This window comes from Peribacillus sp. NPDC056705 (assembly GCF_043656335.1).
In genome coordinates this window covers 115343-169749 of the sequence record NZ_JBHTYI010000010.1, presented here as the reverse complement: position 1 = coordinate 169749, position 54407 = coordinate 115343, and the positions used below count along the sequence as shown (strand labels likewise).

Here is a 54407-nt window from a genome sequence, read left to right as displayed (position 1 = left end):
ATCTAATTATGTTCTAATTATGAACAACCTAAATAAATGGAGGATTTATTTAGGTCTTCCTTAATTATTAAACTTTTAGAGTTTGTTATAATGTAAGTAGTATTTATTAAAAGGGTTGTACTACATATATACGTTATCTTATTAATAGTTGAAATATAAAAGTGAGGGATACAGGTATGCATGAACTGATAGAAAAAACGAGAGGGCTTCAGAGTAGTGCATGGAAAAAAAGTCTTTCAGACATTTCGATTCACACAATACAAGAACGATTAGATACAGCAGAAAAAGATGGGCAAGATCCTTTTTCAGATTTTAATGATGCAGACATGCTACAGTGGTTTCTACATCGGCGAGAACATTTAAACCAGCAACACGAAAAATCTGCTCGAACCGTTCAAGCCTATGAGCGAGAACTCATCCAATTTATCGAACAACTGCTTACTTATTCAATGGAAATCAATGTAGACTTGGAAAAAGTTGTAGAGGGTTCCCTCTTTAAATCGCTATCTACCCGACACATTCGAAGGTATCAGGAATGGTTATCAGAAAAAAGCCCTTATGTCTTAACAAAAGGAGCGTATTCCGTTGCCACCTTATCCAGAAAGACAACCATCATTAAAACCTTTTTGAAATTCCTTTTCGAATCAGGCTATATCAAGGAGCCCATTCATGAAGGTTTCTTTAAGGTCAATATCCGAAAAGATGATCGGCCGAACCGTGATTTGGGACCGAAGGAAGTCATTCAGCTACTTGATTACTTCAGGGAAGTCCACCACCCCATCGTTTTTTCGATCATTCATATCCTGACGATGACAGGCATGCGTAATGAAGAGTTTACACAACTCCGAGTCAAGGATCTTCAATACGATTCCATTACCAGCACGTATTTTTTAGAGGTACTAGGGAAAGGAAATAAAAGAAGGCAAATCCCACTGAAAGAAAAAGGAATGAATAGCATTCGCATGTTCCGTTCAGCGAGAGGAATCGACGATATAGATGCAGCAGAAGGAGAAGACCCGCTCTTTACGACCAATACCGGCCGTGCCTACTCTCCCTCATATTTGTCTCAATACATCACAAAAGCCATTAAGGAGAGTGAATTGCCTTTTTTGAAGTTTCGTTCTTCTTCCATTGGTCCTCATACTTTCAGGCATGCCTTTGCCATCATTTCTCATTTAAATGGAGTGGATGTCTATCAGATTATGAAGAGTCTGGGCCATGAACAATTATCCACAACAGAAATTTATTTGGAGAAGGTATTTGAAAAAGAACGTCATGCGATTCATTTGTGGAAATCAGATGTGTTTGGAGAGTATATATAATAGAAGAAACTCGTCATATCCAGAGGAATTTTTGCTGAATCTTATTGGCGAGGGATTTTTTCAACTTCAACTCAAATCTACAAAAATAAAGAATCATAATTACAAAAGGCCGCCAAGGTTGGGGGCCTTTTGGTGATTCCATAGCTTTGGTTCAAAACGAATTTAAATAAAGTTACCTTGTTTGAGCTAGTATTTTTTAAGTGCTTCAATCATTAGGTCCCAAAACCCTTCTACATCAAGTTCTAATCCAAACTTAGCATTAACTTTTCTACCAGTAACCCCATGTAGATCGATTAACGTTGTTCCTGTGGTAAACTCCCCTTTAGTTTCCACTGTAATATTAACATCTTTCATCTCAAACAATTCTGGTGCAATGCAATATGCGACAGTTAATGCATCATGGACCGGTGCACCATCAAAATCGAACATCTCTTTGTAGGTCGATGCAAAAAACACTAATAATTCACCAACTACCTTAGCAACATTGTTATCAATTTTGTTCACTTGATCGATAACTTCTTGTGTTGCTAAGGCTTGGTGTGTTATATCTAGTCCCATCACTGCTATTGGAATACCACTATCAAATACTTTTTTTGCAGCTTCTGGATCAGCCCAAATATTAAATTCAGCAGTTGGGGTCCAATTACCAAATGTTCCTCCACCCATTAGAATTATCTCTTCAATATGATCCTTAATTTCTGGTGCTTTCGATAAAGCTATCGCAATATTTGTTAGTGGTCCAGTTGGAAGAATTGTTACAGGCTCAATGGACTCTTTTATCAGTCTTAAAATTGTATCCGCTCCATGCTCCTCACTCCAGCTACGAGATGGATCGGGCAATTCTGGGCCATCCAAACCTGAATCACCATGGATACCAGGTGCAGTTTCACGTAATCTAATCAGTGGCTCGCTTGCCCCTTTTGAAACAACAACATCCGTTAATGAAACCAACTCACAAGTTTTTAATGCATTCTTAGTTGTTTTTTCAATTTCTGCATTCCCGGATACTGTCGTAATCCCTAAAATCTCCAATTCAGGTTGTGCAGCAGCTAAAATAATTGCAATTGCGTCATCGTGTCCTGGATCACAATCCATAATTATTTTTCTTTTATTCATCATATTTCACCCCAATTTATAAAAATTCACATTACAATACCCATAATTGTCGCTGAAATTACAGATGCTAATGTTGCACCTAGCAATAATTTCAATGAAAATTTTGCGACATAGCTCCCTTGTTTTTCACTAATTGATTTGATGGAACCTGAAACAATACCCACTGTTCCAAAATTTGCAAAACTAACTAAATACACTGAAACAATAGCAATTGTTTTATCGGAAAGTTGGTTTGAAATTTCACCAAAGCTCAACATTGCAACAAATTCATTCGTAACTAGTTTTGTCGCCATAATTCCACCTGCTTGTACAGCTTCAGCCCAAGGAACCCCTATTAAAAAAGCGATTGGTGCAAAAATATAGCCAATAACTGTTTGGAAAGAAATATGAAATACACCTAGAAAAATCACATTAATCAATTCCATTAAGGAAATAAACCCTAATAGCATTGCAGCAACAATAATAACAATTTTAAATCCATCCATTACACTTTCTCCAACCATTTGGAAGAAAGGAACTCTTTCATTTTCTTCAACTTGAATTAGATCCTCATTATCGTCTAAATCATATGGGTTAATAATATTAGCAACTATTAGTGCACTGAAAATATTCAATACAACAGCAGTTACAACATATTTTGGCTCTAACATGGTCATATACGCCCCAACCATCGCCATACTTACTGCACTCATAGCCGATGTACAAATTGTGTAAAGTCTTTTTGGAGATAAGAGTGGTATTTGCTTGATAATGGTTAAGAACACTTCTGGTTGTCCAAGCGCAGCTGTAGATACGGCAAAATAGCTTTCTAGTTTTCCCATTCCTGTTACTTTACTTAATACCAAACCGATATATTTGATAACGAATGGTAATACCTTTATATAATTAAGTATTCCTATTAAAACTGACATGAAAACCAGAGGTAATAATGCCACAAAGAAAAACGTTATTGCACCTTCGTTCACCATTCCACCGAATACAAATTGAATGCCTGAATCAGCAATCGCCATTAATTTTTCAAAAAACACTCCTACTTTGGTAATCGCAATTAGACCTATACTAGTATTCATCATGAAGTAGACTAATATGATTTGCACAGCTATCATAATCAGAATACGTTTATATTGTATTTGTTTTCTATTATTACTTACTAAAAAAGCAACTACAAAAACAAATAAAATTCCTGTTATTAAGAAGATAAAATTCATATTCAGGCTCTCCTTCTAAAATGGAAACGGTTACATATCCTTAAAAAAATACTTCTATAAAGTCTAGTTGTTAACTATATTCTAAGACAAATAACTTTATAGAAGTTGAGTTTATGCTAATTCCGAACTCAATTTAGTATTAATTTGGTTTTGTTATTGAAACTAACCGCTATTTCGGCTCCTACTTTAGCATTATGTTTTACTAATTCTATATTGGCATCAAGGCTTTTACCATTGGTTAATTCTTTGATTTTCCCGAGCAAGAATGGCGTACTATCCTTACCAATAATATGGTTTTCTTCTGCTTGTTTAATTGCTTGATCAATTATTCCATTGATATAATCTTCTTCCATAGCAAATCTTTCAGGAATCGGATTAGCGATAACTGCTCCACCATTAAGATTTAATTCCCATTTCGTCTTCAAGGTTTCAGCAATTTCATCGATGGATTCAGTAGAGAAGTTTAATTGATATTCACTATTTCTTGTGTAGAATGCTGGTAGACACTCCGTTTCATATCCAATTACAGGCACACCTTTAGTTTCAAGGTATTCTAGTGTAAGAGATAAATCTAGGATTGATTTAGCACCTGCACAAATTACAGCTACATTAGTTTGAGCTAATTCTTCAAGGTCAGCTGAGATATCCATGGTAGTTTCTGCTCCTTTATGAACACCGCCAATACCACCTGTTACAAAGATTTTGATGTCTGCTAACTCGGCGCAGATCATCGTTGTAGCAACAGTTGTTGCTCCTAGTTGCTTTGTAGCGATAATTTGAGCTAAATCACGTCTTGATACCTTAGCAACATCAGAACTTTTACCGAATAATTCTAATTCATCATTTGTTAAACCAATTTTAATTTTTCCATCAATGATAGCAATTGTTGCTGGAACAGCACCGTTATCACGAACAATTTGTTCAACTTCACGTGCCATTTTTACGTTTTGAGGATATGGCATTCCATGAGAAATAATAGTAGATTCTAATGCAACGATTGGTTTTCCTACCTCTTTTGCTTGTTGTACCTCTGCAGATAATTCAATATAATTTTTCATTTAAATTGCCTCCATATCTAACATTAGTTGTTTTTTAGATAATTCTTGTCTAACTGTATACTTCGACATAATTGTTTTATGAGAATTGACTAAGCCAGCCCTTATTATGTAATCAATCTCCTTTTTTTGTAGCCAGGAATAAATAACTCCTGAACAAAATGAATCTCCAGCACCTGTAACATCAACAACCATAGGTGTTTCTATTGCAGGAAAATAATGCATCTCACCATTTTCACTACCTGTCATTACACCTTTTGATCCATTCGTTACAATCACATTTTTGACTCCTAAACTTAACCACTCTTTAACTGAATTTCCCCAATCCTCTTCATCATTGATTTTAATATCCATAAAAGTTTCGGTTTCATCTTTGTTTACAATCAGCCAAGTCACTGCATTCAATGTTTTAGGAAGTCTATTCATTTTTGGAGATGAAACAGGAATAATGACTAATGGAATATTATGTTTAGATGTGAAAAAACAAAGAAAATCAATTGTTTCACTTGGACAATTTAAATCCACTACGATACATTTGGCTCTTCTAAGAATATTACTGTTTTTAATCAACAATTCAGGAGTAATATTATCAAAAACGTCCATGTCTGCTAACGCAATTGATAAATCCCCGTTCATATCTAAAACTGCTGTATATGACCCTGTGTTCAAATTTTCATTTTGAGTGACATGCTCTAAATTCATAAAAGGTGAGGATAGATCATAAATCTCTTTCCATTCCGAATCGTGGCCACTTGCTGAAATTAATGTAACATCCTCACCTAATCTACCTAAATTTTCAGCAATATTCCTTGCTACTCCTCCAACCGATCTAGAAGATTTTACTGGATTAGATGTTTCATTAGTGATTTTATATTTTGTATAAAATTTCTTATCTACGTTAGCACCACCAATGCAAACAATAGGTGCAATTTCATTTAAAACATAAGCCTTACCAAAGACATACTCTTTTTTGATTAGTCCAGAAATAATATTTGCAATAGACGACTTTGAAATACCGACAATTTCCGATAATTCCTGTTGAGAAATAAATGGATTTTCTCGAATCATATTTAAAATTAACTCTTCTTTTTCATTCATAACATTAGCCATTTTCACACCCCACTTCCAAAACAATTGTTTATTTGATAAACATACGTTTAGTATACGCTTACATTTTTAATTGTCAATTATTTTTTAAATAATAAATTAATTAAACATGACAGCTTGTTGTCGTGTTTTGTATTTCAAATAAATGAATACAATTTATTTTGTGCCTAATGTTGTACCGTTCTTTTTAATTAAAAATATATTTCTGTTAAGGATTGTTGGCAGGCTCATCCCGAGAATAATAGTTACAATACCTACTATTTGTAGTGAAGTAACATTTTCACTTAACAATATGACTGAAACCATTACCGCGATTGGCAATTCTATAGCACCCAATATTGATGACATACTCAATCCAACTTTAGGAACGGCAATAGTGAATAAGAAAACTGGAATAACCATCCCAAATAACCCCAATGTCAAACCATAAATCCAAAGACCTTCGCTAAACAGCGTTCCATTCCAAATAACCTCTGGAGACTGAAAAACAACTGACATCATGAAAGCAAAGAATGAAACCAATACTAATCGATTAGAGGTATTCATATTTGTAGTTGCCCTGCCATTAACAAATAAAAATAGGGAATAACAAAAAGCAGCTGCCAAACCCCATAACCACCCTTGAAAATGTATTTGAGATAAATCAACATCAATCAAACCCGCTGCTGGTATGGTCCCTGCAACCAATATAATTAAAGAGATCAATTCTATTCGACTAGGAAATTCGCGTTTTGTAATACAAGAGATCAACGTGCCTATCCATGTAAATTGAAACAATAGTACAACAGCCAAAGACGCAGGTAAATAGTTCAATGAAAGACCATAAAAAATATTTGTTAATCCTGTAAAAACTCCAGCAAGGATAAGAATTTTAACTCCATTAAAGCTTAATTTTGTTCTGTTTGTAAGAAAGAAAATACAGATGGCGATACAAAAACCGAAAAAAAATTGACTTGTAACTGCTTCAGAGACCGAAAAACCGCTGCGCATTGCTAGTTTTATTATGGTAGAAACTATACCATAGCTACTAGCCGCTATAACTATCAACAAGGGGTACAGATACATCTTCAACATTCTACTTCCTCCTAGAGTTCGTTGTATTATGACTATGATTTTTGAAAAACCTACAAAAATCATAATCTTCAATATAAATCAAAGATAGACATTTTTACAATCAATTTTTAGGTTGATCAATCATTTGTCTGAAATATTTAGATAGCGTATAATTTATTTGTCGATAGAAATGAGAATACTAAAAAGTAAGCAAATTGGTGGAGCAAAAGAATGATTTTATGGTTTCATCCTATTATTTAACTTGTTTAATAACGACTATTTGGTAAAATAGACAATTTCGTCATAATAAATAGCCGAAATTCCGGCGATCATTTGTACTCAAACAAAAGGTAAACTTCTAATGATTACTCTATTTACAATTAAAATAAAACATTCGTTTGCATGACTAAACTATTGTTAGTGAGGATACTTCCATGGATAAAGAGAAACAAATTTTAGATTACATAAAAATAAATCCTTTCATTTCACAGCAAGAATTATCAAGTAAAGTTGGTATATCACGACCTACTGTTGCCAATTATATTGCTAATCTGACGAGACGCGGTGAAATAAAAGGACGCGCCTATATTCTCAAAGAAGAATCATCGGTCGTCTGCATTGGTGGAGCAAACACAGACCGGAAAGCCCGATCAAATCAGGAGGTACGTTTATATTCATCCAATCCAGTAAAAATTACTGAAGCTTGTGGCGGTATTGCACGCAATTTTGCTGAAAATTTAAGTCGACTCGGCTGTAACACTTCACTTATGACCTGTGTAGGAGACGACAAAGAAGGTAACTGGATACTGAATGAAACGAAAAGCCAAGGAGTTGATGTTAGTCAAGTATGGATGTTACCAACAGAACGTACAGGCACTTTTACCACCTTGATAGATATTAATGGTGAAAGTATTGTCTCCATGGCTGATATGAAAATATACGAAAAAATAACAACCTCTATGTTTGAGGAAAGATGGTCTTATATTGTTTCCTCACAAGCTGTTTTTTTGGATACGAATATTCCTAAGGAAAGTCTCAGTTATTTAATTAAGCGCTGCAGAGATGAAAACATTCCCCTTTACATTGACCCTGTATCTACAGCCAAAGCCCGTAAGCTTCCCTTTCATCTTGACGGTGTAGAACTGCTAATGCCTAACCGAGAAGAAGCAGAGATACTTGCAGAAATAAAAATCGATTCAATTAAGGATTGTCAATTAGCCTGTGAAAAAATTACACAGCGTGGCGTTCGAAAAGTTATTATCAAACTAGGTGAACAAGGAGTATATTATTACTCTACTGAGGAATCTGGCCACTTGCCTCCTTTCAAAACTGATGTTGTTGAGGTCACAGGTGTTGGTGAAGCATTTGCTTCATGTGTAATCTATGGTATCCTGAACGAAGAATCTTTAATGAGTGCTTGCCAATTGGGGCTTGCCGGTGCCGCCCTTACCATTCAAACTGAAGAATCTATATCCACATTTTTGAAACCTGAAAAAATTCATGAATTAGTAAAGCTTTTTTCATGAAGAAATATCTACATTTCGTTACTAAAAATCGAAGAGCATCTGCCTTTCTTAAGCAGATGCTCTTTTTAGACGAGTTTCTTCCATCAGTTTAATGACATTACACCAGAATACCGTCTACCCAATGGATAGACGTTTTTTTGGTGTAAATAACGAATAACGGAATGCGTTAAACCAAGTATACGCATGACACTACGAATTTTTTCTTCACCCCATCCCCCCTTTTTGTTGATAACACAGATTAGTTAGAGCAAGTAATATTAGATTTGTTAAATCACCTTAAGTAAGGAACCCTTCTCATGACATAAAGGTATTTTTCTCTTTTTGGAGGCTGTTTATTTAAAAATTGAAAAGTAAAGGAATTTATCTACTATTTGACCAAGCATATTTTTTCTTGTATCATCGTCTTTTATGGAACACAGCAGAATAGTAAATACTCAACTGTTTCCTCACCCTACCGTAGCATAGGAAATAGGAAGTCACTCTACCTATATATTCCTCTAAAAACACCCGGCAGACTAGTCCACCAAATTGGATAAATCATAGTCATGAAAACTGCTTTAATAAATACACTTGATGACATAAAATTTGAACATTCGATTGGATGTGTTTGAAATTTTTAGTTGTTTGGAGGTTAGTTACAGGTCACGCTAATATTCCTCAAGGGCATCAATGTTTGATATTCACAAAAATGTTGGGATTGTTCTTGAAATTGATAAAGAACTCATATCATTGAAGATGTTGAAGTCACTTTCATTATAAGGAGTTCTTTATTGGATTCCTTTAAAAAATTAATGATAGGGTATGATTTATCTCAAGGTGTTAATCCATTAATTGAAGCAATTCGTCAAATCGCCTTTGTCTACAGTTTCAAGGCAGATTGTACCGTATGTTTTATCATTATTTTTTCCTGGTCCTAACTGTACGTTTAAAAATTGGCCACTTAATAAATCGTATTCCAATTGGATTTTCACCCCTGCAGTATTACTACTCCCTCCAGAGCCTTGATAATTTTTGGCGAAGGAATCAGGTAGCTGAAATACAGTCGCGTCTAAAATCCGAATACGTTCGAAAGCAGAAATCCTGTGTGAAGAAAGCGAATGATTTAAACAGAGATTTTGTGTTAGGAGTGAAGTAAAGACTTCTCGGAGGAATGCCACAGCTGCTGGATTAAAGCGCTGATTCATCCCTTCTGGGCTTATTAGTACACCCGTGGAAGCCTCCAAACGACTACATAATTGCGTAAGTGATGGACTAGCGACTTCTTGGCTGAGCCAAACGCACAGGGCGATAAGTCCATTTGATCGATACTTACTAGATCGTTGTACAAAGCCCACCTGTTTGGCAGTTTCTTGTAGGACTATTGGGGATAGAAAACGTTGTAATTCTTTTGCAAGAAGTGTCAGTTCACTGGAGATGATAGGATTCATAAAAAAACACCATCCTTTCTCGTAAACTTCTTATGATAAGCATAGCGTTTTTTCACTTTTGAAGGTATTGTTTAAACTTAGCCTGATGGGCATGGGGTTCTACCATGGATAGCGTCAGGAAAATGCGGATTTACAACGTTAAGAAAATCTAAATATAAAAAACCTAATTTCTCGGTTATAACACAGAGAAATTAGGCTCTGGATTACTTAATAAAAGTACCTGATTGTAAAACGAAAAAGTTACTTTTTATATTTACTGAATGTTATCTCGTTAATAGTAGCAGCAGCTTTTTCTATATCTCGTTTATAGAACAAGAAATCCTTAAATTCCCAGTTTACAAATAATTCAAGTTGATTTTCGTAATGTTCACTAATAGTTCCGTCTTTTTTAATAAATCCGATTTGTCCTGGTGGTGTCACATTAAACCCTTCTGGTCCTTTAGGTGTCATTTCTATATAATGATTTTCACTACCCCTGTTCATTTCGATAATTGGAGTTGTAGAACCCATGCTATGTGGAATACCTATCAACGATTTTCCACCAAACGTCATTGTTTTAATTGGAGAACGCCATTCTTCCACTTTTGTTCCCTTTTCTTTTAGTAAATTATCGAATGCTTCATCCACACTCTCTAAAATAATTTTTTCAGGGTTTTCGTACACCCATTCAAAATTTGTTTGTTCCTCATTTAAAATCTTATAAGCAAGTGTAGCCCCATAACGATGGTCTGTGATTTCCTTTGTTAAACCATACATTTCTCCCAAAGATTCTTGAAATAGTTTATCATGAAGTATCTTCCACCATTCATCAAAGAATGTAGCGATACCCGCATCATAAAATCCATCTTTATTTGTATCTTCTTTTAAATTATTCCACAAATCTAATTGATTTCTCAAATACTGATAATTCTCGTTATCGCCTTTGTATTTATCTAATGTTTTGATTAATAATGGTTTAAAATAATGGGTGCGTAGTTGAGCAAAACTAGCTGTATAGTTGATCTCATTCAGATCTTCTAATGTCACTTTATCTCTAGTTTCCATCCCATTAATAAATTGCTGTACTCGGTTATCTTGCCCCCAATACATACTTAGTTCCCCATTTGTCCACGTACCCTCAGGTTTATTATTCCAATTGACTACATATCCGTTTTCAGGATTGATAACATGTGGGTTTTTTTGAAAAGGTAAGAATCCTTCCCATTCATATTCTCCCGTTCCTGGTGTAGGTAATCTTTGGTCTATTTCATCATTTCTGTTTGGATATTTTCCAACATGGTAATATGCAATATTGCCTTTTTTGTCAGCATAATACCAGTTTAACGACATGGTGAACTCACTAGCTGCCTTCTCAAATTCCTTTAAATTCTGTGCCCAATTAGCTTTCATGTAGGCTGCAACACTTTGGGCTTCGGTACCTCGGAATGAAAATGACTTGCTGTACGCAATATTATTTTTTTCGTCTATGCTGATGACAGGTCCATGTACAGTGCGATAAAATCTCTTGTGTACTTTTTTCTTTTCTCCGTTAGCGTCACGTACCATAAAAGTTTCTGTTCTCTTATCCATGTCCTTCCATTTACCGTTATAAAGATATTGGTAAGGGTTTTGAGGGTTTAATTTTTCCTCAAAAATATCTGTTACATTCCCATATCCGGCGGTAGCACTTAAAGCAAAAGATTTATTGGCACCAAACATGATGAATGGGTAACCAATGAAACCTGAGCCTTCCATATCAAAACTTGGAGCATGTAAACCAACTTCATATAGAAAGCCCGGGGCTACAAAGCCAACTTGGGGGCCACTGAACAATAGGGCATTACCAGTTTCGGATTTCTTGGAGCCAACAATCGCTGCATTGCTCCCAATCTTTAGCGGTAAGCCAAGTTCTTCGGATGATTCGATAAAGTTTTCTCTTTGCTTCTCAATTTCTTTTGATGCATTTACAACGCTATGCGAAATAGTTTGATAAGCGACAGAAGAACCTGAATCGTCCTCTGATTTCTCTCCACTTACGATACTTGTAGGAGCTTCTAGATCATTTTTCCACACTAAATCATCAAACATTTGCATAGCTGGTTCTTTTCCATATTTGCTTTCCAACTTAGTAAATATCTCAGCATTTTTTAATTCTTGGTGATTATCCATAAAGTAAGTCATAGAAACCATATAAACACGGATTACATCTTTTGAGGTCCATTCTCGTGGTGAAAAATTGTAGTCATGAAACTCTTTGGAAAGCTTTTCATCTGGGTCTTTAAGAGCTTCTTTTATAAACATCGTAATACCTTTAGCAAATTGATCAATCAACTCTTTTGTCTGGGAATCTAACCCTTCAATCATCTTCTGAATTTCCTTATTGCTGTAACCATCCCTTCTGCTTTGCTCATCCTTTAATAAATATTCTTCTCCAAAAATCTCTGAAACAGTTCCTTCATTTCCACTACGAAACATTTCCAACTGAAAAAGACGGTCCTTAGCCATTACGTACCCATATGCTTTATATAAATCCTTTTTATTTTTAGCATATAAATGAGGGACACCATATTGATCGCGTATTACCTTGACCTCTCCTACTTGCTCATGCTTTTGTGCATGGGCCATCTTATAAGGAAGAATCAAGGTAATTAATAAAGACAATGAGATTAATACTTTACACCACATGTACAACTTCCACCTCCATAATATAAAACGTTTACAAAGTGGATTATATGTTTTTTGTTATGCTAACTCAATATTTATTTTTTAATATTATGAATATTCGATATAAAGTCATGTGTTTTCGGGTTAAAATCCCATATAAGTTATATATTACTAGTTAGGATAGGTTTTTATTGTTATTTCCATTTCTATATTCATTTGTACGATGAACATAACAGAATATAAACGAAAATCATTATATTGTTTCATTAATGATCTCTAATCTTTCTGAAATCGGCTCTGGTGCAAAATAGATTAATAGGAATATAGAAAGCGTTGTAATTCTTGTGAGAATAGATGTAATTCTTCAGAAGGCGAGAGGTCCATGAAAAAACGCTATCCTCTTCAAGTATTTTACTGAAAGAATAACGTTTTTTCATTTTGAAGGAAATTCGTTTGTTTAGCTTGATGGGCATGTGACACTACCCCAAAATAAGTATTGACACCTTCCACCTGTATAGGCCGTTTAAATTGCATCAAACTTTATAACATCGCACAAAGGCATTTATGACAAGCAAAAAATATGTACTGATAGCTCATTATTGAGATTTTTTTAATTACTGATTGAAAAAACGTCTAAAGGAAAGTCTGAATATGTCCGATCCATGAGTCGCTTAAAGGTACCTGTGAAATAACGAACCAAAAGATTTAATTAAGAATGTAAGTTACCTCACAAGTTACACACTTCCCGTAATTCCCAAGCTTAATCTGCTATTGGTAATTTCGCCGATGGTTTTCTTTTTCTTTATTCTACCTGCTTTCAATAGAATTAGAAAAAGACAGCCGGGGATGGCTGCCTTCTCGGGTGAGGGAGGACAGTAAGGATAAGTAAAGAAATTACTCGTGTGGTTCTAAATAGGAAAGGAAAAGGATCATATAGTCCGGAGAAAAATAAAAGAAGAACTATTGAAAATTAAGTTTCTTTTTTATGTTTTTCGTATATTTATGTTATAATGTGGAATATATAAAAAAGACGAGATGCGCTAACATCTCGCCTAAGTAACCAATCCAAAGTGGGTCGGTTGCTCCTAAATTTTGCGCTTATTAGAAGGCCGCCCGTGCTTTTTGGACAGAGAACGGGTGGTTTTCTTTTGGACTTTTTTAGCAGGAAGCAAGCTAAATAGATAAACAACTGTCGAATTGGCAACTGTTTTAGCTACTTCCACTAGTACGTCTTTTAGAAGATCCATTGCGGTCACCTCCCTTCACTCTTAGATATAAGAGATAGGGATAGGGCAACCTCCCACCCGGCCGGTTACATGCGGTAATTATACCATATTTATGTAGAAACGAGGCGGATATTTGCTAAGACTTACATAATAATGGTTCAATACACTCACATACTAATTCAATTACCCAGTCTCTAATAATCTGAATTGTAGGTATAAATGTAATAGGAAAACTAAATGAAGATTTTTAAATGTTCAGTTAATCCACCAGTGAAATCGACATCATCAACCTTACAGCCTGGCTCTTTCTCAGAAACGAGCGAAGTTTTAACGATAACCGTGTTGGTTGCAGCCACTTTATTAAATTCCGTCTACTTGACCGATTCCTCCGAGTGCGGAAGTTCAGTTCCGGAAGGATGGGGCGCCTTGTATCCCTGGTCGGTCATGGACTTTTCAATCTTATTGTATCGTTCTGCAGTGGTTTGATAGGTGAAAAAACTTTCAAGAAACTCGCGATTCACCATTAAAGCATCCGTGTTTTGGATGGATGATAGGGATTGAATCTGTTCTACATAGTTGCTTTGATTTGTCCCGACTTCATTCAGCTGTGACCGCAGAGTGAAAATATACATGATGACCAAACCAGCCGTGACAAATACTATCATTAAAATCAAGAAATTTTCCTTTTAGCTTAAGACCATTATGAGAGTTTAAAATATTGATTCTTTCACACAACGTTCAAATATTACTGAAAACGCTTTCAATTTTTGGTGTATAATAAATGTTATACTCCCTATTGTTGCATCTTTCATCATAAATAAATGATTTCTTGCATAAAGTAACTTTAATAAAGCCTGACAGGAAGGAGATGATCAGATGATATTAAAATCATTAAAAAAAAATGGGATAATGACAATCACTTATTTTAAAGATGGGTTTTTAGAAACGTGTAAAGGCAAAATGTATAAACTTAACCTTAATGAACAAACCCTGTTCATAAAGGATAATAATCAAAAGATCTTCTCCATTCGTTTATCTCATATCAAGGAAATACATTAACTTAGCTGGAAACGGCCTTAGAGGAAAATCGAGGCTTTCAAGAAAATCCATCTTTATATTGATGCTTACAGAGCTAGATAAGTGTCAATCTCCTCCGATATGGACTTCCCCATCAGACCAGATGGGGAAACATCTATCCTTACTAATTCTTCCATATGTTAATCTAACCCACAAACTCACTGAGGCAGGAATCTATTTTTTCGATTTAACTTCATCTCTTCCCCTATTTAAGCGAATTCCATTTGCTGAAGCGAAGTTTTTAATTCCATCTTTATAAACCAATCCTACCGTACATAAAAAGAACGATAGGATACATAACCGCCCTTCACTTTCCCGAATTGGTTTCCAGCATTTTTCATATAAGCTTCCGTTCGGGTGCAAATATGACTTGTTAAAAACATAGAAACTCAATTTACATTTCATCTATGAACTATTGTTACTCCAAATAATTCAATCTTACTTTTAACAGACTTCTTATAATGTGTATTGTTTAAACTCCAATTTTCACTTCATCAATATAGACTCTCCTGACAAAAATAAGATACTTATAGTGCCCGGTGCAATTATGATTGAAGCATAACGTATGCTACGTGAGAGGGTAGTTTAGCTAAGTCTACAATAAGATTAATCGAAATTGCATAGAACTTCGCGAAAAATGACTAGAATTTGTCAGTATCCAAGAGTATAACTCTAGTGAATGATGACAGTTAAGGAATTTGAAGAAGCCACTAGAGTTTCATCTGATACTAGATATCGAGAATTCAAGAAAGAGCCAACCTAGTAAAGATCAGCTCTTGATGTTTTGTTAACCTTTCACATCCGTTCAATGAGGATTAGGTATCAACATGATTATCAGCTTAAGCAGAAGATGTAGGTGGCTTAATGTCTCTTCTGGCATCAATAAGTATAATGTTATCGGCTTCCTTTAATCAGCTCACGTAATATTTACCTTTAGTCAGTTACTACTCAGAGAAGAAAAGGATCACTTTTATCGATTTTTTCGTTTCATTCGCTTTTTCATAGATGCCGAACTAGTTATCCGGTAGCTTATATTAATCAAACGATTGATTAATATATAGAAGATACTCGTCAAATTAGGTCTAGGTTAAATGGAATTCAAGAAGCTGCTGGTCTTCTGCTGCACACTATATTGACATTTAAAAAGAGCAAACTTATTAAGAGTCTGCTCTTTTAATAGTATGAAAATGTCTCCGTACTCACGAGGTTTTTTTCTTTTGGAAATTTGAAAGCTTACCGATAAAACACCTCTTTTTCACTCCGTCTAAAAATAAGATAGAAATTTACTGTTAATAATCATATTATGTTAAATAAAGAGTGTTCATTTCTATCTATTAGCCTAATGATATAAATCGTAGTACAGTAGTACAATCATTTTTGATCTACTCACACATAATAATAGAAATAATAAGTGAGTAGGTGAACAATAATGTCAGAACAAAACTGGGAAAAATCCTCACCTGCCTATGCCTACGTTACACTCATAGGTTCCAAACCCATCATGGTCAAATCAGGCGAAAGTATAAAATTTAATCAAAACGGTCCATTAAATAATATAAAGTTTACCCCTCCTAGTGACACCTTAATAATTCGTAAATCAGGTGACTATAAGATTGAATATATATTATTAATCGATGGTCCTGCTTCTTCTTCAGCATATGCTTTGATTTTAAATGATTCTGTAGTAAAGGGGCAGCTTACTAACTATGGCATACAAAGACAAGTGGATGGAGCGAGCCTGATGCTCATTGGGCAAGCTATTATTCATATTCAAAAAAATTCAACATTACAACTTAGAAACATCGGTCCATCCACGGATACCTTATTACCGATTATAGGTAAACAAAAAATTAATGCTGCATCATTTACAATAGTGAAACTTGATTAGCTAAATGGTTAATGGAAGGCGAAATAAACTAAGCGACCTTGTGATTCCGAAGTTGATGGATGATCAAGGTCGCTTTTTAGTAAGAAAAATTTTCTTCATCGATTTGACTCTCATTTTCTCTTATTGTTTTTAACAACATTTATGAAAAAGGAGAGTGAAAATGACATGGTGGATGGATTTTTGATACTAGAATTATAGAGAGAAAAAATAGCCCTAATATGCATAGACAATCAAAAATTTCACAGCCGAATACATTATATTGAAAACTAAAATTAATAAGGAGGTACAGATTTTGTATTATCATCCACAAAATAGGCCCCCATACAGAATGTAGCTTTGAAATAAAGTCGTACTGATTATAAAAAAGATGTACCGTTTTAAAGAAAGTTATACCGTTTGCAAAAAAGATGTATCGTTTTATTCCTTTTCGATTGAAGATTCTAAATGAGTTTTAATCGAACTTTATTTTAAAGCTAAAAATAACAGTAGAAAATTATAAGAACCATGATTACACAATTAATTGACATTTACGTAACGTGAAGACTTAAAATTTATATGGTTATAATTAAGTTAGGAAAGGAAAATTAATTATGGTTAATAACGATACAAAAATGGAATTGGGACGATGTGTCGAATGTGGGGCCAAAGAGATAGAGGGATATTCATGTTATGAGCAATTTGGTTTTCCGCTTGTTTGGGAGCATAACGATCCAGCATTATATGCTTTACATTTCTGGCTTGTTTCCTGCTATATGATACAACATCCATCAAATTATACAGAAGATGGGTATAGATATTTAATTACATTATTTACTGAGGCATATGATAAGGAATGGGAAGTAGCTTATATTCTAAAGAGAAACCGTGAATTAGTTAGCAATATAGATAAAATAACAAATCCTGTACCTAATAAGGATAGACAGCGTACATTTAAATTTTGGTCCATGACAATCAATGATATATATATAGGGAAAGAAAAAAATGCAATCGAAAACATAAATAAGTGGAAAGATCAAATAAGAATCGAATTAAAGTAATAGGGCATTAGTTCAATGAAAATTATATCCCTCTACAAATGTAAAAGTATGAAATAATCAAAGGATTACTGTTTCCGTCAATCGTGAACAAGTGTAATTGAAATGATCAAAATTTTTTATAAAACTATAACTTTGTTTAAAGAAGATACTCCATTTTGATCAAACTTTTTTCAAAATGGAGTGTTTTTGTTTGTTATCAAATTAGGAATCGTTATGCCTTTTTACTCAAACCTTATTCGAAAACTACACAGAATTAACTGTAAACAGGGGTAGCGTCACATTGCCATCAAGTTAAAGTTTTGTAGTACCCCCAGAACGAAATTTTGGACTTTCTTGTAACTTATAAGCTCAATTTATCGTTTTGGGGATGACCTATTTTCTTGGGTTGATGGGCATAGGGTACCACCAGCAAAACGCATATTTACAACGTTAAGGATACTCCAGTATTAAAAATCCCAATCTCTCAGTAATATTAATGAGAAATTGGGATTTATTCAACAATTGCGCCCGTTTGCTGAAGCAATAAACTTATATAAACTTGTTCCCTGAATCATTAAACCCACAGTTTCCCAAGACTACGTTCTCTCCTTCCAAAGCTTCATTGGATTTTTTTGCCCTTCATTTAATGGCATTTGTATCATCGAAAGTGAGCGTTCTGCTTTTGTTTTTTGTAAATCCTCATATATAATTTTAGATTTCCCTAATCCCACTTCAACCGCATTCTCAACTGAAGCACAATAAAAAACCTTTTCGATTCCAGCAAAGTACATTGCCGTTAGACACATTGGACAAGGCTCCCCACTTGCATACATTGTATAACCTGATAGGTCATTCGTTTGTAATTGCTCTTGCGTGCGCCGGATAGCCAGTAATTCCGCATGTCCACTAACATCATAAGTTTTGTGCAGCTCATTAACACCTTCAGCTACAACGTTGTTATTTTTCACAAGTACTGCACCAAAAGGTTGTCCACCCTCACGAACATTTTCTACCGCTAGTTCTACTGCTCGCTCCATGAATTTATCCATTTCAAAACCTCCATTAATGATTTAAATTAAATAATGTTAATGTAATTATAAGACATTAACATTGGCCTTGCTGAATAATCGTTCACCTATAAACACTATAGTTCTATAAATTTGAAATTGGGGATACCATTGTCGGAGGAAAAAGTTCAGTTGTCCAAGAATTTCCAATTATTTTTTTTCTTGTTAAAGGAAAACAAAAAGGGGAACAGAGAAATCCATTCCCTTTTTGACTAGATGCTAATCCTAGTTTGACGTTTTTCATTTAGTGAAATTTGGTTTAAGATCACCTTTATAAGATTCATGCTCAACGAATACGGTATGTCTTTACCATCTTTGTCTTTGCCAGTTCTTTTATAATATAGTAATAGCTTGATAAAACGCTCGAAATACCAATTTATTATTGTTTGAATGTCCCAATACATAACTAATAATGGAGCCGTCGTAAAGATCTAAATTGGCGCTTAAATACGTTTCCTTCCGTTTCCTAATTTGAACTCCGTGACATCTGTTACCCATTTTTCATTGGGCTTGATTGCAGTAAATTCGCGATTTAGTCTATTTTCAGCGACATATTGCGCAGGTGAAGGAACATAGCGCTTTCTTTTCCGTCGAATCACGGACTGTAATCCAGCGATGTGCATTAAGCCATAAATACGTTTATGATTAATCTTTTTATGATATATCCTATTTTAATAATTAATTTCATTCTTCGAAACCCATAAATGCCTCCTACTCGCGCATAAACGGTTTGAATTTTCCGAAGAATTTCTTCATTCTCTAATTCTCTAGCTGTTGGCATACGCTGTAGCCATTTATAATAAGCAGCACGATATACACCGGCAATTTCACATAAAAGGATTACTAGCAGGTTTTCAATGGCATGAAAATCTTGAATCGCTTTATATTTATTTTGTAGACGAACGCTTGTTAACGACGCCTCCTTTCAAATTCCTCTAACTTTTTTTAAAAAGCATTTTCTGCACGTAATGGTTCATTTTCTCGCTCTAAACGTTTCATTTCCATCTTAAACTTTTCTTCATCTGTTAATTAATATTCCTCTTTCTTTCGACCGCGTTTATCTTGTAGTGCTTCTTCACCATCTGCTTCAAACTTTTTGACCCATTGATATACCTGTTGATAAGAAACTTCATAGCTTTCGGCTGCGAGCAGATAGTTTTTCTGAAGTTGTATACAATAATTTACAATTTTAATTCGTTCTTCTAACGTTGTTTTTCTTCTACCTGTCATAGAGTTTGTTCTTTTACCGGTATCATTTAATTCTCTATGACTATTATACTTTGTTTTTAGGCGTCCTTATAGTAAAAGATAATATACGAACAGGCACTCTTATATCGATGATAATGGCTTGTTTAGGAGTAATGGTAATTACTTATGACTATGGCAAAATTCCATGGATCGCAATCTCTTTAGCTATTACTTCTGGGATTTATGGATTAATGAAAAAGTATATAAAGACAGATACACGAGGCATGCGTAACTTTGAAATAAAGTTTGAACGGTCCCTTACTACTTCGGAATCTTGACCGTAAATCTCCATTTGATTAAAAAGGATATTAAACATATAAAACCATTACAGTATAAACATATTACTTCAACATTTCTTTTCTATAATTATAGCTGTATACATATTTTAGATTGGAGATGGTGACATGAACAAAAAATTATTAGCAGGTGCCGGGGTAGCGTTTACTATGTTATTCAGTCCACTAAGTCAAGTTTTTGCATCAGAAACAATAACAACAGGAGACTTAAGAAAGGTTGATAATGTTGCCCATCGTGGTGCATCGGCATATGCACCTGAAAATACGATTGCTGCTTATGATAAAGCAGTAAAAATGAAGGCAGATTATATTGAAATTGATGTTCAAAGAAGCAAGGATGGAGAATTAGTACTTATCCATGATACGACAGTTGATCGAACGACGGATGGATCTGGAAAAGTTGGTGATTTTACGTTTGATGAACTAAGAAGCCTTGATGCAGGCAGCTGGAAAGATGAGAAATTTGCTGGTGAACAAATCCCAACATTTGATGAGATTCTTGATCGTTACCACGGGAAAATTGGAATATTAGTAGAATTAAAGGCTCCAGAGCTATATCCTGGGATTGAAGAAAGTGTAGCTGAAGAATTAAAAGAACGAAATCTTGATAAACCACAAAATGAAAAAATCATTCTCCAATCATTTAACCATGAATCAATGGAAAAAATGAATGATCTCGTTCCTAAAGTTCCAATCGGTGTGTTAACATCTTCAAGAGCTGACACAACAGAACAAGCCTTACAGGAATTTTCAACCTATGCTGACTATTTTAATCCAAGCTATGGAATTGTTACTAAAGAATTAGTGAATCAAGTTCACTCTCTTGATATGAAAATTGGATCATGGACAGTACGTAGTCAAGAGGCAGCAGATTTCCTATTAGATATGGGAGTTGACGCTATTATTACGGATTATCCAGATTATGTAGATCCAAGAAACTAATATTTGTATAGTTATTAGAAAAAAGGTCGATTTCTACAGGAGATTGATCTTGGGGTTGAAACCTTCTTAACGTTTCATTGGTTGGCTTAAGATGACGTCGTATTAAAAAACGAATTCATCCGATGCTTGGATTAAAGTCCTTACGGACTGCCAAACGAATTATTGCGGGAATAGAGGCAATGCACATGATCAAAAAAGGACAACTCTCCAAAGGGAGAAGTCTGTCCAAAATCAAAAAGAATTCATCCATCAATTGTTTGGACTAGTTCCTTAAGACCAGGGGTCACTAGAAATCTTTCGCTTTTTTATATTTTCTTCAAGTATTTGCACCAGAACCAGATTCACAGCTAATAACCATTGCTTTCTACAATATTTTCCTTAGTGTATGTTTTCCGCGTTTTGCTGGTAGGACCCATGACGCTACCCCTATAAGTGAATAAAAATCCCGATTTTGATGAATCTATTTCAAAATCGGGATTTTTTTATTTATGGAACCAACCAAGATTTCTATATTTCTAGTTCTATCTTGTCACAAAAACGTCCACAGTCGTCGCATCCATGGAATATCAGTATGTCAAGTTTCATTGATTTCTTGCACCAAGCCCTTTTCTAGAAGCCCCTCAGAAAACGAAACAATATTATCGAACTTTTATTTCTATGCCTTCCATTTGCGCTAATGAGGGAAGGCTTTCCCAATCGCCTTTTCCTTGAATAATATATGCCCCCATCTTATTACCTCGTTCAAGTGCCTTTTCAAGATTATTAGCATCCAATCCGTCTACGCCAATAGAAAGAAATCCAGCTGCATAAGCATCCCCTGCACCAACTGTATCAACTACTTTTTCTACTTTTTCCCCTGATACTTTAACTGTTGTACCATCCTTTAACATACCAAGTGAGCCTTCAGAACCGAGTTTCATTGCTACAACTTGCGGTCCAAGCTGAAGAGCTTTTCTTGCTAAATTTTCAGGGTTTCCCTTTCCAAGTAAAAACTCTGCCTCGTCTATTCCCGGCATAAATATATCACACAAAGAAATTAATTCTACAAGCGCTTTTTTAGCCTTTTCTTCATTCCATAATTTAAAACGCATATTCGGATCAAAAGAGACTGTTAACCCTAAAGATTTTGCCATTCTCATACACGCAATAGTAAAATCTAACGTTTTCTCTCCAAGAGCTGGAGTTATACCGGTCATGTGCAAATGACCAGCATCTACGAACCAATGTTCTTGAACATGTTCCGGCCCCCACTTACTTGAAGGAGAACCTTTCCTATAATAGTAGACACATGGTTCTCCTACTTTATAAATTTCCTTAAAATATATGGAAGTGGGGTTGATCTCATCTCGTTCTACTTTTGAGATATCAACATTTTCCCCAGCTAGTGTAGCCTTGATCACATCGCCAAATGGATCTTTGCCTAAACACCCAATCCAACGTGCTTGCTTTCCAAGACGGGTAAGGCCTATTGCTACATTCGATTCTGCTCCTCCGATGGTTTTTGAATACAAAGATGAATACATTAATGGCTTTTCCTCTAATGGTTGAAAAAGGAGCATCGTTTCTCCAATTGTTACTACATCCATTATAATCTACTACTTTCTTGATTTACTGCTGTTACGTATTTTCTAGCAAGGTTGGTCAAGTCATCAAAACGATTCTCTTCAATCAACTTTTTATCTACTAGGCTACTGCCAAGACCAACACCAAGAACACCAGCTTCAAGGAAAGTTTTAATATTTTGAAGATTGACTCCACCCGTTGCAATAATCGGAATAGAGTCTAGTGGACCTTTAACATCCTTGATATAATCGATGCCAAGCAGTCCAGCAGGGAATAATTTAACAGCTTCTGCTCCGGCTTCCCAAGCCCGGACCATTTCAGTGGGAGTCATCACTCCCGGCCAAATAACAACTCCTTGATCGATACTGTAAGAAACAACCTCCTCATCTAGATTAGGAGTAATTAAGAAATCCGCCCCTGCAGAAATCGCTTCTTTAGCCATTTGTAAATTTAAAACGGTTCCTGCGCCGATTATCATTTTATTACTAAATAGGCTCTTCCAGCGGTTGATAGCTTGTAATGCCCCCTCACTGTTCATTGTAACTTCAATTAGCTTAATGCCACCTCGGTTCAATGCATCTGCTGTTTCATCAAGTTTTTTTTCAGAAACATTGCGAAGAATCGCAATTATTTTTTCCTTATTTAACGCTTCTAGTATAGACATTCAAACACTCCCAACATTTCAATAAATGTAATTTGGTACACTCACTAACTACCATTATTCAATCTCAACAATCATTTCAATTTCAACTGGAGTATTAAATGGCAATTCATTAGATGAAATAGCAGAACGTGCGTGTTTTCCTTTTTCACCAAATACTTCTTCTAATAATTCTGAAGCCCCATTAATTACATATGGTTGTTCAACAAAACCATTAGCAGAGTTAACAAAAGCTAACAACTTTACAACTTGCTTAATCCGATTAAGATCCCCAATATGTTCTTTTAGTACAGCCAAGAGATTAATCATAACTTGACGTGAAGCTTCATACCCCTGTTCAACAGTAAGATCACTTCCTACCTTGCCCTGATACATTAACTTTCCATTGATTCGGCAATCTGCACCAGAAGTGTATACAAGATTTCCAACGGTTTTTGCTGGAACGTATACAGCCGCAGGTGATGGAGCTTTTCCTAATTCAATTCCTAGTTCTTTAAGTTTTTTTTCAATGTTTGTCATAATCGTATCTCCTCTTTATTAATTTAATGTTTACAACATGAACATGAATCTAACAGTCGCGTTCGAGTGGATCGAACCATTTGACCGTTTGATGAAAAAAGATTCCTTTTATGATCAATTGTTTTGATTCCATTTACAATAACGTAAGAAATTCCCTCAGGATATTGTATTGGATCCTGATAGTTTGATATATCTTTTATTTTTTTGTAGTCAAAAACTGTGAGATCTGCCTGATAGCCCGGAGAAAGTAACCCTCTTTTTCCTAATGAGAATCGTTGCACAGGAAATGAGGTTACCTTTCGGACAGCTTCTTCCAATGATAATATCTTGTCTTCGCGTACATATTTAGCAAAAAGCCTTGGAAATGTTCCAAATGTACGTGGGTGGGGTTTACCGGTTTCACAACCTAAACTATCAGATATAATGAGTGATTTATCCCACTTAATGACTTGCTCCACATCTGAACTCGACATATGGTAATAAACAATCCCGATATTCCCACTTTCTTCAAGAAGCAAATCAAGGGCTGTATCAATTGAATCTTTTCCTAATTCCTTACTAATATCTAAGATGCTGCGTCCCTCAAATTGTTTATTAATAGAAAGAGATGAAACAATCACATTCTGCCAACCTGTCGATACGACTAAGTTATCCCAATCTTTTTGTTCCTCACTTACTTCTTTTTTAATTTGTTCACGAGTAGAAGCATTACGAATGCGCTCTAAACAGTCAGAAATACCACCTTCAAGCGACCATGGTGGAAGTAAGGTTGTAAGTGTAGTTGAACCGGCATCATATGGATAAACATCACAAGTTATATCCATACCTCTTGCACGTGCATCTTCAATAAGATCAATAGCCTTCATGACATCACCCCAGTTTCGTTTACCAGCAGCTTTAAGGTGACTAACATGTAAAGAAACTCCACTTTTCTCCGCAATCCAAATGACTTCCTTGACTGAAGGAATTAAGTTATTCCCTTCTCCACGAATATGTGTGGACAGTAGTCCATTGTATTTAGGTAAAACACTACATAACTCTACTATCTCCTCTTTAGCAGCATATCTCCCCGGAGAATAGAGTAAACCGATCGATAAACCGATTGCACCTGCTTTCATCCCCTCCTCAAGCAAATATTTCATCGCTTCCATTTCTTTTTTTGCGGCTGGTCTGTTATCAAACCCCATGACAGCAATACGTAAGGCACCATGTGCTACATAGGTAGACACATTTTCTGAAAGATTTGCTTTTGACAATACGTCAATATATTCTTCTACTGTTTCCCATGGCCATGACCACGGAGTATCTCCAATTACCGGCTCAATATACTCTTTCAACAGCTTTTCGCGTTTTTTTATAAATGGAGCTGGAGCTAACCCACAATTTCCTACAACCTCTGTAGTTACTCCTTGTTGCAACTTAATATCGTAATTGGAATCTTTAAGCACTAGCAAGTCCGAATGAGAATGCCCATCAATGAATCCAGGGGTAACAATCTGGCCTTTCGCATCAATTACGTCCTTACTTTCTACATCTACAGTTCCAACATGTGTGATGATACCATCTTTTACACCCACACTTCCAAAAAACCATGGATTTCCGGTTCCATCTACGATACGGCCATTTTTAATCACAAGATCAAGCATTTATCTCTCTCCCTTTATTGTAATTTGCCACGTGCCAAAACAGCGTATCTTTCACAATCACCAAATTGATCTATAATTGACACTTCATTATGGAGATTGACAGTACTACAAATATGATTAGGGATAACCTGAAGCACATCACCTACGCGTAAATTCGCATCTCCTTCGATGTGAAGCATTCCGTGTTCTTCTGTCACCCTTTCAAGAGTGACATTAGGATGTCCAACAACTTTGCCAAATCCTTTTAAGAGTAAAGGAGGCTGATTAGGCTGCACATCTGTTGCAAATGTTTTACTTCCCCCATCAATAATCGCTAAATCGTGAGACGGCCTGCTTACAACCGTTACATGAACAGTTGCTGCACATTCTTCCTCGGCACAGCATCCGTACTTTTCCTGCATTGCATCATAAAAGATGTAGGTCCCCGGTCTAATTTCTGTGACACCGGTGACCTCTGCCGCAAATTCAGATGTAGGAGTAGATCCTACACTTACGTCACGAATATCGATGCCTTCATGTCTCATTTGTTTTGCTAAGTTCACCATTACTTGGCCTTCCTCTATGCCAGCTTCTTTAAGCCGAAGGGTCGTTTTTCCATTTAACACCGGTCCTCTAAACGTATAAATCCCTGTTAATTGAAGATTGGGAAGGACTATAATTTTTTTTGCAAGTTCCAGTGCCTCATTATATATAACACCAGTTCTACGTAAACCCGTATCAACCTCTAATCGAACTTCTAATTTAATATTTGACTGAGAGGCAAACTTCGATAACAAGATCGCTCCTTGTAAACTATCTATCGCTACAATAAGTCGAATACGCTTACTTAATTCAATAGCTTTTATAATCTTTTTTTCAGTTACTAAAGGATAGGCGATAAATATATCATTAATTCCATAATCAGCCATTACCTCAGCCTCTGATACTTTTGCCACCGTAATTCCTACCGCTCCGGCATTGAGTTGCTCTTTTGCTATGTAAGGAATTTTATGTGTTTTGATATGAGGCCGTAAGCTAACTTTATTACTACTCGATACATCAGCCATTTTCTTAATATTATTCATAAGTTTAGACCGATCAATAATTATTGTTGGTGTATCCACTGTAAGTCCCCCTATAATACCCGGAATTTTCAGACAAAAAAGCTAATAATAAAACATAAAACAAATCCAACACAACCAATTATAGTTTCTGTTACAGTCCATGACATTAATGTTTGCTTTTCTGTCAATCCAAAGTATTTACCCACCATCCAGAATGCTCCATCGTTGAAGTGAGATAATACTGTTGCACCAGAGGCAATTGTAACCACGATTAATGCTAACATAGGTTGAGATAAGTCTATTTGTTGAATGGCTGGCAACATTAAACTTGACGTTGTGACCATGGTAACTGTTGCAGAACCTAAAGCAACTCTAATAGCAGCAGAAATTAGAAAAGCAGTGATGATAAGCGAACCTCCACCAAAATCCGACATTACATCTCCTATAATCTTACTTGTACCTGTATCAATGAGTATCTGTTTAAAAATACCACCAGCACCGATAATTAATAATATTCCTCCGATTGGTTCAAATGCTTTTGTAGTAATCGATTGGAGATCAGTATTTGAAAATCCTCTTTTCTTTCCAAGTACATATAGTGTCAATAATACTGCAATCGTCAAGACAATAATTGGGCTTCCAAGAAATTGTAATGCGACGTATCCACCGCTATCCTCAGCAAAGAATAGATCGGCAAAGGTACCTGACAACATTAAAACAAGAGGAAGCAAAACAAGAATGATTATCAACCAAAATCCTGGCAATTCTTTATTGTTATCAAATTTAGGTATTTCAACATTTTCAGGAAGTAAAACTGGGATTTTTTTTGAAATAAACCTACCATAAAACACCCCAGCAACAATAGCAGCAGGCAACCCAGTTAGAAATCCGAATAGTATTACCCAACCTGTATCAGCTCCTAATATGGCAATCGTCGACACTGGTCCCGGATGTGGAGGGAAAAAGCTTTGAGTCACTGCTAAGCCGGATAAAAGTGGGAGTCCAAAATACAATATAGGTTTATTGGTTCGTCTAACAACCGAATACAATAAAGGAATAAGTACTACAAATCCTACCGTGAAAAAGACTGGAATCCCCACGAGAAAACCTGATAAAACGAACGCCCAATTCAGTCTTTTTTCTCCAAACTTATCAATTAACGTTGAAGCGATTCGTTCCGCTCCCCCAGATACATTCAATATTTCACCGAACATCGCACCAAGACCGATAATTATTGAGATTTGAGCCAGGGTTTCACCCATTCCTTTTTGTACAGATTCGACCACTTTAATTGGGTCAACACCTGCAAATAATCCAAGAAGTACACTAACAATCAATAGCACGAGGAAAGGCTGCATCTTTTTTACCATTACTAAATAGAGTAGAACAACAATTGCTAGGACAAATAGTAGAATAAGAGTTGATGATGACATAGTTACGTCTCCTTTATTTCATATATTTCGTCAACTTCAGATTAAGCTAGTGATAATAGGCATTGAGGTACCGGATAACGCTTTCATTTAACGATTGCACATTCTATGTATTTGATGCGAAAACATATTGACTTTGCCTTCCTCGATATGTTAATACAATATAATTCGTTCACATATGCGAACATTGTTCGGTATTATGTTTAAAAAAATCTCGACTTCTCTATTAATTATTAATGAAAAGTCGATCGTTTCTATATCCAAGTCGCTTTGAAATCCCTAAAGCTGCCTCAACTAAAAATTCGGAATATTTATCCTTTTCATCATCCTTCATCCTTGTCGCCAACCCGGCAACACTGATTGCGGCAACTGGACGGTTGGATTCATCATAAACAGGTGCAGCTATACAAAAAACATCTTCTTCGTTTTCTCTATCATCAATGGAATAGCCTCTTTGGCGAATTTGATTCAAGTTTTCAATAAGACTATTATAACTTGTAATACTATTTGATGTTCTTTGGATAAATTCCGTATTGCCCATTAATTCTCTTACTTTGTCATTAGAATATCCCGCTAAGATAGCCTTACCTAAGCCGGTTCTATACATGGGATTACGATTCCCTAACGTTGCAGTAGTTCTAATAGAGGAAGGAGCTTCCACTTTGTCTAAATAAACAACTTCACCATCAGACTCAATGGCTAAAAATGCCGTTTCACCCGTTTTGGTCATCAATGTTTCCAGGTAGGGTCTAGCCTCTTTATGCAAATCTGTATTATACAGATAGGCCGCACCCACTTCGAATAATTTCAAACCTAATTTATAGATCTTTAAGTGATCATCGACTTGAAGAAAACCTTTTTCAACCATCGTAGTTAAAATTTCAAAAGTACTGCTCTTAGGGACATTTAATTCACGACTAATTTCTGATACAGTTAATGGTTGATCCTCTCTGGACAACAAAACCAATATATCCATAACTCGTGATGCTGATTTATTTAATTTTACATTGCTCATAACTTACACCTCCCTTGTTCACATATACAAACACTGTTCGGAAATTTATTTATTTGTATTTAGGGTACACTTTTTAAAATACATTTGTCAATAAAAATTCTACAAAATTCCATTAGGATATTCAAAAGATCAGGAAAACATCGAATAGGCTCTAACCTAATTTTGCTACATGTGGAATTAAAGAACGTAAACCTCGTAAGTCCTTGTTTTCCCTCATACAAACCATGTTAAATTTATTTTGATTCACAGGGAGCTCCTGACCCTCAGTTATTTTTATTTAAGTGTACAAATGGAGAGCCAATCATAAACTTTAATTAATTAGCTCTCCTTTGTATGAAGATTTCAGTATCGGATCTTTCCGATGGCGAGTTCCTTCTTGGAAAGAGTAAGCTATTTTGATTAAAGTTGGTTCTGTAAATCCTTTGCCGAGTAGTACCTTTCCTATTGGCAGATAGTAGTCACTGAAACAGCCGGAACCGAGAAGGCGGTTTAAGCGATTAGCATTATAAGCTCCCTGATTTTCTCAATCACCTCTGGCAAAGCAGTCGAAATAGGATAGATAGGCACATCTAGCTCTTTTCTCATTCAAATGGAGAATGATTTACCTCTTCTTCGCTCACTTCCGGATGGAAAAGCACGCCCCCTTTTGTAGGGCCTACTGCATCATTATGTTGGGGACGATAGCCCGTAAAGATTTTAACAGAACCGTCATCCATTTTGACAGGGATACGAACCGTCAGCATTCGAATAGGCTCTTTTTAACTTGAATACATTGTCCTCTTAGCAGACATTATACCACCCCATTGTAGAATAAAAATTTCCAATCATACCTCTTGTTGTCGTTTCTTTATCTTTTAATACCCTCTCAATCAAAATCTTCTTATGAAATCACAAATGGCGATGCAAATCGAATCACCATATCATGCGTTTATTTACCTAACAATCCTTCTTCTTTTTATCTTTCTCTATGGTAGTGATAGATAAGGATGCCAAAAACACCCCAGAATCCGTGGAATGCAACTATATCACAGGGTGTTTGTTACATTGCAAATTCTTTATCTTAGTAGAGACGGATCTACATCTTTTGGTATTGGACAAATGTAGGCTTCTTCGCCAAGTTATTCTTTTAGCTCACGTTTACATTTCTCAAGAAGTTCTGGATTTTTCATCACTTCAAGCGCCGTACCTGCTAAAACTTTTCCTGCTCTTTCGAACCCCTTTAAATAAAGTCAACCGATATTACTTATGAACAAAAAGGAAACGCTCAAAGAAACTTTAGATACTAAACATTAATTCCTGTCCACTTATGTGTAAAACAGAGATTTTACGCAAAGATGATTTGTTTACCATCCCTCTCTCTTGAACCGAAAGCTGCGGCTTGGTACCAATCCTTATTTTCACAAGGTATTTAAAAAGAATTACGATTGAGCCCCTGGAGCTTTTTATAAAGTATAGAAACATGAAAATATATGTTTATTCAACTAATTGAATTGTGGCAAATGATGATTTTATCATTTTAAGCGACCAGTGAGCTCGTAACGTATATAACGTGAACAAGTAATAATTGTGAAAATGCAGCTATAAAAATAAACAATTGCTTTAATTAGATGAATGTACTTCCTTGCTTTGATTATAATGAATTCACTTATTTTTTAGCCTGCCACTTCGGGGTTGATTCTTCCTTCCAATTAAAGCGAAAAAGCGTCCAACTTTAATGAAATAAAGTCGGACGCTTGGGCAGAACGAAACTTCTTCTTTCCTAAGCCCACTTTGCAGCAGGCTTATTTTATTACTTTTCACATGCAATTCCATCATTATCACGATCTAAATCATCATTATTTTTCATTGCTTCCTTATAGATTGTAGATGAAATTTTAGTGCCTTTAGACAGTGGTTTATAAGTTACTTTTTTCGTTTTCTTACTAACTACCTTGTTTTTAGTTTTAGAAGACTTTGCAACACCTTTGGAATACTTCTTGTTAAACTCTGTGCAATTTTTATACGTTTTGGATGCAGCTTCTACCTCATCACCATTTCCTGTACCAACTGATATTCCTAAAACTAAACCAAATGACAATACTACACTTAATAATTTCTTCATTCACCCCTACCCCCTTAGAACTATAAATTCAACCTTTATTCTCCATCTAAAACCAAATTTTCGCAAATGTTTTTTCAAAAAAATTAGCCCCTAAAAAGGCTATATCAAACTATTACTTTTTCAAATGGTTGGAAACCTTGCGTTTAAACTTCATTTTGTGACCAAAATTAATCATCGTACCTGAACAATCAATTGCTTCAAAATTTAAGTTATCTAACACAACTTACATAATCTTGATAAATATCAAAGCATAGTATTAGACATTTCTTTAACTGAAAATTCTGGAGTTAGTATAGTTTCATGGACACATTTTAGTTAAGTCCTTACAATGATTTTTGAGAGGATGTGTCCGTCTTGGAACGTAAGAATACAGGTAAAAAATATAATAATGAATTCAAGAAGACTATTGTAGATCTTTATCACTCGGGTAATTCGGTCAAAGAATTAAGCGGCGAATATGGCGTATCAGAAGTTACCATTTATAAATGGGTTAAAGAATTTACTCCAATTGGTTTAGGGGAAGAGTCCATGACTCCAAAGGAATTAGCCGCCATTCAAAAGGAAAACCTTCGGTTAAAGCAAGAAGTTGAAATCTTAAAAAAGGCTATGGCCATATTCGCGAAAAAGTAACCGAAACAGATCTTACCGAATTTATTGAGGAACACAAGAAACAATATCCCGTACAGAAGATGTGTGAAATACTAGAAATCCCAAGAAGCAGCCATTATCAGTCCCTTCAAATAGTCGTATCAAATCGCGAACAGGAAAACCAAGAACTCACGAAGGAAATTCATCTCATTTACCTGGAAAGCAAGGGACGATATGGGGCTCCAAAGATTCATGAAAGCTTATTAACCAAAGGGTTTTCCCTAAGTCTAAAGCGTGTTCAACGCTTAATGAGCAAGGCGAGAATTCGTTCTATTACTAAGAAAAAATACCGTCCCTATCCATCTAAAGAAAAGGTTATTCAATTGGATAATTTGTTAAAACGAGACTTCACTACTCAGACCATTAATGAGAAATGGGTAGCAGATATTACGTATATCCACACGTTAAAAGACGGATGGTGTTATTTAGCTTCGGTATTGGACCTTCATTCTAAGAAAATAGTAGGGTATTCATTTTCTCGTTCAATGACGACAGAACTGGTCATAAAAGCTTTCAATAACGCACACCTATCACAAAAGCCCTCGGAGGGCTTAGTTCTTCATACCGATCTTGGCTCACAATATACAAGCAGTGAGTTTACTCAACATATCCAAAACCATCATATTAAGCAATCCTTTAGTCAGAAAGGTTGCCCGTACGATAATGCCTGTATTGAATCCTTTCATGCCCTATTAAAGAAGGAAGAAGTCAACCACGTACAATATCTAGACTATCAAACAGCTAAATTAGCTATGTTTCAATTTATTGAAGGTTGGTATAACCGAAAAAGAATTCACAGCAGCCTGGGTTATCAAACCCCACAAGCCATTGAAGATCGAATTAGGAATACAGCTTAAGATTTAACTTTTTACTGTCCAAAATATTGACTCAAATCCAATTCACCGGTTTTAGTCAACGATTTAACCTGCGTAGGAATAACTTCCTTAGAATGTACATTAACTAACTTTACTTCTAAAACAGCAGAATTCTCAATAAAGATCTCGAAACCACTTCCAAATTCAAACATGTCTTCTTCTTTCACTCGGCCCACAAATGGGGACATGCTTTCCATTTACCTACATAGTATGGTATTGTCCAGGTGAATATGCATATACGCAAGGCATCAATGGTGGTACCGTTCCACACCCGTTGTTGTATGGATTGACCCTTTTCCGATTGCTTGTTGCCTTTGATTTCCCCCTACACCTGGTTTTTGAGGTGTATTCTCACCAACCGCTTTTCGGTGTTCTGACCTTCCACTGTTTGCTACGGGTGGATGGGTAAAGGTCTTTCGGCCCGTGCCTTCTTTTCTTGACTGATATTCTTCATGACGCTTTTTATTTTGGTGGCTTCTGTAAGCTTTGGCGACCATTCTTTTGGCTCCCTTGAATCCTGATTCCCCAGCATCCCCCATCTTATCAAGTGTATTAGTTGTTGCTCTCTCGACAACTTGCTGACCTTGAATGTTCAGGCTGGGACACGATATAAAAATAACGCTAGTAGCATCCTGAAGAATATATAAGGTAAAAGACTCTCTCTTTTACCTTATATAACTCACCAAAAATAAATATCAGACAGAGAAAAAGATTCTTATATGTTCAATGAAGAAAGGGGAAAAATGAATGTAAAACCTTAATCTAGCTGTTATGGATGCCCCAGTTTCTCAATATTCCTTGGAAACTTAGGGTAGTACGTATAAAAACTATCGACGAAATGGGGTTGCGGGAATGCTAAACGACGATAATTTTTGTGTAACTTTAATGGATAGCAAAGGAGTCCATTATCTGAATGCTTTCCACAATGAATCCATCCAGGAATGAAGAGCAGGTGAACAAGAGCCACAATGTTTGAAGGAAGATGTATATGTGGGGAAAGCATGCAAACAGGTTTTGCAACATCTAAAATAAAATAACTTTAAGCCGAACAAATCATCTGTGAGGTGGAGGTGATGCAAATGCTGAAAAAAGAACAACTTCAAGAAGGGGTGAAGTCTGTCCAAAGCGAGATTGAACTTATACATAAATTATTTGGAGTAGCCACATAATTCATAGATGAAAAGGATTTTTTATGATTCTATGTTTCTAACAGGTCATATTTGCACCAGAACCTTTTAATCATACCCAGAGGCCTTTTTGATACCCAAAACTCATTTTTATTCATTTCAGGAATGCTGGTCCTATAAATAAAAAAGACGCGTTCCTAAATAAACGCGCCCTATTCTGGAATAACTGAAATCTGTTCTAATGTTTCTAATTTCTACTTTCTTTTGCTGAAATTCCATCACTGTAAGAAGCTACAACAGCAGCCATCGCTTTAGCACTAATGATAAGGCTTTTTTCATTGATATCAAATTTAGGATGATGATGTGGGTATGCTTCACCTGATTCAGGAATAGCACCAACATAGAAGAAACATCCTGGTACTTTTTCAAGGTAGTAGGCAAAATCTTCTGAAGGTGGCTGTGGGGGTGTTTCCAAAACAGCTTCAACTTCTGGTATGGATGCATGTTCTAGAGCTTGACGTACATGTTCAGTTACTTCAGGATCATTATATAGAACAGGATAGTCATTGTTATATTCAAGAATAGATTTTACTCCATATGATTTTTCTAATCCTTCCGCAAAGGTACGCACTTGTGTTTGTATGATTTCTCGAGTCTCAGGAGACATTGTTCGAACATCCCCTTCAATTGTAACTGCATCTTTGATTACATTGAATGTACCTTTTCCATCAAAATTACCAATGGTAATCGAAGCTGTATCAAATGGGTTGATACGGCGGCTAACGATTGTTTGTACATTCATGACGAATGAACTTGCTGCAACAATGGCATCATTTGCTAGATGTGGAGAGGAACCATGTCCACCTTTACCTTGAATAACTAATTTAAAATAAGATCTTCCTGTTTGCGTGTTTCCACTTCTATAATAAATATTTCCTGTTTCCATGTTGCTCATTACATGAATTCCAATGACTGTATCAACACCTTCAAGGACACCTGCTTTTATCATACCGAGTGCGCCACCAGGAGGAGCTTCCTCAGCAGGCTGATGGATGACTCTAATTGTACCTTTTAATTGATTCTTCACTTCAGCTAATGACTCAGCTAATATCAACATATAGGCTGTATGTCCGTCATGACCGCAAGCATGCATAACACCTTCATTTTTTGATGCGAAGGGAAGACCTGTTTCTTCCTTGATTGGTAATGCATCAAAGTCAGCACGGATCGCGATGGTTTTTCCTGGTTTTGACCCTTTTATTGTTACAACAATTCCACGCTGACCACCGAAATTTGTTTCTACAGAATCGACTGGTACATTCTTGTAGAATTCTGCGATGTATTTAGCAGTTTCTTCTTCTTGGAATGAAAGTTCTGGATGTTCATGAAGAAAGCGGCGAATCTCAATAATACACTCTTTTTTTTCATCGATTTTCTTCATTAATTCGTTCAATAGCACTTTGTCATTCCTCCTTAATTTGATTAATGAAAAGGCTTGAGACCTATTCAATTCATCACTATACCCATTTTTTTATTTAATGACTTGGTTCTGGCTCAGTATTGTCCTTGTAATCTATTTTTGCTGCTTTTTCGTTTGTTGTTTTTCCAGTATCTTTTGGCACTAATGCTATTATAGAAATGATTGAAAGTATACCAAAGATTACGTTTGCGATAATACCCGCTGTTGCAGCAACTTCGACACTACTAACTGCTGCAATGGCACCATAAACAGTAGCAGAAATCGCAACTCCGAACGCTCCACCAAGTGAGCTTGCCATTTTGTAAACTCCTGCTGCTGCTCCAACTTTATCAGGAGGTGAATTAGATACAGAAGTATCTGTAGAAGGGGGTTGCGTATATTCCAAGTCCAAGACCGAATAAAGCAAATCCAATGAACACGGCAACAGTATAGGAAAAACCAGGTAAGAATGTTAAGCCCATTAGTGCACAACCAACTGTTGTTATTATAGCTCCCCAAATCATTGGAGATTTTGCCCCGGATTTTTGTAAAATTTTCTCCCCAACACGAATCATTGCAAGTACTGCTATTAAATACCCGATTGATAACAATCCAGACTGGAACGCCGTAAATCCGCGACCAACTTGAACATACGTATTAGCAACCACAAGTGTTCCAGCTACAGCGTTTAACAAGAAATTTGAATATGTGGCTCCTGCGTATGGTTTATTTTTAAATAAAGAGAAGTCAATTAGAGCTATGTCATTATTTCTTTCCACTTTGACGAATACGATAATCCCGATGATTGTGATAACCGCACAGATTAATGTAATTGTACTTGTCCAACCCCAATCTTCTCCGCGAGTAATGAAAAGGTTTAATGCAAGCATCGTAATGATAAAAATAACTAATCCAGTATAGTCAAATTTAAAAGCACCAGTTGATTCTGCTTTACTTTCTGGAGTGTCTTTAATAAGCCACATCGCAAGAAGAGCGAAAATAATCGAAAAGATGAAAATCCATCTCCAGCCCATATATGTTGCTATGGCACCACCAGCAAGTGAACAAACACCTGAGCCACCCCAAGAACCAATGGACCAGTAACTGAGGGCACGTTGGCGATCAGCCCCCTCATAATAAGCTTTCACTAAAGCAATTGTTGCAGGCATAATACATGCTGCTGAAATCCCTATGAGGATACGTCCGATAATTAATAATGCTGCGCCTTGAGTCAAAACAATAAGCAGGGAACCGATAATGCTTAAAATTAACCCTAAATACGTAATTTTTTTACGTCCAATCTTATCTGCAAGGCCACCAGCTGCAACGATAAACATACCTGAGAACAAGGCAGATAAACTAATTGCTATGTTTAATGTGCCAAGTGAAATGCCTAAATCTTTCTGAACGGCAGGAACAACATTGACCATAGACTGGGCAAAGAGCCAAAATGTGATGACCCCAAATACAATTCCTGTAATCATTTTATTTGTGCCTTTATAACTTGTTGTTTCCATAATTACACCTCCATTACCAGCGTGTTTGTCAAGGACGATTGCATGGCCTTCCCACCCAACAAATAGAAAAGACCCTACACGCTCAATTAGTTTTCATAGAACTTTTTGCACTTCCATTTTTATCCGACTAACAACGACGCAGTGATTGATTATTTATATGTTCCTGTTTAAATATTTGCTGATTAATTCTAAAATATTCCGCTTTGGGTTTCCTGCCCTCCGAACGTTTAACGGATATGGAAGGCAATACTTTAGCTTTTCTAGCATCCATCTTCTTTTGGACTTCCCAGTGCGTTAGGTGTTTGACTGGTTCTCTTGAAGCTGCATCTTCTTGTTTGCCTTCGATTTTTGTGGCTGTATTACGATGCGGGGAAGTTGCTTTTCTGGCTCAAGTACCCCCTCTACAGCGGCGAAACACTATCCACCGAATACCTGATGCTGGGAGCAAAAACTTCATAATAACAAACGGAACCCCATATAAACGTAACAAGTTGTTCACCTATTTGCTTATTAGGGCAAACTTTGATAGGGAATTTCATAGAAAATCTTGCTAATAAATTGAACTAATAATTTTTTCATCTGACAAAATGTATGAACGATATAAGGCTATCTGCCTTTACCTTGAAGTTAAAACGATCAGTAAGATTCTCAAAATAATTTAGCGAACTGAACTAACAGTTCTTAACTAGACGATAATGCTGGAGGCTTGAGGGCTTTTAATTTATCTTAGTCTCTTAGTAGGTAAATCTAACGGCTATCATATTACTTTCTTCTATATGAATTTGGAAATGTATACAACTCCTCCTTGATATTAGATGTATTCTATGCAAACCCCCGTTTTTCTTAGTATAGATACTTTTCTAACAGGATTAAATTAAGTACTCTCCTATGTTAAAAATGCATCTTTTAAAGTAATAAACGTTGGTTTGACTGTCGAAAATATTCAAGTGCCCTACCGGCGGGGAGGGTAACTGACCGGTTACTAACATGAATTTTTCTTGCCTCTCACAATAAATGCATTTACCTAAACAACAAAAAAACCATTAATCATTTAATAATGAAAAATGGTTTTTAAAAACCTATTTTGAAAATTCCAGAACAGCATTTAACATTGCCTTTGCTCCTAAATATAAATCTTCTTTCTCTGCCCATTCTTCTGGACAGTGACTTCTACCATCTTTACATGGTATGAATATCATCCCTACTGGTGCTAACAATGACATTTGATTTGCATCGTGACCTGCTCCACTTGGTAATTCAATCACTTTATCAGTTATAGATCTACATGATTTATTTAATAAATTTTTAATTTCATCCCTTACTACTATTGATTTAGAACGAGAAATATTTTCAGTCCTCACTTTAACATTTCTCTTATCTGCTATTGAATTAACCTTTAATAAAAATTCATTGGCTACTTTGTCAATAACGTCTTCAGAAATACTACGAATTTCAACTGCAAATTCTACTTTACCAGGGACCACATTGGAAGCGTTAGGGAAATTATTAAATACGCCAACAGTTCCAACAACAGGCTGCTCAAATTTCTCATTGGCCTCTTTTTCCAAAGAAAGTGTCATTTCAGATGCTGCTGTTAGCGCATCATTTCTCATATCCATTGGTGTTGTTCCAGAATGATTTGGTATTCCATCTACAGAAACCTTATAGCGCTGAATTCCTACAATCCCTGTCACAACTCCTAAATTGGCATTCTTTTTTAATAACACAGGTCCTTGTTCAATGTGCAATTCTAGGTATAAAGCGATTGAATCTTTCTCTTTTTTACACTTGTGTATTTCTTTCGGGTTTCCCCCCGCATATGATATAGCGTCTGCTAATGATTGCCCTTCAGAATTGGTGTAAGACAGCATTTCCTCTGTTAAATTACCAGACCACGCACGACTCCCAACTGTGGATAGCCCGTATTCAGATGGTTCTTCAGCGGTAAAATCGACAATTTCAACCGTATGTTTAATTGGAATATTTTGTTCCTTTAATGATCTTACAATCTCTAAACCTACTAGAACACCAGCGATTCCATCAAATCTTCCGCCATTTGGAACGGTATCCGTATGAGAACCAATAACAATAGGAGGCAGATTAGGTTCTGTTCCAATTAATCGCCCAATTACATTAGATGCTTCATCCACTTCTACTTCTAAACCTATATCTCTCATTTGATTTATCAACCATTCTCGACCTTCATTATACTTTGCAGTAAAGGACCTTCTTGTCCAAGGTTGCTGCTCAATAGTTATTGCCGCTAATTCATGAATTGTTCCCCATAATCTTTCTTTGTTTATTAATTCCATTTCTTCACCTCATTAATTATTTCAATAATAAAGACATCTTACTTGATGCCTCTAAAACTTTTTTTGCAAAGTCATTTATTATTTCTTCCGTGAATTTTTGACTTATTCCTAATATGCTTACAGATCCTATGATTTTTCCGGTTTTTGAGAATATAGGTGCTGCAACTGCACTGATGCCTAAATCTAATTCCCCGTGACTAACTGCAAAACCATTCTTCTTTATTTCTATTAATTCTTTTTCAAGTATTCTCACTGATACTATTGTGGAATCTGTAAACTTTTCTAATTCCTTTCCATTTATGATAGTATCTATCTTTGGTTGAGGAATAAAAGCCAAAACTACTTTCCCAGATGCTGCAGCGTGTAAAGGGGAATATCTTCCAATGATATGGGTGACATGTACGGATTCATGACTATCTATTTTATCAATACATTCCACTTTTTCATCTACTAGAACAGATAGTGTCACGGTCTCTGCACATTGTTTAGATAATTTTTCTAGTTCGGACCTTAATATACGCTGCAAAGCTTCGTTTTGATCAAAACGATCAACAATTATATTAAATTCCTCAACTCGTAAGCTATAATCACCATTGTCTTGTTGGAAAACAAAGCCTCTTTTTTGTAAGGTTTTTAATATTCTGAACATGGTTGATTTATTTATATTCATTTCCTTCGATAATTCTCCAATGGATATTGGTCTGTTTATTATCGATAGATACGTTATTACTTGTAATCCTTTATCTAAAGTTGATAGTATATCCGGACTACTCATTTGTAATATCCTTAACTTTTTTAACAACTAAATCTTGAGCGTTATAGCAAGTACAATGATGTTCTTTTTCAATTTCATCTACCAATTCATATTCATACCCATAGCAATCCAAAATTACATGGTTTGAATTATACAAATTAATCTCCCTGTTTATTTCATCCAGTACACTTTCAGATTTAGGATGAACAGCTACAAAATGTTTTTTTCCCTCCACACTGTCCCATTTAATTTTTGCTGATTCCAACTGTTCCTTAATAGGGACAAATATTATTGTTGTATCATTATGCTTTATATCTCGTACCTTTTCCTTCATTTCATTAATTGGATAAATTATTTCAGTTTGATTAGATGTACATTTAAATTCGCTCATACATAGCAGCGCAATGGCCTCAGAAGAATCCGCATATTCTTTTATTAATTTTCCAACTTTTTGTTCAATAATTTCGTGATTAATATTCGCCATTCCATTTTTCAGTACGACGTATAATTTTTCTTCACCAGACAGTTTTTCTAACATATTAATTTCATCTAGAGAAACTTTATCAAGTGCACCAATTAGTTGAACATCCATAACACCTCCTAAATTAAACGCTTTCATCAAGTCATGTCTAGGAGTCTGACCAATTGTAATTAAAGTAATCATTATATCCCACCAATTTTTATTTATTGTTTCTAATATAGAAACCTTCATTTCTATATTATGAATAGTAAGAATATTACCTAATGTAGATTACATTGTCAATTTACTGAAATAAAATAAAAATTTAAAATGCACAAAATGGCCTGTAATCGTAATTAAACATGAAAAGTGTTGCAGAATGTTTTTTCGCGTTCTGAAAGGAAGTAGGTAATGACTTAATTTAATTCATTAGGAGGTGACAGGCAGTTCAAAAAACAACACATCTATCGCGAAAAGTCGGAATAAAACGCCCAAGAATCATGGAGTCGTGACCCGCACCGCTTGGCAAAAGAATAGGTTTAATGCTGTTTGGCCTGGACAGATTTCTTTAATTTTAGCATCAATTTTTCACTAATTGGCAAGAGTTCGTTTCTGATGATTTCGTTGCACTTCAATTCTAGCCTGTGTTTTTTGGAGATGTTTTTGCCGTATTTATTACTAATACGATACAACGATGGCGACAGCAGTTTAACTCACCATCCCTGGAAGAGATTGAATGGCGTAAACAAGTTCTCCTGATGCTGCAAGAGCATCTTTTCTATGATACATCGGAGTGCTTCCTGCATGTCTAGCGGTTCCCAGATAGGTGATTTCCAGCCAGTTTGGACCAGCAATACCGTTAACAATGCCATCAGGTATACATCATCTTTCAAGTTGAAATCTCAAAATGAACTTCAATAAACGCCTCCACCTCCCCTAATTCTCGTTTAGCAGAAGCAAATTGTTCATTGGAAAGACCGACCTGATTAAGTACTTGCTCAAAACTGCTACCTTTATAATCAGTTAACGCCTTTTGTTTCTCCATATCCACGATTCCAACTATTGCACGGCTTCCGGTAAAACCGTTTAAATCTCGCTCCTTCTACGTCAGTGAAAATAACCACCTCGTTAGGAACGTTCCGGTAGATAACTTGTTTCTTTCCGCGCTTCAACCACTTCAATCGCAGCCAATACACCCAACGTACCGTCAAAATGCCCTCCATTGGGTAAGGCCTATATGCAATATGATAAAAGAATAGGGAGATTTTTATCTCTGCCTTGGAATCTTCCAAACATATTACCGGCCCCATCCTCCTTTATCTCCATCCCCGCTTCCGCCATCCATTTCATCTCAAGTAGTTTTGCTTGTTTCTCTTCTTTTGAAAAACCGATACGGTTAGCCCCCCCCCCGGATTCGGTACAACCAATTTCTGATAAAATGGCAATCCGACTCGCCAAGCGTTTTCCACCCCTGACCGATCAAGATAAATATCGTTATAGTTATTAATCAATTGAGCGTAGATTTCTTTGCTTTCGTTGTATTAACATTCATTCCCCATTTCTATCACATTCTTATTGAACTGCTGAAATTAACGGTTACCTCATGGTTGATGTACTTAAAGTACGGAAATATTGGAGTTTTTGTTCAGAAAGTTCAAAAAAAAGGTAATTTATTAGCATATTAAAATCAGAGCTTAAAACAATCATTTTTGAAGTACTCCCATACATTTTCCAGGTCACCTAACAGATAAACAAATGAAAAGTTAAATAATAATTGCAAATAAAATTCCACGAATCAGTGTGATTCATAAGGTCACTCTTGTCTGTATCTAAAACATCAAAATGTAACCTATCATCTACTCTTGAAACTTCCAATTTCGTTGGAGGTGTATTCTGACCGTCGTTAATAGAATTTATCAACTTATCACCAAATTCATTTGGTTCATTATGGATTTCCCTAATTGTACCGGTAGTGAGTGAAAAAGAAGATTCAATATGTACACTACACGTTCACTTTTGTTATGAAATGAAATTAATAAAGCGCTTGCAAGATCCGTTTAGATAATATATATTTATCAATATTAGATAACGCATTATCTAATATTGATAATGATTCATTAAAATTGTCTCATTATTTTGTGAAAGGAGGGATTATAGTGAGTGCAGAAAAAACTTTAGAAATTTTGGAACAGTTTGATTTTGAAACAAGAACACTTTCTGTTCCTGAACTAGCAGCTAAATTACAACAACCGCAAAGTTCAGTATATAGACATATGAGGATTCTAAAAGAAAAAGGGTATATTATTGAACATTCTCCGGGATTGTATAGTTTGGGATATGTTTTCTTAAAGTTAGCTAAAATTGTGAAAATGGATATTGATCTACCTGTAATATCACAAGAAGCAATGAGAGAATTGACAAGGTCCACAGGAGAAACATCCATTTTATTGGTACATTCGAATTTACAAGCTGTTTGTTTAGCAGCCGTTCCATCAGGGCATCCAATAAAAGTCTCTTCTGAACAAGGAAATATTGTTCCTATTTACGGTGGTGCTTCCTCTAAAGCTCTATTGGCATATATGGGTGATCAGATTGTTGAGGATATTTTCAAAAGAGGAATTGTAAAAAAACATACTAAAAAAACTATTCTAGATTTGGACGAAATGTTAAATCATTTAGAGGACATCCGTCAGAAGGGTTATTCATTTTCAGATAGTGAAATTGACGAGGGAGTTATATCTTATGGCATGCCGATATTTGACAGTGATAATAAACCAGTTGCTTCTTTAAGTATTGCAGGCCCTAAAGAAAGAATGGAGAAAAAAGAGAAGAATGAAATTGTAAGTGCAATGAAAAAAGCAGTTGAAAAAATAGAGAATCAATTATAAAAGGAGTTTTTAATTATGAATAAAGTAGATAGCATTATTAAAGGGAAAATAGTGTTGAAAGATAAAGTAATCAAAGGTGAAGTGGGAATTACAGAAGGCAAAATAGTTAGTATTCATGAAGAGTCAGGAAATCTAGATTCTGAAAATATTAAGGACTTTGGTGATTCGTATGTATTTCCTGGAACGATTGATGTACATGTTCACTGCTTTAGTAATCCCGATGAAGGTTTTGTTACCACTAGTACATCAGCAGCAGCAGGTGGTATTACAACATTTTTAGATATGCCGTATGACCTACCTAATCCAATTAATAATGTTGATCAATTCAAAAAGAAAGTTGAACAGTTAGAAGAAGAAGCAGTTGTAGATATTTGTTTATGGGGAACGATTTCAAAAACGGGTGGAACAGATCAGATTATTCCTTTAGCAGAAGCAGGTGCTGTTGCATTTAAGATGTCTACCTTTGAAACTGATGAGTATCGTTTTCCTAGAATTTCGGATCCTGAAATATTAAGGGCAATGAAACTAATTGAGGAGACAGGTCTTCGAGCAGCTTTTCATTCGGAAAACGATGAAATAATCGTAGATATGATTGATCAATATCAGAAAGATGGAAAGGTTTACCCCAAAGCACATAACGAGACTCGTCCCCCTGTTACGGAAACAAGTGCAGTATTGAAGTTATTGGAATTTGCGTATTGGACTAATGTAAAACTTCATATTGTTCATGTTAGTCATCCGAGAACAATAGATATGATTAATGTATTCAAAGCTCAAGGAGTAAAAGTGTCTTGTGAAACATGTTATCCATATCTATTAATGGATGTAGATGATTTAGATAAATATGGGCCTATTGCTAAAAATAATCCTCCTTTAAGAGAAAAAGAAGAAGTTCGAGGTTTGTGGAAACATATCAAAGAAGGAAACATAGATTTAATTTCCTCTGATCATGCTCCATGGGGAGCAGAACAAAAAACTAAAGGAAACGATAATATTTTCCTTGCTTCGTCGGGGTTGCCTGGTGTTGAGATTATGACACCTTTAATGTTTAATAGTACAGTTTCAAATGGTGACTTATCCCCCAATGACTTTGCAAATTTAATGTCTACTCATCCAGCAGAAGTATTCTCTATACCTGGAAAAGGCCAAATCAGTATTGGATATGATGCTGACTTCACTGTAATTGATCCAAATCAAAAAACTGTTATTGATCAACATTCATTTAAATCTTACTCGAAATTAACGCCATTTGATGGACAAGAGTTAAATTGTAAAATTATTTCTACAATTGTACGTGGAGAAGAAGTTTTCGATGGGGTAAATGTAACTAAAAGCCCTGGATACGGTAAATTTATTGCCGGTGCAGCAGCAACATAATTTGAAGGGGGATGTAATATGAAAGTATATTACTATTTAGCCATATTACCATTTATAGCAATTTTGGGCGGGGCTGCTTTTGTAAATAAAGTTGAACCATATGTATTAGGTATACCATTTTTCTTGTTTTGGATAATACTTTGGGCAATTCTGTGTTCAATGATCATGTTCGTTATTTATCGTTTGGATCCTATAAATAAGGAGAATGAAGAAGAATGAATACAGCGCTGTTAATTATCACCTTATTTTTAATTATTAGTATAGTATTAGGACTTTTAGCCAAACGTGGGAAAGATATGAGTATGGAACAATGGGCTATAGGTGGTCGTGGCTTCGGAGGGATATTTGTATTCCTACTATTAGCCGGCGAAACCTATTCAGTTTTTACATTACTAGGAACGAGTGGTTTAGCATTTAATAACGGTGCAGCAGCTTTTTATTTATTAGCTTTTACTGCTCTAGGAACCATAACGTCATATTGGATATTACCTCCTATTTGGAAATATGCCAAAGAAAACAACGTAGTATCTCAATCCCAATTCTTCTCAAAAAAATATAATAGTACAGGACTTGGAGTATTTGTTGCGTTGGTAGGTGTAGTTGCTCTTATCCCGTATATCACGTTACTCTTTAAATCAATGGGAATACTAGTCGAAGCAACGTCGTACGGAGCTATCTCTTCGAATGTAGCCGTATGGGTGGGAATGTTTGCATTGTTAGTATACGTTATGGTTTCAGGAATACATGGATCGGCATGGACTTCTGTAGTTAAAGATTTCTTAATATTCTTTGTTATCTTATTTTTGGGAATATATTTACCAATTCATTACCACGGAAGTTTTGGGGGATTATTTCAAGCGGTTAGTGAAGTTAAGCCTCAAGCATTAAACCTGCCAGAGAAAGGATTAAGTGTTCCATGGTTTGTCTCAACTGTTGCAATAAGTGCATTTGCGTACTTTATGTGGCCACATAATGCACCTACAATATTTGCCTCTAAAAACGCAAAAGCTTTTCGATTAAATGCAGTATTGCTTCCGATATACGCTATTATGGTGTTATTTGTTTACTTTGTTGGATATACAGCAATTGTTGAGCTTCCTGATTTAAAAAATGGAGACTTTGCCATGTTAGAACTTTCAATGAAAACTTTTGATCCATGGTTTGTCGGTATTATAGGTGCAACAGGATTGTTAGCAACGCTAGTTCCAGGATCGATGATGTTAATGTCAGCGGCAACAATGATTACGACCAACGTGATAGAACCTCTAAAGCCAAATATTTCTGATAAAAATAAAGCTGTCTATGCAAAAGGCTTTGTCGTTTTGTTATCATTAGTTTGTGCATTTTTCTCAATGAGTGAAAATAATACTTTGGCTACTTTATATTTGACTTCATTCAGTTTAATTACTCAAATGGCTCCATCATTGTATTTGAGCTTAAGTAAGAACAATCCGATTACAAAATATGGTTCTGGCTTTGGAATGTTTATAGGTGTAGCGATCGTTATTTACGTAACATTTACTAAAACAACAATGGCAATATTATTTCCTTCACTTCCAGTTATGATTCAAGATTTAAATATTGGAATAATAGCACTAGCTGCCAATATTGTTATTATGTTTATAGTAAGTTTATTCACAAAAAAACAATCATTTGATTCGTCTGTGATGAAGGAAAGTTTTAAACAGGTCTAGTTACGATCATATCCCTAATTGTAAAAGGATACTTGCTTTTTTCACCTCTTAATTTCTCTCCCAAAATAGATGTATATAAATCTATAAAGTTGGTGAAACTAGTAAAGTGTTCCCCCGATAATTGAAAATCCTTTGCTCCTGATGAGTAAAGGATTACTTTTTTTTTGACGAGTTTCTTCTATTGTGTCAATCATTAGAACACCGTCTTTGGAAATGTGTATTAATTATTTGATTGCTCATTCTAGGAATAAACTCCCTTCATCCTTATATATTATTGTTAATCCAAAATTATATCTTCATTTAGATTCACTTTCAGCTTTTTTCACCTGGATCATTTCTTTGATTTTCTCTCTAAATTTCTCATTCGTGAAAATATCCTGTGTGGTTGTTAAGTGTCGCTTGGCATGTCTGGAGAAGTTCGTCGCTGCCAGCCACTGACCACAATATGGACATGGAAGCTGTGCGTCTACTTGCCATTGTGTCGTTACGAATCTATTTGCATTTGATTGATTTCTTTTTACAACCTTTTTGACTACCTCTGTATTCACATTGACTACATCATCATTCATTTTGTATTCGTCTGTGATTGTTAGTTCTCCAGATACCCTTTTATTCCCTGCCATTTCACGTTCTACCAGCAGACAAACCGCTTCACTGATAGATAAATTCAGTTCTTCACAGTAACCTTTGAAATCACCGTACAAACTTTCTGGAATGCGTGCGGTTAATACCTCGGTCTTTTCTCTTCTTCTCCGATTACGTGCAAATTGTTCCAAGTATGTCATGCAATTCCCTCCTAAATCCTCTTATTGACTTATTCTGTATTCATCACCATACTTCCTTCAACTCATCCTGTATACAATTCGAATCATAATCAAATCACTTTGAAGCACTTGTTTTGAATCACCTTGTATACTTGCATATTAAATTGAAATATATATTCTACCGAGGTTATTTCTGAAATAATTTACAAGCAAACCTCTCTAGAGTAACTAGATAAATTTGTCTCCTGGTTCTATGAGAATTGTTCTTTTACACGCTCATACCGAGCAGTTTTTTTGTTAAAATAACTTATGTATTCCAGAATTAGAATGATCGCACGTTGAATAAGAGAATATGTAATTCAACACCTTTATTCTGAGTGCAAAATAAAAACGACAATTAAGTCGCCTTTTCTCTATCTTTTTAATAAGAATCTCCTAGCAGCAAGTTTTGTTGTCCCACTCTTAGCCCCCATGGTTCATCCCCTTGAACCAGATGAATACCACATGTTTCTTAGAACCGATTGTGAATTCTGTATTATTTAAAAATACAAGATTAGATTGAGTTTCCCCAATACTTAAATCCTCGCCTTTGTTAAGTGTCAAAACTAGATTTGAAAACTAATCTAAACTCTTTGCCACGTCCAAGGAAGTTTCCTTAAATACGTTTTATGGAGTTGCCCTTCCATTAACGTTTTAATAAAAATCTTCTAGCAGCTAGTTTGGTTGTCCCACCCATAGCGCCCATCATGCCTCTGCCCGACCCAGATGAATACCACATGTTTCTAAGGACCGAAGGGCTCTTAATCAAGAGAATACAGCATCCCATGAGTAATAGAAAATTAAGAAATGTAAGATTTTCATTGATTAATATACTTAAAGCTATAACGAATAAAAAGATTTTGGAAAGGATCGTGACGATCAGACTTAGTAATTCACGCCACCAAACTCCTAAATATTCATTATCATCCGCAATAACCGACACACATGCCAAAGGGCTTAATAAATATAGGAACATGACGTCCGCATGGAATATCGCTACTGAAAACAAGAATGCAATAAACGCTAAGGCAAAGACAGCTAATAATATAAGAAGTGCTGCCCCTTGGAAATGAAGTGTTTCAAAGTTTCTGGGTTCTAACATAGCTGCTATTTTTTCCTTACTAACCCTACTACCTTCTCCAATCATCCAGTTCCCCATATTATAAGCAACTTCTTCTAATAAGATTTTCTGAACAAAAGGCATCGCTGGAATCAGTAGGGCGCTTTTTAACGAATTTACAATCACAGGTCCGTACGCAACGGCATCTCCTGCCGCATTTCTAGACATAACCTCTATAATCTTATATAAAATGATCGTTACAGCTATCGTTGAGGTTAGGGCAAGCAATAGATTATTGACGGATGAAAGGAACTCGACTTCAGCATTTTGCTTCAGTAAAAGATCATTACACATTAACAGAGCCCATTCAATAAAATCCTCTAGCATCCCCTGAATGGCTTCTACGATCTTTTCCTTAAAATCAAACAAATTGATTCACCTCTTATTCAGAATCCTGAACGGTTACGATTTTCCAAACGTCTTCCTGTTTATCTAAGGTAATCAATTTGTGATCAAATCCGCTGCGCTCTATATCAAAAGTAAATATCTTCTTTTCTTGGTCAAGTGAAACATCTTTAATTTCTGTATTATGCGTAAATAAAATATTAGATTTTGTTTCTCCATTACTAAGATCTTCAGCTTTATTAAGCGTCAAAAGATAAAGTAACCTCTTTTGATCCTCTACTTCTAAATCTTCTGAGAGAGCAGCAATATTTTTTTCTTTTAACTTCTTCCAAGCGGTTACATTTGCTTCATCACTTGTTTTTGCTTCAGCCACCTTCTCTTGATCCTCAAATGAAGTTAACACACTGTTTATCACTGATGTCGCCTTTTCTTGCTCAACCTTCGGATCAAAGCCTTCACCGCCCCCATTACATGCGGCCAGTAATAGAAGTAAAATGAATGATGGTATAAACAACGTTACTTTTTTCAACTTATGATCCCCCTTTTTTTGATGGATTGGCACTAGAAGTAGCATTCATCTGAGAAAAGAAGCTCATGGCCAGTTCCTCTTGTCTTTCAGCCTCTTTTTCAGCTTTTACGACCTGTTTCTCATGCATTTCAACGTCCGCTTTTTCTAATGTTTCTTGCCGTTCCGTTGATCTAAAATACTCCTTATATCCCTCTCTTTTCCCTTCAAGCCAATCCAACACCTCTTGTGATGGTTTATTCTGATAACTTAATTGGCTTACACGTAATGAGCTCGTTACATTTGGAAACAGGACATATTGGTAGGCTTTTTTAACCCTTATTGGGTGTTTTCCAGTGATGATTACGATAGCGTCATCTTTATGCATCGTTAAAATTTCATCAACATTCATCAAGTTGCGTGCTGAATAAGAAAAGCTTGAGGAAGAAGACGAACTGGATGATTGTCCTTTTGATTTTGAAATTGAACCAGTTTCCATTTTTGCGGTGGTTTTCCCCATTAACCCTGAAAAGTATTTAGCGGTCGTTTCATTGACATTCCCTAAACAGATTTTTGTTCCACAGTTCCCTAAAATGGATTCTGCTTGTTCCCGGCCATACTTCTCTTGCAATTGAGTGATGCTTTGAACGATGGTAAGTACGCCAATGCCGTAGCCCCGGCAGGTTGCCAAGAATTTTTCATAGTCGGGGAACTTTCCTAAGTTTGGAAATTCATCCAAAATAAAAATCACTGGTTGAGGCAGCTTTGCTCTATGTTGAGCTCCTACTTTGTATAACTCCTGAAACATTTGGTTAAAAAACAAATTAATTAACCCTTCCCATGTAGAATCCATAACGGGAATAATCACATATAAGGCCATTTTCCTTTTTCCCACATCGCCTAAAAAGAAGTCGGAAAAGCTTGTAAATCGAGAGACCGAACTTGAAGTAAAGTCACCTATCGTCGTAAGTAAAGAAATAATAATATTCGCTCGCGTTTTTTCTTGGGATTTTTTAAATCCTAACTCATAAGCCCTTCTAGCTGGATGTGATTTGTCCATTCTTAAAAACTGTCCATCTAGCTCACTTGCTCCGTCTTTACTTTCTTCTGGGTCAAATTCCTGTAAGAAATCTAACAAACCCATCATGTTACGTTGTTCAGGTGGTAATTCATGAACGGCGTATAAGATAAGTGCTTTTAACAAACTAAATTGGGCATTGTACCAAAAATCTTTTCGTTTCGGGTCATTTTTAGAAGCTATTATGGCATTCGCTACCGTGGAAGCCTGTATTTCCTCTCTAACGTAATCGAAGGGATTATATCGATCTGAGTATCCCATTTCTGAAAAATTTACCACATGGACTTCATAGCCCTGTCTACGTTTGACTTCGGAAGTTAGTTCATAGACCTCGCCTTTGGGATCCGTTACCACTAAGGAACATTCTTTTTCATGTAACACATTGGGCACAACATACCCTTGAGTTTTGGATGAACCAGGGCCCCCGACTACAAAGTGGTTTCGGTTTGGAAGGTTTGAATCCGTTGGCTGTACAATCACTGAATGGTTTAAAACGCCTGCTATGATCCCATTATTTTTCATATAATCGGAAGCCACGTCATTTCTCCCCTTTCGAATCTAGCATACTTGCATCAAGATCCTGCATAAGCTGTTTGGCTGGAACCTCAACCATCTCACCATGCATAAATATTTCGTGCTTTTGAGCAAATCTACTTGAACCATGAACACCGTATTTATCGGCCAATTCATATTTACCCTTGTCGCCCTTCGTAAAAAAGACCATACAGACGGCTAATACGATTACAGCTGCACTACCCATAAAGAAAAGTGGATTCTTCTTTTCAATCATGCTGGTGGATGTTCCAATAGGGTTCATGAGGTTTTCCATGATAAAGGCCATTAACGGGGCACCGGATATGTTGGCTTGATGTGCCGCAAGAAACGGAAGAATCCCAGCTATGTTGATGACAATCAGTTCAAATATGGCTAATAAAAAGGCCATTAACAACAGGCGTATTCCCATCACTTTCAAAAGGATCCACTCCTTTTTGATTACTTTCAATCTCTGCAAATCCGACAAAGCATTCGATGCACTCAGTTCTCTTCAAAAGGTTCGAAGGACCCCATTAACTCTAATTTATCAACGAGCCTTTTCTCTCCATTCAAAGCGATCGTGACCTCATACAGTTGATTTTTCCTTGGGAATTCACTGCCACCCACCGAGTATTGTGTTTCCATCTTTACAAGCGCTTTTGCTTGGTCTTTTTCAACAGCACTTAGATAAACATGTAAAGACTTCACTTCATTTTTGAATTCAATTTCCATACTTCCCATTTCTCCTGAAGCTTTCAATTTTGAAATAACGGACTCCGCTAACCGATCTTTGACCTGATCAAAACGTGAAGCATAATTTTTGTTATCGTAATTAAATAGTCCCCTAAACGTGTCGTCTACAAAGCTTTTAACCTCTTCACTATGTTCAATTTCATAATAGGCTGCATTCCGTTGAAAGGTATTCAGTTCCTTGTCTTTTGCATTCACTTTACTTTTCAACTGAACCATCTGTTTTTTTGTTTCGATATTTTGATCTTCTGCTTGAGTCATCATGGTCTTTTGACCAACATACATAAGTCCTAAAATCATGTTCGCTAGGATGGATAGTCCTAACAACATAGCGAAAAATTTATTCATGGTGTTTTCCTCCTAATGGGACACTCTACCAAAACCAGCTAAATGAGATTTCCAGTAAGACGAATGTATGTCATGGATTCCAATGCCCGAACCGTTAGAATCAAACATTTTGCCATCTCCTATGTAAATCCCGATATGTGTGATATATTTGTTGGTCTCATAAGTTCCAGTAAAATAGATAAAATCACCTGGTCTTGCTTCAGATGGCGGGATTTTCGACGACGCATCATATTGTTCTTGAGCAGTTCGTGGTAGCTTTATCCCCACTTTAGCAAATAGCCATTGTGTAAATCCCGAACAATCAAATCCTCTATGGGGATCTGAACCTCCCCATACATATGGCCAGCCTACATATTTATTCGCTTCTGTGATAATCGCATTAAATGCATGTTCCCCCAATGGGGAAACATCTTCACCACCGACAGCAATTCCCGTCGGCATTAGATTTCCCATCACTTTCTCCACATACGTATAGTCTCCATAGCAGTAAGGTGCCCGCCAATCCGAACAACTCCATCCTTGTTTTTCCGTTTGGGCCAATGAGAATTGTTGGGCTAATTCAATAGAATGTTTTTTTCCGTTTGCAGAAATAAAGCTCAGGTAACCAGAACCGAAATTGTATGACTGAACAATAGCTGGAAAATCCACCCCGTTTTTTTGTCCATCCTCTAACACCGATTTAAAATGTTGAACCCCTAAATTCACGGACATCACCGGGTTTTGAATGGCGTTTGGCGGTAACCCGACAGATTCAGAACTTTGCATAATATCCAAGGTTTGTGAGTTTCCTATTTCCTGATACATGAGGGCCAGTAAAAAATCTGTGTATTCCGGTATTCCGTACTTCGTCGTATATTCTTGAAGCAGGCCCTTCCATTGTTCAATATGAGGTGGAACATTAGCCGTTCCAAATGGCGAGTTAATATATCCCTTTGGCTCCTCTTGAGATTGAGTTCCGAGTAATAAGCCCGCCATTAATAGTAAGGAGAATACGACGCCTATCGTAATTTCCTTCCAGTACCGGACGACAAAAACGGTTCCCTTCACAGCAACTGTTGCGGACACTTAATTAAAACCCGATTTCTTATCAAGTTTATCAAGTTCCGTTTTATAGGTTGTGAGCTCCTTATTCTTTGGATAGAGCTGTTCCTTAATATCTTTTGATTTCACGCCTTTCTTTTTCTTGAGATGCTTTATTTGTTGTTCTAATTGAGCCACTTGGTTTTGCAATTCTTTTTTTCTGATCGTAACCGTTAATTCTTTGTTTTTTAACCTCTTATTGAGATCGTTGGCATCTGTTAGATCCCCGTGTTCAGCAAAGGCTTGTCCGATTCGAAGTTGTTGGTCTTCATCCTTTGTAAAAGCCTGCATCGATAACAAAACACTGTAATCATAGCTTACTATTTTCTTTTCGATGTCCAGATAGTCACTTTCGGCTTCTAATCCTAGTATTTCTTCCTTTTTATCCGCTTTATATAAGGCTTCCACACTAGGCTTTATCAAGTTATCGTCTGCCTCTATTGCCTTTTGATATTCACCATTTTCAAAGTGAAGATTCCCAAACTCTTTTTTTGTACCACCCGTTTTCTTCAACAAGGAAAGGGCATCATCATATTTGTCTTCACTTAATAGTTTATAAAATGTCGATTTTTGTTCAGCTTTTTCAAGTTCTGTTGCATAAGCCGTTTCAGCTTCCTTGACTGCCATTTGTTGAAGAAAAAGAGCCAAAGTAAAGACTGCAGCAGAGATTCCGATAGAAATTCCTGTCAGGAACCTCTTTTGCTTTTTGATTTTTTGTTTTTCCGCTTCTAATCCGAAAAAATGCAACGTTTCCTCCTCCTGAAGTTTACTCGCAATCAGCTCTTTCAAATCCTCAACGGAGCTAGCATTTTCAATCCGGAAGAAAAATTCATCTTTTTCCTTTTTTAGCAGATTTTCTTTTTCCCGTTTATACTTTTCATAGGAGAAACGGGAAAACATAGATAGGGTTAGAATTTTGTATTGTTCTAGTTTTTCAATATGGCCTTCAAAGGGCAACCATTGATTGCTTCTGTATAGAAACTTTAGTTTTTTCATATCTTTAAAGAAAATGTTTCTTGGGTGGATCAGCACTTTCCCCTTAAAATTGTGTAAAGGATCCAATTCTAGCAACTGATTTAATAACGCAAGCCGTAATACGGTTGAATATGATTTGGCTATTTGTAAAGGTTGGTAACCTTCCTCCATTTCATAATCAAGAATCAAGCGATCGTTTTCTTTTTTTATATCTTTCAGTGTAAAGAAATACGGATGTTCTTCCTGAAGTTCTGTAAGGTCCTCTACCCGTTCAGCCAACACCTTAGTTGTCGCAATTTCTAAACGATAGTGCCTATTTTTAAGGATGAATAACGTTCCGAGTTCAAATAATTGGATTTTCACTGTTGCCTCCCCCTTTACAGAACAAAATTTCGAACTTCTTCTTTTTCAATGGGAGTCATTTCATTCCTTCCTTCATAATCAGGGATTTCATCAGGATCTAAACCATATTTTTCAAGGTACCGTTTTTTATTCCAAAGACGCAGCTCTTCTTGCGTGAGCTCAACCCGAATAAATGCACGTTGAGACCCGTAAACAAGTAA

At 35.9% G+C, this 54407-nt stretch carries 48 protein-coding genes and 5 pseudogenes (1 of these 53 cut by a window edge); 12 read left to right on the top strand and 41 right to left on the bottom strand.

Translation table 11 applies throughout. From position 1 onward, the window contains the following. The first annotated feature begins 176 nt into the window (after window positions 1–176). Complete coding sequence (locus tag ACFRAK_RS15155) at window positions 177–1322, top strand: tyrosine-type recombinase/integrase (RefSeq protein ID WP_387706784.1); 1146 nt, start codon at window positions 177–179, stop codon at window positions 1320–1322. 186 nt (window positions 1323–1508) lie between these two features. On the opposite strand, the gene ACFRAK_RS15150 is transcribed toward ACFRAK_RS15155, so the two are convergent. The 5 genes from ACFRAK_RS15150 to ACFRAK_RS15130 all read right to left on the bottom strand — a co-directional run bounded on the left by ACFRAK_RS15150 (window position 1509) and on the right by ACFRAK_RS15130 (window position 6873). Further along, window positions 1509–2438, bottom strand: coding sequence for a nucleoside hydrolase (locus tag ACFRAK_RS15150; protein ID WP_394572000.1), 930 nt, complete (start codon window positions 2436–2438; stop codon window positions 1509–1511). A 26-nt stretch (window positions 2439–2464) separates the two neighbouring features. Then, on the bottom strand, window positions 2465–3646 hold the full coding sequence (locus ACFRAK_RS15145) for a NupC/NupG family nucleoside CNT transporter (protein ID WP_394571999.1): 1182 nt from the start codon (window positions 3644–3646) through the stop codon (window positions 2465–2467). A 128-nt stretch (window positions 3647–3774) separates the two neighbouring features. Then, window positions 3775–4704, bottom strand: coding sequence for a pseudouridine-5'-phosphate glycosidase (locus ACFRAK_RS15140; protein WP_387706778.1), 930 nt, complete (start codon window positions 4702–4704; stop codon window positions 3775–3777). Continuing rightward, window positions 4705–5811: a carbohydrate kinase gene (locus ACFRAK_RS15135; RefSeq protein ID WP_387706776.1), complete on the bottom strand. Its 1107-nt coding sequence runs from the start codon at window positions 5809–5811 to the stop codon at window positions 4705–4707. 153 nt (window positions 5812–5964) lie between these two features. Further along, a complete protein-coding gene (locus tag ACFRAK_RS15130) occupies window positions 5965–6873 on the bottom strand; it encodes an EamA family transporter (protein WP_387706786.1) in 909 nt (302 codons plus the stop codon). 422 nt (window positions 6874–7295) lie between these two features. Between ACFRAK_RS15130 and ACFRAK_RS15125 the strand changes: the two genes are divergently transcribed. Next, window positions 7296–8387: a carbohydrate kinase gene (locus tag ACFRAK_RS15125; RefSeq protein ID WP_387706774.1), complete on the top strand. Its 1092-nt coding sequence runs from the start codon at window positions 7296–7298 to the stop codon at window positions 8385–8387. Between the two features lie 845 nt (window positions 8388–9232). Here the strand turns inward: ACFRAK_RS15125 and ACFRAK_RS15120 are convergent. The 5 genes and pseudogenes from ACFRAK_RS15120 to ACFRAK_RS15100 all read right to left on the bottom strand — a co-directional run. After that, window positions 9233–9814: pseudogene (locus ACFRAK_RS15120) on the bottom strand (IS4 family transposase); the annotation flags it as partial. 240 nt (window positions 9815–10054) lie between these two features. Next, window positions 10055–12478, bottom strand: a complete 2424-nt coding sequence (locus ACFRAK_RS15115; protein WP_387706772.1) for a penicillin acylase family protein — start codon at window positions 12476–12478, stop codon at window positions 10055–10057. A 1064-nt stretch (window positions 12479–13542) separates the two neighbouring features. Then, the gene (locus ACFRAK_RS15110) at window positions 13543–13704 is read right to left on the bottom strand and encodes a hypothetical protein (protein ID WP_252270616.1); all 162 of its coding nucleotides are present in this window, start codon (window positions 13702–13704) and stop codon (window positions 13543–13545) included. Window positions 13705–13916: 212 nt separating this feature from the next. Further along, complete coding sequence (locus tag ACFRAK_RS15105) at window positions 13917–14039, bottom strand: hypothetical protein (protein ID WP_387706770.1); 123 nt, start codon at window positions 14037–14039, stop codon at window positions 13917–13919. A gap of 15 nt (window positions 14040–14054) precedes the next feature. Then, the gene (locus ACFRAK_RS15100; protein WP_387706768.1) at window positions 14055–14357 is read right to left on the bottom strand and encodes a hypothetical protein; all 303 of its coding nucleotides are present in this window, start codon (window positions 14355–14357) and stop codon (window positions 14055–14057) included. A gap of 202 nt (window positions 14358–14559) precedes the next feature. Between ACFRAK_RS15100 and ACFRAK_RS15095 the strand changes: the two genes are divergently transcribed. The 3 genes from ACFRAK_RS15095 (at window position 14560) to ACFRAK_RS15085 (ending at window position 17685) form a co-directional block, all read left to right on the top strand. Continuing rightward, window positions 14560–14742 (top strand): YolD-like family protein, encoded by a 183-nt coding sequence (locus ACFRAK_RS15095; protein WP_387706766.1) that lies wholly within the window; start codon window positions 14560–14562, stop codon window positions 14740–14742. A 1447-nt stretch (window positions 14743–16189) separates the two neighbouring features. Beyond that, window positions 16190–16648, top strand: coding sequence for a BclA C-terminal domain-containing protein (locus ACFRAK_RS15090; RefSeq protein WP_394571998.1), 459 nt, complete (start codon window positions 16190–16192; stop codon window positions 16646–16648). A 590-nt stretch (window positions 16649–17238) separates the two neighbouring features. Then, window positions 17239–17685 carry a DUF5946 family protein gene (locus ACFRAK_RS15085; RefSeq protein WP_387704663.1) on the top strand — a complete coding sequence of 149 codons (447 nt, stop codon included), beginning with the start codon at window positions 17239–17241 and terminating at the stop codon, window positions 17683–17685. A gap of 575 nt (window positions 17686–18260) precedes the next feature. On the opposite strand, the gene ACFRAK_RS15080 is transcribed toward ACFRAK_RS15085, so the two are convergent. From ACFRAK_RS15080 to ACFRAK_RS15065, 4 genes and pseudogenes are all read right to left on the bottom strand, one after another. After that, entirely contained in the window at window positions 18261–18713 is a 453-nt protein-coding gene (locus ACFRAK_RS15080) for a nucleoside deaminase (protein ID WP_377413913.1), read from the bottom strand. A 258-nt stretch (window positions 18714–18971) separates the two neighbouring features. Beyond that, window positions 18972–19069, bottom strand: a pseudogene (locus ACFRAK_RS15075) (DUF4822 domain-containing protein); the annotation flags it as partial. 105 nt (window positions 19070–19174) lie between these two features. Continuing rightward, the gene (locus ACFRAK_RS15070) at window positions 19175–19396 is read right to left on the bottom strand and encodes a hypothetical protein (RefSeq protein ID WP_387704669.1); all 222 of its coding nucleotides are present in this window, start codon (window positions 19394–19396) and stop codon (window positions 19175–19177) included. 364 nt (window positions 19397–19760) lie between these two features. Next, window positions 19761–19961 (bottom strand): helix-turn-helix domain-containing protein, encoded by a 201-nt coding sequence (locus ACFRAK_RS15065; RefSeq protein WP_387704660.1) that lies wholly within the window; start codon window positions 19959–19961, stop codon window positions 19761–19763. A gap of 422 nt (window positions 19962–20383) precedes the next feature. On the opposite strand from ACFRAK_RS15065, the gene ACFRAK_RS15060 reads away from it, so the two are divergent. Beyond that, the gene (locus ACFRAK_RS15060; RefSeq protein WP_387704658.1) at window positions 20384–21217 is read left to right on the top strand and encodes a glycerophosphodiester phosphodiesterase; all 834 of its coding nucleotides are present in this window, start codon (window positions 20384–20386) and stop codon (window positions 21215–21217) included. Between the two features lie 95 nt (window positions 21218–21312). Beyond that, window positions 21313–21491: pseudogene (locus tag ACFRAK_RS15055) on the top strand (DDE-type integrase/transposase/recombinase); the annotation flags it as partial. Window positions 21492–21855: 364 nt separating this feature from the next. Here ACFRAK_RS15055 and ACFRAK_RS15050 read toward each other — a convergent pair. The 9 genes and pseudogenes from ACFRAK_RS15050 to ACFRAK_RS15010 all read right to left on the bottom strand — a co-directional run bounded on the left by ACFRAK_RS15050 (window position 21856) and on the right by ACFRAK_RS15010 (window position 31195). Next, window positions 21856–22803, bottom strand: coding sequence for a sugar kinase (locus ACFRAK_RS15050; protein ID WP_387704656.1), 948 nt, complete (start codon window positions 22801–22803; stop codon window positions 21856–21858). Further along, on the bottom strand, window positions 22803–23444 hold the full coding sequence (locus ACFRAK_RS15045; RefSeq protein WP_387704654.1) for a bifunctional 4-hydroxy-2-oxoglutarate aldolase/2-dehydro-3-deoxy-phosphogluconate aldolase: 642 nt from the start codon (window positions 23442–23444) through the stop codon (window positions 22803–22805). Before ACFRAK_RS15045 ends, ACFRAK_RS15050 begins: the two co-directional genes overlap by 1 nt. 54 nt (window positions 23445–23498) lie before the next feature. Beyond that, on the bottom strand, window positions 23499–23960 hold the full coding sequence (locus tag ACFRAK_RS15040; protein ID WP_387704652.1) for a RidA family protein: 462 nt from the start codon (window positions 23958–23960) through the stop codon (window positions 23499–23501). 23 nt (window positions 23961–23983) lie between these two features. Beyond that, entirely contained in the window at window positions 23984–25606 is a 1623-nt protein-coding gene (locus ACFRAK_RS15035; RefSeq protein WP_387704650.1) for an N-acyl-D-amino-acid deacylase family protein, read from the bottom strand. 14 nt (window positions 25607–25620) lie between these two features. Then, window positions 25621–26709, bottom strand: coding sequence for an alanine racemase (locus ACFRAK_RS15030; RefSeq protein ID WP_387704648.1), 1089 nt, complete (start codon window positions 26707–26709; stop codon window positions 25621–25623). Window positions 26710–26738: 29 nt separating this feature from the next. Further along, a complete protein-coding gene (locus ACFRAK_RS15025) occupies window positions 26739–28082 on the bottom strand; it encodes a GntT/GntP/DsdX family permease (protein ID WP_387704646.1) in 1344 nt (447 codons plus the stop codon). Between the two features lie 223 nt (window positions 28083–28305). Continuing rightward, window positions 28306–29094, bottom strand: a complete 789-nt coding sequence (locus ACFRAK_RS15020) for an IclR family transcriptional regulator (protein WP_387704644.1) — start codon at window positions 29092–29094, stop codon at window positions 28306–28308. Window positions 29095–29696: 602 nt separating this feature from the next. Further along, window positions 29697–29852: pseudogene (locus ACFRAK_RS15015) on the bottom strand (Glu/Leu/Phe/Val dehydrogenase dimerization domain-containing protein); the annotation flags it as partial. A gap of 1031 nt (window positions 29853–30883) precedes the next feature. Continuing rightward, entirely contained in the window at window positions 30884–31195 is a 312-nt protein-coding gene (locus ACFRAK_RS15010; RefSeq protein ID WP_387704642.1) for an excalibur calcium-binding domain-containing protein, read from the bottom strand. A 354-nt stretch (window positions 31196–31549) separates the two neighbouring features. Here ACFRAK_RS15010 and ACFRAK_RS15005 point away from each other — a divergent pair. Further along, a protein-coding gene (locus tag ACFRAK_RS15005) for an IS3 family transposase (protein WP_370014669.1) occupies window positions 31550–32700 on the top strand; the annotation gives its coding sequence in 2 pieces (ribosomal slippage) (window positions 31550–31799 and window positions 31799–32700; 1152 coding nt in all). An 11-nt stretch (window positions 32701–32711) separates the two neighbouring features. Here the strand turns inward: ACFRAK_RS15005 and ACFRAK_RS15000 are convergent. The 9 genes and pseudogenes from ACFRAK_RS15000 to ACFRAK_RS14960 all read right to left on the bottom strand — a co-directional run bounded on the left by ACFRAK_RS15000 (window position 32712) and on the right by ACFRAK_RS14960 (window position 41805). Then, window positions 32712–32885, bottom strand: coding sequence for a hypothetical protein (locus ACFRAK_RS15000; RefSeq protein WP_394571997.1), 174 nt, complete (start codon window positions 32883–32885; stop codon window positions 32712–32714). Window positions 32886–32966: 81 nt separating this feature from the next. Then, entirely contained in the window at window positions 32967–33215 is a 249-nt protein-coding gene (locus ACFRAK_RS14995) for a hypothetical protein (RefSeq protein ID WP_387704638.1), read from the bottom strand. 877 nt (window positions 33216–34092) lie between these two features. Continuing rightward, window positions 34093–35286, bottom strand: coding sequence for a M20 family metallopeptidase (locus tag ACFRAK_RS14990; RefSeq protein ID WP_387704667.1), 1194 nt, complete (start codon window positions 35284–35286; stop codon window positions 34093–34095). Window positions 35287–35380: 94 nt separating this feature from the next. After that, a pseudogene (locus ACFRAK_RS14985) lies at window positions 35381–36821 on the bottom strand (MFS transporter). Between the two features lie 1079 nt (window positions 36822–37900). Beyond that, on the bottom strand, window positions 37901–39133 hold the full coding sequence (locus tag ACFRAK_RS14980) for a M20 family metallo-hydrolase (RefSeq protein ID WP_387704636.1): 1233 nt from the start codon (window positions 39131–39133) through the stop codon (window positions 37901–37903). Between the two features lie 16 nt (window positions 39134–39149). Beyond that, complete coding sequence (locus ACFRAK_RS14975; RefSeq protein WP_387704634.1) at window positions 39150–39908, bottom strand: IclR family transcriptional regulator; 759 nt, start codon at window positions 39906–39908, stop codon at window positions 39150–39152. Beyond that, window positions 39901–40551 (bottom strand): AroM family protein, encoded by a 651-nt coding sequence (locus tag ACFRAK_RS14970; protein WP_387704632.1) that lies wholly within the window; start codon window positions 40549–40551, stop codon window positions 39901–39903. Before ACFRAK_RS14970 ends, ACFRAK_RS14975 begins: the two co-directional genes overlap by 8 nt. Window positions 40552–41236: 685 nt before the next feature. Next, window positions 41237–41392 carry a hypothetical protein gene (locus ACFRAK_RS14965; RefSeq protein WP_387704630.1) on the bottom strand — a complete coding sequence of 52 codons (156 nt, stop codon included), beginning with the start codon at window positions 41390–41392 and terminating at the stop codon, window positions 41237–41239. A gap of 188 nt (window positions 41393–41580) precedes the next feature. Continuing rightward, window positions 41581–41805: a hypothetical protein gene (locus ACFRAK_RS14960; RefSeq protein ID WP_394571996.1), complete on the bottom strand. Its 225-nt coding sequence runs from the start codon at window positions 41803–41805 to the stop codon at window positions 41581–41583. Window positions 41806–42503: 698 nt separating this feature from the next. Between ACFRAK_RS14960 and ACFRAK_RS14955 the strand changes: the two genes are divergently transcribed. From ACFRAK_RS14955 to ACFRAK_RS14940, 4 genes are read left to right on the top strand one after another with little or no spacing between them, the layout of a single operon-like run. Beyond that, entirely contained in the window at window positions 42504–43235 is a 732-nt protein-coding gene (locus ACFRAK_RS14955) for an IclR family transcriptional regulator (protein WP_387704627.1), read from the top strand. A gap of 15 nt (window positions 43236–43250) precedes the next feature. Continuing rightward, window positions 43251–44612 (top strand): dihydroorotase, encoded by a 1362-nt coding sequence (locus tag ACFRAK_RS14950; protein WP_387704625.1) that lies wholly within the window; start codon window positions 43251–43253, stop codon window positions 44610–44612. Window positions 44613–44630: 18 nt separating this feature from the next. Beyond that, complete coding sequence (locus ACFRAK_RS14945) at window positions 44631–44831, top strand: DUF3311 domain-containing protein (protein WP_387704624.1); 201 nt, start codon at window positions 44631–44633, stop codon at window positions 44829–44831. Beyond that, window positions 44828–46306: a sodium:solute symporter family protein gene (locus ACFRAK_RS14940; protein ID WP_387704622.1), complete on the top strand. Its 1479-nt coding sequence runs from the start codon at window positions 44828–44830 to the stop codon at window positions 46304–46306. Before ACFRAK_RS14945 ends, ACFRAK_RS14940 begins: the two co-directional genes overlap by 4 nt. 296 nt (window positions 46307–46602) lie before the next feature. Here the strand turns inward: ACFRAK_RS14940 and ACFRAK_RS14935 are convergent, their stop codons facing one another. The 9 genes from ACFRAK_RS14935 to ACFRAK_RS14895 all read right to left on the bottom strand — a co-directional run. Beyond that, complete coding sequence (locus ACFRAK_RS14935) at window positions 46603–47091, bottom strand: hypothetical protein (protein WP_387704620.1); 489 nt, start codon at window positions 47089–47091, stop codon at window positions 46603–46605. Between the two features lie 664 nt (window positions 47092–47755). Continuing rightward, the gene (locus ACFRAK_RS14930; protein ID WP_387704619.1) at window positions 47756–48598 is read right to left on the bottom strand and encodes a conjugal transfer protein TrbL family protein; all 843 of its coding nucleotides are present in this window, start codon (window positions 48596–48598) and stop codon (window positions 47756–47758) included. Window positions 48599–48611: 13 nt separating this feature from the next. After that, complete coding sequence (locus ACFRAK_RS14925) at window positions 48612–49103, bottom strand: hypothetical protein (RefSeq protein WP_387704617.1); 492 nt, start codon at window positions 49101–49103, stop codon at window positions 48612–48614. A 1-nt stretch (window position 49104) separates the two neighbouring features. Further along, window positions 49105–50679 (bottom strand): VirD4-like conjugal transfer protein, CD1115 family, encoded by a 1575-nt coding sequence (locus ACFRAK_RS14920; protein ID WP_387704665.1) that lies wholly within the window; start codon window positions 50677–50679, stop codon window positions 49105–49107. Window positions 50680–50695: 16 nt separating this feature from the next. Next, window positions 50696–51130 carry a hypothetical protein gene (locus ACFRAK_RS14915; RefSeq protein WP_394571995.1) on the bottom strand — a complete coding sequence of 145 codons (435 nt, stop codon included), beginning with the start codon at window positions 51128–51130 and terminating at the stop codon, window positions 50696–50698. Window positions 51131–51192: 62 nt separating this feature from the next. Next, window positions 51193–51789, bottom strand: coding sequence for a hypothetical protein (locus tag ACFRAK_RS14910; RefSeq protein ID WP_387704613.1), 597 nt, complete (start codon window positions 51787–51789; stop codon window positions 51193–51195). 12 nt (window positions 51790–51801) lie between these two features. Next, a complete protein-coding gene (locus ACFRAK_RS14905) occupies window positions 51802–52854 on the bottom strand; it encodes a bifunctional lytic transglycosylase/C40 family peptidase (protein WP_387704612.1) in 1053 nt (350 codons plus the stop codon). Continuing rightward, the gene (locus ACFRAK_RS14900) at window positions 52855–54207 is read right to left on the bottom strand and encodes a type VII secretion protein EssB/YukC (RefSeq protein ID WP_387704610.1); all 1353 of its coding nucleotides are present in this window, start codon (window positions 54205–54207) and stop codon (window positions 52855–52857) included. It lies immediately after the preceding gene. A gap of 14 nt (window positions 54208–54221) precedes the next feature. Continuing rightward, window positions 54222–54407, bottom strand: the 3' end of a protein-coding gene (locus ACFRAK_RS14895; RefSeq protein WP_394571994.1) for a VirB4 family type IV secretion system protein. It continues 1788 nt past the right edge of the window; the window shows 186 of its 1974 coding nt (coding positions 1789–1974); the start codon falls outside the window, past its right edge; its stop codon occupies window positions 54222–54224.

What these genes read in the sequence shown, in the direction of transcription:
- ACFRAK_RS14970 (WP_387704632.1), bottom strand. Translation starts at nt 40,551, where the DNA reads ATGATTACTTTAATTACAATTGGTCAGACTCCTAGACATGACTTGATG.
- ACFRAK_RS14975 (WP_387704634.1), bottom strand. Translation starts at nt 39,908, where the DNA reads ATGAGTAGTCCGGATATACTATCAACTTTAGATAAAGGATTACAAGTA.
- ACFRAK_RS15125 (WP_387706774.1), top strand. Translation starts at nt 7,296, where the DNA reads ATGGATAAAGAGAAACAAATTTTAGATTACATAAAAATAAATCCTTTC.
- ACFRAK_RS15145 (WP_394571999.1), bottom strand. Translation starts at nt 3,646, where the DNA reads ATGAATTTTATCTTCTTAATAACAGGAATTTTATTTGTTTTTGTAGTT.
- ACFRAK_RS14945 (WP_387704624.1), top strand. Translation starts at nt 44,631, where the DNA reads ATGAAAGTATATTACTATTTAGCCATATTACCATTTATAGCAATTTTG.
- ACFRAK_RS15085 (WP_387704663.1), top strand. Translation starts at nt 17,239, where the DNA reads ATGGTTAATAACGATACAAAAATGGAATTGGGACGATGTGTCGAATGT.
- ACFRAK_RS15065 (WP_387704660.1), bottom strand. Translation starts at nt 19,961, where the DNA reads ATGACAGGTAGAAGAAAAACAACGTTAGAAGAACGAATTAAAATTGTA.
- ACFRAK_RS15035 (WP_387704650.1), bottom strand. Translation starts at nt 25,606, where the DNA reads ATGCTTGATCTTGTGATTAAAAATGGCCGTATCGTAGATGGAACCGGA.
- ACFRAK_RS15135 (WP_387706776.1), bottom strand. Translation starts at nt 5,811, where the DNA reads ATGGCTAATGTTATGAATGAAAAAGAAGAGTTAATTTTAAATATGATT.
- ACFRAK_RS14950 (WP_387704625.1), top strand. Translation starts at nt 43,251, where the DNA reads ATGAATAAAGTAGATAGCATTATTAAAGGGAAAATAGTGTTGAAAGAT.
- ACFRAK_RS14910 (WP_387704613.1), bottom strand. Translation starts at nt 51,789, where the DNA reads ATGAATAAATTTTTCGCTATGTTGTTAGGACTATCCATCCTAGCGAAC.
- ACFRAK_RS14995 (WP_387704638.1), bottom strand. Translation starts at nt 33,215, where the DNA reads ATGGTCGCCAAAGCTTACAGAAGCCACCAAAATAAAAAGCGTCATGAA.
- ACFRAK_RS15110 (WP_252270616.1), bottom strand. Translation starts at nt 13,704, where the DNA reads ATGGATCTTCTAAAAGACGTACTAGTGGAAGTAGCTAAAACAGTTGCC.
- ACFRAK_RS14980 (WP_387704636.1), bottom strand. Translation starts at nt 39,133, where the DNA reads ATGGAATTAATAAACAAAGAAAGATTATGGGGAACAATTCATGAATTA.
- ACFRAK_RS15050 (WP_387704656.1), bottom strand. Translation starts at nt 22,803, where the DNA reads ATGGATGTAGTAACAATTGGAGAAACGATGCTCCTTTTTCAACCATTA.
- ACFRAK_RS14965 (WP_387704630.1), bottom strand. Translation starts at nt 41,392, where the DNA reads ATGGAGAAACAAAAGGCGTTAACTGATTATAAAGGTAGCAGTTTTGAG.
- ACFRAK_RS15155 (WP_387706784.1), top strand. Translation starts at nt 177, where the DNA reads ATGCATGAACTGATAGAAAAAACGAGAGGGCTTCAGAGTAGTGCATGG.
- ACFRAK_RS15130 (WP_387706786.1), bottom strand. Translation starts at nt 6,873, where the DNA reads ATGTATCTGTACCCCTTGTTGATAGTTATAGCGGCTAGTAGCTATGGT.
- ACFRAK_RS14940 (WP_387704622.1), top strand. Translation starts at nt 44,828, where the DNA reads ATGAATACAGCGCTGTTAATTATCACCTTATTTTTAATTATTAGTATA.
- ACFRAK_RS15095 (WP_387706766.1), top strand. Translation starts at nt 14,560, where the DNA reads ATGATATTAAAATCATTAAAAAAAAATGGGATAATGACAATCACTTAT.
- ACFRAK_RS14935 (WP_387704620.1), bottom strand. Translation starts at nt 47,091, where the DNA reads ATGACATACTTGGAACAATTTGCACGTAATCGGAGAAGAAGAGAAAAG.
- ACFRAK_RS15025 (WP_387704646.1), bottom strand. Translation starts at nt 28,082, where the DNA reads ATGTCATCATCAACTCTTATTCTACTATTTGTCCTAGCAATTGTTGTT.
- ACFRAK_RS15150 (WP_394572000.1), bottom strand. Translation starts at nt 2,438, where the DNA reads ATGAATAAAAGAAAAATAATTATGGATTGTGATCCAGGACACGATGAC.
- ACFRAK_RS15040 (WP_387704652.1), bottom strand. Translation starts at nt 23,960, where the DNA reads ATGACAAACATTGAAAAAAAACTTAAAGAACTAGGAATTGAATTAGGA.
- ACFRAK_RS14920 (WP_387704665.1), bottom strand. Translation starts at nt 50,679, where the DNA reads ATGAAAAATAATGGGATCATAGCAGGCGTTTTAAACCATTCAGTGATT.
- ACFRAK_RS15020 (WP_387704644.1), bottom strand. Translation starts at nt 29,094, where the DNA reads ATGAGCAATGTAAAATTAAATAAATCAGCATCACGAGTTATGGATATA.
- ACFRAK_RS15140 (WP_387706778.1), bottom strand. Translation starts at nt 4,704, where the DNA reads ATGAAAAATTATATTGAATTATCTGCAGAGGTACAACAAGCAAAAGAG.
- ACFRAK_RS15060 (WP_387704658.1), top strand. Translation starts at nt 20,384, where the DNA reads ATGAACAAAAAATTATTAGCAGGTGCCGGGGTAGCGTTTACTATGTTA.
- ACFRAK_RS15010 (WP_387704642.1), bottom strand. Translation starts at nt 31,195, where the DNA reads ATGAAGAAATTATTAAGTGTAGTATTGTCATTTGGTTTAGTTTTAGGA.
- ACFRAK_RS15090 (WP_394571998.1), top strand. Translation starts at nt 16,190, where the DNA reads ATGTCAGAACAAAACTGGGAAAAATCCTCACCTGCCTATGCCTACGTT.
- ACFRAK_RS14990 (WP_387704667.1), bottom strand. Translation starts at nt 35,286, where the DNA reads ATGAAGAAAATCGATGAAAAAAAAGAGTGTATTATTGAGATTCGCCGC.
- ACFRAK_RS15115 (WP_387706772.1), bottom strand. Translation starts at nt 12,478, where the DNA reads ATGTGGTGTAAAGTATTAATCTCATTGTCTTTATTAATTACCTTGATT.
- ACFRAK_RS15080 (WP_377413913.1), bottom strand. Translation starts at nt 18,713, where the DNA reads ATGGATAAATTCATGGAGCGAGCAGTAGAACTAGCGGTAGAAAATGTT.
- ACFRAK_RS15045 (WP_387704654.1), bottom strand. Translation starts at nt 23,444, where the DNA reads ATGTCTATACTAGAAGCGTTAAATAAGGAAAAAATAATTGCGATTCTT.